The 57,671-nt window shown below is 44.4% G+C and carries 57 protein-coding genes (2 of these 57 only partly in view); 35 read left to right on the top strand and 22 right to left on the bottom strand.

The features are described from left to right. A protein-coding gene (gene pyk / locus EDD70_RS11750; RefSeq protein ID WP_092755554.1) for a pyruvate kinase crosses the window boundary here: on the bottom strand, positions 1-574 show its 5' portion. It extends 1,181 nt beyond the left edge of the window; 574 of the gene's 1,755 nt are visible here — the first part of the coding sequence; the start codon lies at positions 572-574; the stop codon falls past the left edge of the window. 413 nt (positions 575-987) lie between these two features. On the opposite strand from pyk, the gene EDD70_RS11755 reads away from it, so the two are divergent. From EDD70_RS11755 to EDD70_RS14975, 4 genes are read left to right on the top strand one after another with little or no spacing between them, the layout of a single operon-like run. Next, positions 988-1,365, top strand: a complete 378-nt coding sequence (locus tag EDD70_RS11755; protein WP_092755556.1) for a GntR family transcriptional regulator — start codon at positions 988-990, stop codon at positions 1,363-1,365. After that, positions 1,358-2,257 carry an ABC transporter ATP-binding protein gene (locus EDD70_RS11760; protein WP_092755558.1) on the top strand — a complete coding sequence of 300 codons (900 nt, stop codon included), beginning with the start codon at positions 1,358-1,360 and terminating at the stop codon, positions 2,255-2,257. The genes EDD70_RS11755 and EDD70_RS11760 overlap by 8 nt, the downstream gene beginning before the upstream one ends. After that, positions 2,232-4,511, top strand: coding sequence for a hypothetical protein (locus EDD70_RS11765; RefSeq protein WP_092755560.1), 2,280 nt, complete (start codon positions 2,232-2,234; stop codon positions 4,509-4,511). The genes EDD70_RS11760 and EDD70_RS11765 overlap by 26 nt, the downstream gene beginning before the upstream one ends. A 27-nt stretch (positions 4,512-4,538) precedes the next feature. Then, complete coding sequence (locus EDD70_RS14975) at positions 4,539-4,709, top strand: hypothetical protein (RefSeq protein ID WP_162840912.1); 171 nt, start codon at positions 4,539-4,541, stop codon at positions 4,707-4,709. 63 nt (positions 4,710-4,772) lie between these two features. Here EDD70_RS14975 and EDD70_RS11770 read toward each other — a convergent pair whose 3' ends face one another. The 6 genes from EDD70_RS11770 to rsmA form a co-directional block, all read right to left on the bottom strand. Then, a complete protein-coding gene (locus tag EDD70_RS11770) occupies positions 4,773-6,314 on the bottom strand; it encodes a Na+/H+ antiporter NhaC family protein (protein WP_092755562.1) in 1,542 nt (513 codons plus the stop codon). Positions 6,315-6,536: 222 nt separating this feature from the next. After that, positions 6,537-8,060, bottom strand: coding sequence for a cardiolipin synthase (gene cls / locus EDD70_RS11775; RefSeq protein WP_092755564.1), 1,524 nt, complete (start codon positions 8,058-8,060; stop codon positions 6,537-6,539). Between the two features lie 136 nt (positions 8,061-8,196). After that, on the bottom strand, positions 8,197-9,126 hold the full coding sequence (locus EDD70_RS11780; protein ID WP_092755566.1) for an alpha/beta fold hydrolase: 930 nt from the start codon (positions 9,124-9,126) through the stop codon (positions 8,197-8,199). Positions 9,127-9,153: 27 nt separating this feature from the next. Further along, positions 9,154-9,594 carry an adenine nucleotide alpha hydrolase family protein gene (locus EDD70_RS11785; RefSeq protein ID WP_092755568.1) on the bottom strand — a complete coding sequence of 147 codons (441 nt, stop codon included), beginning with the start codon at positions 9,592-9,594 and terminating at the stop codon, positions 9,154-9,156. Positions 9,595-9,696: 102 nt separating this feature from the next. Next, a complete protein-coding gene (locus EDD70_RS11790) occupies positions 9,697-10,923 on the bottom strand; it encodes a hypothetical protein (RefSeq protein ID WP_092755570.1) in 1,227 nt (408 codons plus the stop codon). A gap of 90 nt (positions 10,924-11,013) precedes the next feature. Then, positions 11,014-11,862, bottom strand: a complete 849-nt coding sequence (gene rsmA, locus EDD70_RS11795) for a 16S rRNA (adenine(1518)-N(6)/adenine(1519)-N(6))-dimethyltransferase RsmA (RefSeq protein WP_092755572.1) — start codon at positions 11,860-11,862, stop codon at positions 11,014-11,016. A gap of 311 nt (positions 11,863-12,173) precedes the next feature. Between rsmA and EDD70_RS11800 the strand changes: the two genes are divergently transcribed. The 8 genes from EDD70_RS11800 to EDD70_RS11835 all read left to right on the top strand — a co-directional run bounded on the left by EDD70_RS11800 (position 12,174) and on the right by EDD70_RS11835 (position 20,397). Next, complete coding sequence (locus EDD70_RS11800; RefSeq protein ID WP_092755574.1) at positions 12,174-12,665, top strand: deoxycytidylate deaminase; 492 nt, start codon at positions 12,174-12,176, stop codon at positions 12,663-12,665. A 209-nt stretch (positions 12,666-12,874) separates the two neighbouring features. Next, positions 12,875-13,744, top strand: coding sequence for a ClpP family protease (locus EDD70_RS11805; protein ID WP_092755576.1), 870 nt, complete (start codon positions 12,875-12,877; stop codon positions 13,742-13,744). Beyond that, the gene (locus EDD70_RS11810) at positions 13,741-13,944 is read left to right on the top strand and encodes a YlzJ-like family protein (RefSeq protein WP_092755578.1); all 204 of its coding nucleotides are present in this window, start codon (positions 13,741-13,743) and stop codon (positions 13,942-13,944) included. The genes EDD70_RS11805 and EDD70_RS11810 overlap by 4 nt, the downstream gene beginning before the upstream one ends. A 24-nt stretch (positions 13,945-13,968) precedes the next feature. After that, complete coding sequence (locus tag EDD70_RS11815) at positions 13,969-16,695, top strand: FtsK/SpoIIIE family DNA translocase (RefSeq protein WP_242943158.1); 2,727 nt, start codon at positions 13,969-13,971, stop codon at positions 16,693-16,695. A gap of 52 nt (positions 16,696-16,747) precedes the next feature. Then, positions 16,748-17,068, top strand: coding sequence for a bacteriohemerythrin (locus tag EDD70_RS11820; RefSeq protein ID WP_242943159.1), 321 nt, complete (start codon positions 16,748-16,750; stop codon positions 17,066-17,068). 142 nt (positions 17,069-17,210) lie between these two features. Continuing rightward, complete coding sequence (locus EDD70_RS11825; RefSeq protein WP_092755580.1) at positions 17,211-19,130, top strand: YgiQ family radical SAM protein; 1,920 nt, start codon at positions 17,211-17,213, stop codon at positions 19,128-19,130. 91 nt (positions 19,131-19,221) lie between these two features. Continuing rightward, on the top strand, positions 19,222-20,163 hold the full coding sequence (locus EDD70_RS11830) for a ComEC/Rec2 family competence protein (RefSeq protein ID WP_092755582.1): 942 nt from the start codon (positions 19,222-19,224) through the stop codon (positions 20,161-20,163). 12 nt (positions 20,164-20,175) lie between these two features. Beyond that, positions 20,176-20,397: a DUF3006 domain-containing protein gene (locus EDD70_RS11835; RefSeq protein WP_092755584.1), complete on the top strand. Its 222-nt coding sequence runs from the start codon at positions 20,176-20,178 to the stop codon at positions 20,395-20,397. A 35-nt stretch (positions 20,398-20,432) separates the two neighbouring features. Here the strand turns inward: EDD70_RS11835 and EDD70_RS11840 are convergent, their stop codons facing one another. Continuing rightward, entirely contained in the window at positions 20,433-21,098 is a 666-nt protein-coding gene (locus EDD70_RS11840) for an HD domain-containing protein (protein WP_092755586.1), read from the bottom strand. 428 nt (positions 21,099-21,526) lie between these two features. Between EDD70_RS11840 and galE the strand changes: the two genes are divergently transcribed. Next, positions 21,527-22,534 (top strand): UDP-glucose 4-epimerase GalE, encoded by a 1,008-nt coding sequence (gene galE / locus EDD70_RS11845; protein ID WP_092755588.1) that lies wholly within the window; start codon positions 21,527-21,529, stop codon positions 22,532-22,534. 96 nt (positions 22,535-22,630) lie between these two features. Here the strand turns inward: galE and trmB are convergent, their stop codons facing one another. Both trmB and EDD70_RS11855 read right to left on the bottom strand, forming a co-directional pair. Further along, positions 22,631-23,296 carry a tRNA (guanosine(46)-N7)-methyltransferase TrmB gene (gene trmB / locus EDD70_RS11850; RefSeq protein WP_092755590.1) on the bottom strand — a complete coding sequence of 222 codons (666 nt, stop codon included), beginning with the start codon at positions 23,294-23,296 and terminating at the stop codon, positions 22,631-22,633. Between the two features lie 104 nt (positions 23,297-23,400). After that, positions 23,401-24,057 carry a metallophosphoesterase gene (locus EDD70_RS11855; RefSeq protein WP_092755592.1) on the bottom strand — a complete coding sequence of 219 codons (657 nt, stop codon included), beginning with the start codon at positions 24,055-24,057 and terminating at the stop codon, positions 23,401-23,403. Between the two features lie 434 nt (positions 24,058-24,491). Between EDD70_RS11855 and EDD70_RS11860 the strand changes: the two genes are divergently transcribed. After that, positions 24,492-25,820 (top strand): D-alanyl-D-alanine carboxypeptidase family protein, encoded by a 1,329-nt coding sequence (locus EDD70_RS11860; RefSeq protein ID WP_092755594.1) that lies wholly within the window; start codon positions 24,492-24,494, stop codon positions 25,818-25,820. A 56-nt stretch (positions 25,821-25,876) separates the two neighbouring features. On the opposite strand, the gene EDD70_RS11865 is transcribed toward EDD70_RS11860, so the two are convergent. Further along, on the bottom strand, positions 25,877-28,183 hold the full coding sequence (locus EDD70_RS11865) for an autotransporter outer membrane beta-barrel domain-containing protein (RefSeq protein ID WP_092755596.1): 2,307 nt from the start codon (positions 28,181-28,183) through the stop codon (positions 25,877-25,879). A 208-nt stretch (positions 28,184-28,391) separates the two neighbouring features. Next, the gene (gene rny, locus EDD70_RS11870) at positions 28,392-29,954 is read right to left on the bottom strand and encodes a ribonuclease Y (protein WP_092755598.1); all 1,563 of its coding nucleotides are present in this window, start codon (positions 29,952-29,954) and stop codon (positions 28,392-28,394) included. 679 nt (positions 29,955-30,633) lie between these two features. On the opposite strand from rny, the gene thrS reads away from it, so the two are divergent. Then, positions 30,634-32,571 carry a threonine--tRNA ligase gene (thrS, locus tag EDD70_RS11875; protein ID WP_092755600.1) on the top strand — a complete coding sequence of 646 codons (1,938 nt, stop codon included), beginning with the start codon at positions 30,634-30,636 and terminating at the stop codon, positions 32,569-32,571. Between the two features lie 59 nt (positions 32,572-32,630). On the opposite strand, the gene EDD70_RS11880 is transcribed toward thrS, so the two are convergent. The 4 genes from EDD70_RS11880 to EDD70_RS11895 all read right to left on the bottom strand — a co-directional run bounded on the left by EDD70_RS11880 (position 32,631) and on the right by EDD70_RS11895 (position 36,257). Then, on the bottom strand, positions 32,631-33,125 hold the full coding sequence (locus tag EDD70_RS11880) for a hypothetical protein (RefSeq protein WP_092755602.1): 495 nt from the start codon (positions 33,123-33,125) through the stop codon (positions 32,631-32,633). A gap of 77 nt (positions 33,126-33,202) precedes the next feature. Further along, positions 33,203-34,297 (bottom strand): hypothetical protein, encoded by a 1,095-nt coding sequence (locus EDD70_RS11885; RefSeq protein WP_092755604.1) that lies wholly within the window; start codon positions 34,295-34,297, stop codon positions 33,203-33,205. Between the two features lie 66 nt (positions 34,298-34,363). Then, on the bottom strand, positions 34,364-35,134 hold the full coding sequence (locus tag EDD70_RS11890; RefSeq protein WP_092755606.1) for a M23 family metallopeptidase: 771 nt from the start codon (positions 35,132-35,134) through the stop codon (positions 34,364-34,366). 238 nt (positions 35,135-35,372) lie between these two features. Then, on the bottom strand, positions 35,373-36,257 hold the full coding sequence (locus EDD70_RS11895; protein ID WP_092755608.1) for a hypothetical protein: 885 nt from the start codon (positions 36,255-36,257) through the stop codon (positions 35,373-35,375). A gap of 393 nt (positions 36,258-36,650) precedes the next feature. Between EDD70_RS11895 and EDD70_RS11900 the strand changes: the two genes are divergently transcribed. From EDD70_RS11900 to EDD70_RS11935, 8 genes are all read left to right on the top strand, one after another. Next, positions 36,651-37,544 carry a diaminopimelate dehydrogenase gene (locus EDD70_RS11900; RefSeq protein WP_092755610.1) on the top strand — a complete coding sequence of 298 codons (894 nt, stop codon included), beginning with the start codon at positions 36,651-36,653 and terminating at the stop codon, positions 37,542-37,544. A gap of 185 nt (positions 37,545-37,729) precedes the next feature. After that, on the top strand, positions 37,730-38,227 hold the full coding sequence (locus EDD70_RS11905) for a YceD family protein (RefSeq protein WP_092755612.1): 498 nt from the start codon (positions 37,730-37,732) through the stop codon (positions 38,225-38,227). Between the two features lie 29 nt (positions 38,228-38,256). Beyond that, positions 38,257-38,439, top strand: coding sequence for a 50S ribosomal protein L32 (gene rpmF / locus EDD70_RS11910; RefSeq protein ID WP_092755614.1), 183 nt, complete (start codon positions 38,257-38,259; stop codon positions 38,437-38,439). 159 nt (positions 38,440-38,598) lie between these two features. Next, the gene (locus EDD70_RS11915) at positions 38,599-39,921 is read left to right on the top strand and encodes a DUF512 domain-containing protein (protein WP_092755616.1); all 1,323 of its coding nucleotides are present in this window, start codon (positions 38,599-38,601) and stop codon (positions 39,919-39,921) included. A 118-nt stretch (positions 39,922-40,039) separates the two neighbouring features. After that, entirely contained in the window at positions 40,040-41,359 is a 1,320-nt protein-coding gene (gene der, locus EDD70_RS11920; protein WP_092755618.1) for a ribosome biogenesis GTPase Der, read from the top strand. A gap of 120 nt (positions 41,360-41,479) precedes the next feature. Further along, positions 41,480-42,136 carry a glycerol-3-phosphate 1-O-acyltransferase PlsY gene (gene plsY / locus EDD70_RS11925; protein ID WP_092755620.1) on the top strand — a complete coding sequence of 219 codons (657 nt, stop codon included), beginning with the start codon at positions 41,480-41,482 and terminating at the stop codon, positions 42,134-42,136. Between the two features lie 13 nt (positions 42,137-42,149). Then, on the top strand, positions 42,150-43,163 hold the full coding sequence (locus EDD70_RS11930) for an NAD(P)H-dependent glycerol-3-phosphate dehydrogenase (RefSeq protein WP_092755622.1): 1,014 nt from the start codon (positions 42,150-42,152) through the stop codon (positions 43,161-43,163). 17 nt (positions 43,164-43,180) lie between these two features. Beyond that, entirely contained in the window at positions 43,181-43,525 is a 345-nt protein-coding gene (locus EDD70_RS11935) for a hypothetical protein (protein WP_092755624.1), read from the top strand. 41 nt (positions 43,526-43,566) lie between these two features. On the opposite strand, the gene EDD70_RS11940 is transcribed toward EDD70_RS11935, so the two are convergent. The 4 genes from EDD70_RS11940 to rpmB form a co-directional block, all read right to left on the bottom strand. Further along, positions 43,567-44,622 carry a DUF4097 family beta strand repeat-containing protein gene (locus tag EDD70_RS11940; RefSeq protein ID WP_092755626.1) on the bottom strand — a complete coding sequence of 352 codons (1,056 nt, stop codon included), beginning with the start codon at positions 44,620-44,622 and terminating at the stop codon, positions 43,567-43,569. After that, complete coding sequence (locus tag EDD70_RS11945) at positions 44,619-45,209, bottom strand: DUF1700 domain-containing protein (RefSeq protein ID WP_092755628.1); 591 nt, start codon at positions 45,207-45,209, stop codon at positions 44,619-44,621. Before EDD70_RS11945 ends, EDD70_RS11940 begins: the two co-directional genes overlap by 4 nt. Then, on the bottom strand, positions 45,196-45,522 hold the full coding sequence (locus EDD70_RS11950; protein WP_092755630.1) for a PadR family transcriptional regulator: 327 nt from the start codon (positions 45,520-45,522) through the stop codon (positions 45,196-45,198). The genes EDD70_RS11945 and EDD70_RS11950 overlap by 14 nt, the downstream gene beginning before the upstream one ends. Positions 45,523-45,660: 138 nt before the next feature. Beyond that, the gene (gene rpmB, locus EDD70_RS11955) at positions 45,661-45,849 is read right to left on the bottom strand and encodes a 50S ribosomal protein L28 (protein ID WP_092755632.1); all 189 of its coding nucleotides are present in this window, start codon (positions 45,847-45,849) and stop codon (positions 45,661-45,663) included. A gap of 367 nt (positions 45,850-46,216) precedes the next feature. On the opposite strand from rpmB, the gene EDD70_RS11960 reads away from it, so the two are divergent. The 12 genes from EDD70_RS11960 to EDD70_RS12015 all read left to right on the top strand — a co-directional run bounded on the left by EDD70_RS11960 (position 46,217) and on the right by EDD70_RS12015 (position 56,880). Then, on the top strand, positions 46,217-46,879 hold the full coding sequence (locus EDD70_RS11960) for a site-2 protease family protein (RefSeq protein WP_092755636.1): 663 nt from the start codon (positions 46,217-46,219) through the stop codon (positions 46,877-46,879). 9 nt (positions 46,880-46,888) lie between these two features. Further along, positions 46,889-47,593 (top strand): segregation and condensation protein A, encoded by a 705-nt coding sequence (locus tag EDD70_RS11965; protein WP_092755638.1) that lies wholly within the window; start codon positions 46,889-46,891, stop codon positions 47,591-47,593. 77 nt (positions 47,594-47,670) lie between these two features. Beyond that, the gene (gene scpB, locus EDD70_RS11970; protein WP_092755640.1) at positions 47,671-48,282 is read left to right on the top strand and encodes an SMC-Scp complex subunit ScpB; all 612 of its coding nucleotides are present in this window, start codon (positions 47,671-47,673) and stop codon (positions 48,280-48,282) included. Positions 48,283-48,292: 10 nt separating this feature from the next. Beyond that, a complete protein-coding gene (locus EDD70_RS11975) occupies positions 48,293-48,958 on the top strand; it encodes a DUF2953 domain-containing protein (RefSeq protein ID WP_092755642.1) in 666 nt (221 codons plus the stop codon). A 71-nt stretch (positions 48,959-49,029) separates the two neighbouring features. Beyond that, the gene (gene ytfJ / locus EDD70_RS11980; RefSeq protein WP_092755644.1) at positions 49,030-49,443 is read left to right on the top strand and encodes a GerW family sporulation protein; all 414 of its coding nucleotides are present in this window, start codon (positions 49,030-49,032) and stop codon (positions 49,441-49,443) included. 68 nt (positions 49,444-49,511) lie between these two features. Next, positions 49,512-50,642, top strand: coding sequence for a D-alanyl-D-alanine carboxypeptidase family protein (locus EDD70_RS11985; protein ID WP_092755646.1), 1,131 nt, complete (start codon positions 49,512-49,514; stop codon positions 50,640-50,642). Between the two features lie 176 nt (positions 50,643-50,818). Next, positions 50,819-51,697 carry a pseudouridine synthase gene (locus EDD70_RS11990; protein WP_092755648.1) on the top strand — a complete coding sequence of 293 codons (879 nt, stop codon included), beginning with the start codon at positions 50,819-50,821 and terminating at the stop codon, positions 51,695-51,697. A 13-nt stretch (positions 51,698-51,710) separates the two neighbouring features. Then, a complete protein-coding gene (locus EDD70_RS11995) occupies positions 51,711-52,088 on the top strand; it encodes a hypothetical protein (RefSeq protein WP_092755650.1) in 378 nt (125 codons plus the stop codon). Positions 52,089-52,311: 223 nt separating this feature from the next. After that, positions 52,312-53,745: an acyl-CoA carboxylase subunit beta gene (locus tag EDD70_RS12000; protein ID WP_242943160.1), complete on the top strand. Its 1,434-nt coding sequence runs from the start codon at positions 52,312-52,314 to the stop codon at positions 53,743-53,745. A 73-nt stretch (positions 53,746-53,818) separates the two neighbouring features. Continuing rightward, on the top strand, positions 53,819-54,223 hold the full coding sequence (locus EDD70_RS12005; RefSeq protein WP_092755654.1) for a biotin/lipoyl-containing protein: 405 nt from the start codon (positions 53,819-53,821) through the stop codon (positions 54,221-54,223). A gap of 83 nt (positions 54,224-54,306) precedes the next feature. Then, positions 54,307-55,707 carry an oxaloacetate decarboxylase subunit alpha gene (locus EDD70_RS12010; RefSeq protein WP_092755656.1) on the top strand — a complete coding sequence of 467 codons (1,401 nt, stop codon included), beginning with the start codon at positions 54,307-54,309 and terminating at the stop codon, positions 55,705-55,707. 162 nt (positions 55,708-55,869) lie between these two features. Beyond that, positions 55,870-56,880: a DUF4349 domain-containing protein gene (locus tag EDD70_RS12015; protein WP_162840913.1), complete on the top strand. Its 1,011-nt coding sequence runs from the start codon at positions 55,870-55,872 to the stop codon at positions 56,878-56,880. A 23-nt stretch (positions 56,881-56,903) separates the two neighbouring features. Here the strand turns inward: EDD70_RS12015 and EDD70_RS12020 are convergent, their stop codons facing one another. Then, positions 56,904-57,176: a putative Se/S carrier protein gene (locus EDD70_RS12020; RefSeq protein ID WP_092755660.1), complete on the bottom strand. Its 273-nt coding sequence runs from the start codon at positions 57,174-57,176 to the stop codon at positions 56,904-56,906. Continuing rightward, positions 57,176-57,671, bottom strand: partial view of a sulfurtransferase-like selenium metabolism protein YedF gene (yedF, locus tag EDD70_RS12025; protein ID WP_092755769.1) — the 3' portion only. It continues 119 nt past the right edge of the window; the window shows 496 of its 615 coding nt (coding positions 120-615); the start codon falls outside the window, past its right edge; the stop codon is at positions 57,176-57,178. Before yedF ends, EDD70_RS12020 begins: the two co-directional genes overlap by 1 nt.

A 57,671-nucleotide genomic window follows, 5' to 3' on the forward strand; every position in this document is an offset into this window, starting at 1 on the left:
ACGATGCCGCCATAAAATCGAACTCCTGCTCGATACCCCAAAGGATATCGGCACGGTCTTTTTCGCTGATATAGGGGAGTGACAAACAAACACCCGGTACATTTACACCTTTGGTGTTGCTGATGGTACCGCCGTTGACGATTTTACAAATGATTTCTGTCCCGCCTTCTACGCTGACAACTTTAAGCTCAATCAAACCGTCATCCAGTAAAATTTTGGTACCGGCATCTACGTCGCTGGGCAAACCTTTAAAAGTGATGGTTGCCCTGGAGCTATCCCCCTCAATTTCGTTGGTGGTAAGGGTGAACAGTTCTCCTTTTTTAAGTTCGGCAATGCCGCCTTTAAATTTGCCAAGGCGAATTTCAGGGCCTTTTGTATCGAGCAATGCAGCAATGGGCATGTGCAGTTCTTCACGAAGCGCACGCAGAATATTCAGCTTTTTCAGGTGTTCTTCATAGCTTCCGTGCGAAAAGTTAAACCTTGCAACATCCATGCCTGCAAGGATGAGATCGCGGATGCGCTCTTCTGTTTCGGTAGCGGGGCCCAATGTGCAAATGATTTTAGTCTTCCTCATAAATACCACTCTCTCTTCAGCTAAACCTTGACAGATTCTACACACAAGGTTGACCGCACTTGTGCTCAGCTATCCGGTTTAGATACGATTTATTTGCAGTACGAGATCAATCCCGTACAAAGTCGATAAAAATAACAATCTGCTTTAGTATAATATAAACAGCGAAAAAATTCAATTAAGAGTCCGTTAAGAAACATAAAACAGATGTGCATTTTATTGTAAGACTCTGTAAATACAGCAAATCATCACCATATTTAAATTTAATACCAATGCCCATTGCAAAAACAGCAAGAATGTGCTATTGTATTACTGTACTAGATGAACTAATACGGTTAATACAGCCGGATAAACCGGCAAACGAATGTTAAACTATTTCTATCGAACAGCAAGTATTTGCAGAAAGGGGTATAGATGTGTTTGTTTTGGAGCTCCAAAGCCGCATACCAATTTACGAACAGATGAAAAATAAGATTACCGAATTGGTAATGCTGGGCGTACTTCAAACCGATGAACAGCTGCCTAGTGTACGCAGTTTGGCGAGAGACCTTGGCGTAAACCCCAATACTGTGCAAAAGGCATATCAAGAGCTGGAGCGTGACGGGATTGTCTACTCAATTACCGGAAAAGGCAGCTTTATTGCAGATTTTGCACAACAGAGTAATTCGATTATTCGGCAGGCTAAAGACGTGCTGAAAGATGCCCTGCGGGGGGCAAAATTGGCAGGGATAGCAAAAGAGGATGTGCTTTGCTGTGTAAACGAAGCTTACAGGGAGGAGAAAAAGCATGATTAAAGCAACCAACCTGACCAAACGGTTCGATGACAACGTCGCACTTGCCAGCCTCACCACAGAAATTACAGCAGGCTCTATTTATGGGCTGGTGGGCAGCAACGGCGCGGGTAAATCTACATTTTTGCGCCTGATTGCAGGCGTATACCACGCAGACGAAGGCAGCATACAAGTAGACGGGCAGCCGGTTTTTGAAAACAGCCAAGTAAAAGATAAAATTTTCTTTCTTGCCGATGAGCTGTTTTTTTTCTCTAATTATACTATGAACCAAATGGCAAAATTTTATAGTGGGCTATACACAAATTGGTCGCAAAAAATTTATAATCAGCTTTGCGTCACCTTCCCGGTAAATGCAAACAAGCGCATCAATACATTTTCAAAGGGAATGCAGCGGCAGGTAGCGGTGATTTTGGCGCTCTCTACCAGACCGGAAATTTTACTGTTGGACGAAGCATTCGATGGTTTAGACCCTGTTATCCGCGGTTTGGTTCGCAAAATACTTGCCGATGAGGTTGCAAACCGTGGCATTACCGTCATCATTTCGTCACATAATCTGCGTGAGCTAGAGGATTTGTGCGACCAGGTGGGTGTATTGCATCACGGCAAAATATTATTCCAGAGAGATATTGATGACCTGAAGCTGGGCTTTTTTAAGGTGCAATGTGCATTTAAGCCTTTGCCCGAAAAAACAGCGTTTTCGGGGCTTGACCTTTTACAGTTTGACACACGCGGCAGTTTGGTAAACTTGATAGCGCGCGGCAAACGGGATGAAATCCTTGAATATATAGAAAAAATGTCCCCTCTGTTTGTGGAAACCATTCCGCTTACATTGGAGGAAGTGTTTATACATGAAATGGAGGCGGTTGGCTATGACTACAGCAACATCTTGTTCTAATCAGAATAAGTTTCGCAGCATGTATCTGGGTGCCCTCCGCAGAGGGGCACCGCTTGGCATATTTTATGCTTTGCTTTTATTCGCATTGTTCCCTTTAATGTACATTATTACACTGGCAACTATGCGCCCTATGGAAGATGTTTTTTATCCCATTCATCATCTTCAGGGGTATGCGGGTGTTTACAATAGCGTATCGATGTTATCGGTACCGATTATCTGCGCTATTATTCCAATTGTGTTCGGTATAACGATCTTTTCATATCTGCACAACAAAAATTCTACCGACGTTTTTCATGCATTGCCAATGAAGCGCCAAACGCTGTTTACCGCAAATTATCTTGCGGGCATCACGCTGATTTGGATACCGCTGATTGTGAGTTTTTTTGTAGTTGCGATTGCCGGGGCGGGATCTGCTACAATACTTGAATGGCTCTACTCACCCGCACGCATTTTTACAGAGCTTTTGGGTTGGCTTGTAGTGGTTACGGCAGTGTTTACCATTACCGCGGTGATTGCGGTGCAGGCAGGCAACAGTTTTGATACCGTGATGTTTTCACTTGCGTTTTGCGGGATGTATCCTGTAATCTTGTTTTTTGCAAAAACGGCAGCAGAAAATTTACTGCTGGGTTTTACGGGGCGTTGGAGCACAGGATTGATGAACGATACAAACTTGTTGGCACTTTCGCCGTTTACGGTGATGATGTACCGGGTGACAGCGGGGGCTTACAGCTATGAAGATATGGTAAGCATCACCGCTTCTTCAAGACTTGCATTTTATTCTTGGGCAATTGTTATTTGGGCAGTAATTACCGTTGCATTATACTTTGTGGCAAATTTGCTTTATGTGCGCCGCAAAAGCGAGCTTGCGGGCCGCACCACTTCGTCATCTGCCCTAAACTGTATTGTTCAATATATAGTCACCTTTGTTTTTGGTATAATTTTTGGGTTGCTGCTGCATTCCAGCTTTAACAGCAGGACGATGTTTTGGGTAGGTGCTTTTATAGGAGGATGCATTGCATTTGCTGTATTTGAAGCAATTGCGGCAAGAGGCTTTAAAACCTTTCCGAAGGCATTTGTACACATGGCTATTTCGGTAGGGCTTACAGTTGGATATGTTGCAGTGTTTTTAACCGGTGGGTTGGGGTACGAAACACGCATACCTGCTGCCGACAAGATAGAAAGTGTTAGTATAAACTACAACGGGCGTTACGGATATCGCTACCTTTACGATAAAAATGGTATGATAAAATATACGACAGACGAGTACTATTCTTCTAATACGAAAGACAGCGTAAAGCTGACATCACCCGAGGCGATTGAGCTTGTACGCAAGATGCACGCCGAATTGGTGAATGAACTCAAAGCACGCGATGGTATTGATAATGATTGGTACAGCCAAACCAACATTCGCCCTCAGATTGCCTATCACCTAAAAGACGGAAAAACAGTAACTCGTTTGTATACCGAGTGCCCTACCGACACTGCAATTATGTTGAGCGGGTTAGAAGATTTAGAGGAGTTTAAGCGCCAAACAAATCCTTCGTTTTTGCTTAAGGCTGGGCAGCTCAAAGGCATTGACATTATGAATCGTTTGGGGTTGGGCAATGCGTTTGAAAATCTCACCGATGAGCAGCAAAAACAGCTGTTGGATGCTTTGCAAAATGATACACTCAACGAGCAAATAAAGGATATCTTAAACCAGACCTATGATGCTGTTGGCTACATCCATTTGATTGCAGATGAAAGTAAAATTAAAGAAATGACTGAGATACCCAGTAACAGCACCATCCTTATTACCGAGCAGCATACCAATACGATTGCATGGCTGAAGAGCAACAGCTTTTATAAGGCGATGGAAATAGATAAAAGCAAGCTTTCTAAAGTGGGTATCAGCACGCAAAACTCTAAATATATGGGTATGAACAGTGAAACCATCTATTTTTATGCAAACCCCGTTAATCAAATGATGGATGGGGATGAAGTGTTTAGCAACGAATATAGCGACGATACGTGGTTTGTCGTAGACGATGACCGAGCTGTTGTTGAGCAGCTTTATGAATTGGCAAGAAACAATGGGTCTATTTCAAATAACGATTATCAGTTGTATTTTCAATACGGTGACAGTAAGAACGCGCTTTTGTTGTATTTGCCGGAGAATAAGATGCCTCAAGAGCTTGCAAACCGTTATAAAAATGGTATGGGTGATGATTTGAATACGGCAGGAACTATAGTACCCTATGCATCTAAGGGATAAAGCATTATTTACACGGGAGTAGATAGTATGTATAAAATAGTTATTATAACCACCGCACTTGTTCTTGCACTTTTGGCAGGCTGCAAAAGTAAGCATACAGTACCGTCTTATATAATGCAGAATGCTCGTTGCGGAGATTATTATGTGGCAGTGAGCACCATCATGCAGCAAGTGGCACACAATATTTATGATATCTAAAGAACAATGGCATAAAACAAAACCCCGATACCAGCGGTATCGGGGTTTTGTTTTTAAAAAGTACTATGCTTGGGCTGTAATTTTCTTCAACGAAAGTTTATGAAGAACAACCAGAGCAACCATTAACAGGATTACGGAAAATCCCACAGTAAGCCATACATTGGCTTGGGTAAAGCCTGCAACCAAATAGCCGAAGAAGCAGCATACCGCTACCGTTAGCGCATAGGGCATTTGGGTTGATACATGCTCGATATGGTCTACGCTTGCACCGGTAGAGGATAGAATGGTTGTATCGGATATGGGCGAGCAATGGTCGCCGAATACCGAACCTGCCAGCGTTGCAGAAAGCGAGACTACCATGAGTTCCGGCGCAATTGCTGTGCATACAGGTACAACAATGGGGATGAGGATACCGAATGTGCCCCATGCGGTGCCCATTGCAAACGAAAGAAATGCTGCAATAGCGAAGATGAGTGCGGGGATAAGTGCCGCAGGCATACTGCTGTTTTCTACAATGCCTTTAACATAATCGCCGGTAGAGAGCAAATCACGGCAAACACCGCTGATGGTCCAAGCCAAAATTAAGATGATATCTGCCGGAATCATGGATTTTGCACCTTCGGTAATGCCGTCCATAAACTCACGGAAAGAAACTACTTTACGCGGTACAAACAAAACAAATGCTACCAACAGCGCGGCAAAACCGCCGAGCACCAGTGCTTCTGCCGCTACACAATTGCCGAACGCGGCAGCGATATTCCCGGCAATGGCAGGGTCGTTGCCCCAAAAACCGCCGTTGTAAAGCATAGCCAAAATAGAAAATACAATCAGCGCACAAATGGGGATGAGCATATCATAAACTCTTCCCTTATCAGAAATTTTTGTGTTTTGCTGTATGTCAGCATCAATGGCACCAAGGTCGCCTTTTTGGGCTTTCAATTCTGCCTTTTCCATTGGTCCAAAGTCCAGATTGGATACAGATAGTGCAACAACCATAACGATTGATAAAATAGCGTATAAATTGTAAGGAATGGTGGATACGAATGCGGCAAGGTCGCTGTCGAATGCATTGGTAACCCGCAGATTGGAGCCAATTGCAGCAGCCCAGCTTGATATAGGAGCGATGATGCAAATGGGGGCAGCCGTCGCGTCAATGATATAAGCCAGTTTTGCCCGCGAAATATTGTATTTATCGGTAACAGGCTTCATAACAGTGCCAACAGTGAGGCAGTTGAAGTAGTCATCAATAAAAATAAGTGCACCCAGTGCTGAGGTTGCAAGCAACGCCGAGCGTTTGCTTTTTAGTTTGCTGCTTGCCCACTGGCCATACGCGCGTGAGCCGCCTGCCATGGTAACCACCGCAACCAGGGCACCAAGCAAAGCAAGGAACAAAAGGATGTTCATATCGATTTTGCTTGCCATAAGTTTAAAAGTGGTGTCTACCGTGCCTACAATCGGGTTAAGCCCTGTGTTCAGTGAATAAATCAATGTACCCGATAGAATACCGATCATCAGCGATGAGATGACCTCTTTGGTGATAAGTGCAAGGCTGATGGCAATGATGGGAGGCAAAAGGGATAAAAATCCAACCTGTATTGCTTCCATAAAAATTCCCCTTTCCAATTTTTCCTTTCTCAGGCTTGTCCGAAAAGCGGAGGTTTTAGCCCAAAAAAGCGCAGCAATACCAATAGGTACAGCAGCGTAGAAATTACAAATTTTATCATAGCACAACTTGCATAGGTGTACAAGGATAAAAGGCAAACAGAACAAAAAAACAGGACGTTTCAATTGCAGAAACGTCCTGTCCAATATAATCTGAATAACATGCTACATCAAGGGGGCAAATCCACGCAGTATAGAACGCGTGAGACGAAATCGCCGCTTAATGCCTCGAGACGCTTCAAGCGTGATTTCTTGCGAAATAGCAATGGTGTTGAGAATATCTCGTTTTACCTCTCCCACTATGGATGAGCGATAAAACGAAACACCGCATTCAAAGTGCAGGTAAAAGCTTCGGTAATCCATGTTGGTAGTGCCTACAATGGCAATCTCATCATCACATACAAACATTTTTGCATGGATAAATCCGGGGGTATATTCATAAATCTTTACGCCGGACTGTATGAGCTGGGCATAGTAGGATTGTGTTACCATATGAACATACCACTTGTCCGCTATGTGAGGGGTAATAATACGCACGTCTATGCCGCTTTGTGCAGCAAGGCAAAGTGCTGTAATCATCTCATTATCCAGTATTAGATAAGGTGAAGTGATGTAGACGTATTTTTTTGCACAGTTAATCATTTGCATATAAGCATTTTCAGCTACATTATAGTCATCAATGGGGCTGTCGCCAAACGGCTGAATATATCCGTCACTTTCATATCTTTCGGTTGGCATATAACGGTCTAAATCGATGCTGATATCGTTGCTGAACTCCCAAAGGTGGATAAACATCAGGGTTAAGTTGCGTACTGCTTCCCCCCGCAAAACCACGGCAGTATCTTTCCAGTGGCCGTGTTTTTCGTAAGCATTAATATATTCATCGGCAAGGTTAATCCCCCCGCAAAAGCCTACATTGCCGTCAATCACAGTAATTTTTCGATGGTCGCGGTAGTTCATTGCGCTGGTAAGGCGCGGGCGAAACGGATTAAATACCGTTACCTCAATGCCTGCTTTGCGCATAATTTTATCGTAACCAGTGGGGAGGGTTTGTATTGAACCCAGGTCATCGTACATAAATTTTACTTCAACGCCCTCAGCGGATTTTTGTTTTAAAATTTCATATACAGGGTCCCACATCTTACCCTGCCGAACGATAAAATACTCCATAAAAATGAACTTTTTTGCTTTTTTAAGTTCTTGCAGCAAAACAACCCACTTATCTTCTCCGAGCGGAAAATACGAAGCCTCGGTATTTTTGCATGCAGGAAAGCCCGAAATGCGCGTAATATATTCCGACTGGCGGTAAAGCAGAGGATTGTACTCCTGCAGTTCGCTGTGAATTTTTTCATTTTCATCAAAGTGATGGTACTGATCGTATGCGTAATCGGCAATTTTAGTTTTTAGTTTTTTGTTCAGGCTTTTGTTACCGAACATCAAGTAGAACAATCCCCCGAACAATGGCAGCAGAAGAATAGAGATACACCAAGCTAATTTGTAAGAGGGGTTGTCTGTTTTTGAAATAATCCATAGAACGACAAAGAGGCTGGCAACTTGAAGCCCCCAAAAAACATAAACCCATTTTTCGCTGAGGGATAAAATCAGAACAACGATAAATGCAAGCTGAACCGCAATCAGCAGCCCTACAATAACCATTCTGCTAAAGAGAAATTTGATTATCTTCTTCATGTCATCACTCCTAATGCTGCACTTTCTAAAGCTTATCATAAAATGGTAAAAATTACAATAAAAATGCCACTCACTGAAAAGCGAATGGCATTCGTAAAAACATTTGTATGTTCATTGTCCGGCACAGGAACTGGCACTATATTTTGCGTTTAATCCATTCATATACATCTTCATAAACTTCGCTGCGGTTGAGTTCATTCAGCATTTCATGCCTTCCGCCTTTGTAAAGCTTAAGGGCAACATCAAACAGCCCCTCTTGCTTAATCATTTCATACACTTTTTGCACCCCTGCACCGTAATCTCCAACCGGATCATCTTCACCCGAAAAAATGAAAATCGGCAAATCTTTGGGGAGATTTTTCGCCCATGCCGCTCGATTGACAAGATGGTTTAACATGAACAGGTCACGAAATGCGGCATTTGTAAACATAAAATTACAATAAGAGTCGGCGAGGTAAGCGTCCACAACGGCATGATCGCGCGACAGCCAGTCTTTGCTTGTTCGTTTTTCAAAACGGTCGTTGTAATTGCCAAACGTAATATTATCGAGTAGTTTGCCGGGCTTTTTTGCGCCTTGCATTTTACACAGCAGGGTTGCCAGTTTTATAGCAGTGCCGCAAAAAGGGTTTGGGCCTGCTGTTCCGCTGATAATTGCCCCATTGTATTCCTCACCAAAATCGGCAAGGCAGCAGCGTGCAATAAACGAACCCATCGAGTGCCCAAGTAAAAAATAAGGCACCCCGGGGTAGCGCTCTTTCATTTGCCTTGTAAGGGTACTTACATCCGTAATTAAATGACTGTACCCTTCTTTCTCAGAAAAAAAGCCCAAAGAGGCAGTGTCTGCGGCAGAGTGGCGGTGACCGATATGGTCATTTCCGCAAACCATGTAGCCCTTTCCGCACAAATATTCTGCAAAATTTCGGTAACGGTCAATATACTCGCACATGCCGTGCGAAATTTGTACAATCGCCTTAAGATCGGTATCTGTCGGAATAAACAGCTTGGCAAAGACGGTATCAGTTCCGTTTGCGCTTGGGTAGCTGATTGATTCTGTGTTATAACCCATTCTGTTACTCCTCCTCAGAGAATATAGTTACAGTCTGTTTTCTGTCATTGCCGGCAACACTTCGCCGTCAAGTGTGACGGAGAAAAAACTGGCATTTTCAAAACGTGTCCACAGTTTAGGCAATATCGAATTTTCACCTTCGCGCATACCGGTTACAACGTTGATTGCCTTGTTTTCACGGATAAAATCGGCAATGGATTTGAGTGCATCTGTAGAATATTGGATGGACATCACTGCGTTGTTTTGCTTAGATACTTCAAAGAGATATTCCAGTGCGTCCGATTCTTTTTTCATGTTTTGAGGATTTATAACGCTTATTACAGTAAGATCGGTTTTAGAGATATCGGCGATGACTCGCCCTGCTTTAATGAGCCGTTCGCATTGCCGCTGATTGGTAACACAAACAACAGTGGAATTTAAAATGATATCTTGTGTTGGATTGCTATAGCTTGTTTCAGCCAAATTCATCAGGATTTACTCCTTCATTTTTTTGCTGCAGAAGACATTCTGCCACCTATATACAGTATACTATGAATTTGTAAACAAATCATTAGCAGACCTGAAACAAACCTATTTTCTCTTTGCAAGAAATGCTAAAGCAAATACAGCAAGCACAATGTAAATTCCGCCCCAAAAAATTTTTTTATCGTTGTTACCGGGGGCAGAGCCTTCCGGCAACATTGCGGGAGTGGGTGCATTGGGTGTTTCGGACGGAGTAAGTACAGCAGTTGATTTTGCGGATGAGGAAGAAGAGACCGAGTTGGAGGATATAGAGGACGACTTGTATTTTTTTGATGAACTTGATGAGGACGAAGCCGAAGACTTGCTCTTGCTTTCTGTCCGCGTTGTATATGTGGCGTGAGTTTTCTTTTTAATTTTCGGCTTCGAAGACGATTTACCCGAATCTTTACTGCTGTTGTCGTTGGGGTTTGAGCTTTGCAAATCGGGATCGGAGGAAGAAGACGACGGCAGCGGTGAAGAAGAGGATGAGGAAGACGGCTGGGGTTCGGGCACACTGGGTGCGGTAAAACTGCCTTTTGCTACGTCGCCGATAAAACTTACCTGTGCAAAACGCAGGCTGCCGGAGGCGGTATTGTTGATAATCGCTCCGTCTTCATCGGGAAAGGAACGCATTTCACGAAGTTCCAAACGAATGTAGTTTGTACCCGCGGGTACTGGGCATGAGTAGGTTTCGTAGTAACAGCAGTTATCACCGTTTTCGCTTAGGGCACTGCGAACGGATAGGAGGGAGGACGAAACCGCACGAAAAGATTTATTATCCGTTGAGCAGAAAACCGAAACGCCATAATCTGTGGTTTCGCCTACAGACGCATTAAGCGGTGCAAAAACAAAGAAACCATTCATCGCACGGTACATTTTCTGCCAGCCTTTGTTTGGGGTGTTTATGTAGATGTTTCTGCCGTCTTTCGACAATTTTGTGCGGTAGAATTGCGATAAATCGCAGCCGTTAACGTAGCCAAGCTGATAAATTTCACCATTCTTTGTTGCAATTGTAGAATTGGTGCTGTAGATAGAAACGGTTAATTTTTGAGCACCGGATACCGCATAAAGAGCGATGCCTGTATTTGCAGGACTGGTAATAGATAAAGCCGTAGCATCGGGGGCGGATGACCACCCGAAGTCTACGGCGGCATTAGTAACGGATAATTTTAAATTATGGTAACTGTACCATTCCTCATTTTGCGGTGAATCAAAATGATCGGTAATCGATGCGGCAAAAGCATTAATCGGCAGCAAACAAGCAATGCAGATACAAACAAAAACAAATCTTTTCATGATGTTATTCTCCTATTGAAAGAATTAATTCCATATTAACATAATTCTAGGAGACAAACAACAAAATTTGACATTTTTCGACAAAAGCAACTAAATCTGCTCTGCGATGGTTTTAAATTGATGGAGCGTAAGCTGTTCAGGGCGTGCATTCAGCGGAATATCGGCTTGTTCCAACGCTTTATTCACTGCTGATTTTTCCAAGCCCAGTGCAGAGGAAAGTGAATTTGCAACAGTTTTTCTGCGCTGTAAAAATGCACCGCGGATTACCTTGAAAAAGTGCTCCTCACTATCTACTTGTACTGCGGGAGTTTCACGAATATCCAAGCGTATAACACAAGAATCCACATCGGGCGAAGGCATAAAACTGCCGCGTGATACCGAAAAGAGAACCTTAGGCTCGCTGTAATAGCGCACAGCAAGGCTGATTGCGCCTACGTCCCGTGTGCCTTCTTCGGCACAAATACGCTGCGCCGCCTCTTTTTGCACCATGACAGTTATGGATTTGATAGGCAGCTTTGCTTCCAACAGCCCCATCAAAATAGGTGAAGTAATGTAGTAGGGCAGGTTTGCGCACACAGCAACATCCATGCCCGCAAACTCCTCAGCAATCAGTTTTGCCAAATCTACTTTTAAAACATCTTGGTTTATAATTTTGATATTATTAAATTCACTGAGTGTTTCGTCCAGTATGGGCAGCAGGCGGCTGTCCAGTTCAATAACAACCACTTTTTCCGCACGGCTTGCCAATTCATAGGTGAGCACACCGATACCTGCACCAATTTCGATGATGCCCACACCTTTTTGTGCACCGCCCATTTCGGCTATGCGCGGGCAAACAGATGGGTTAACAATAAAATTTTGCCCCAGTGCTTTTGAAAAAGTAAAGCCGTGGCGGTTGAGTATATCTTTAACGGTGCCGATATTGGTAAGGTTGGACATTGAAAATTCCTCCAATGATTTGTCTTTTAACCGATATTACATAAAATATTGGGTCTATCTTATATCACAAATTTTTTTCGGTTATTCTATTATAAGCACAAAGTATTTTGATATAATTGGCCATGTGCGCCTTTGCCGATAGGCAAATTTCGCACCGCATGTGAGAATAATTTAATAACCGCAACGTGGTTATTATATCATACTTTACCCGTTTAAAAATACGATTATGGGCGGGAACGCAAAAATTATTGCGAACTTTGCAGAATTATACTATAATAAAGGGATAGTATTAAGGGGAAGGGTGAAACTTCATGATGCGACGCGACAAAATCAATTATTATTTGGATATTGCTGAAACCGTACTCTCTCGCGGAACTTGTATGCGAAGAAATTTTGGCGCAATTATTGTCAAAAACGATCAAATTATTTCAACAGGTTATGTCGGTGCGCCAAGGGGACGCAAAAACTGCACCGATTTAGGTTATTGTACCCGCGAACGTTTAAAAGTACCGCGCGGAACGCGTTATGAATTGTGCCGCTCGGTGCATGCAGAGGCAAATGCCATTATCCACGCACAGCGCAGCGATACCATCGATTCCACCTTGTATTTGGTTGGGCGCGAATATGAAAGCGGCGACTATGTTAAAAATGCAAACCCTTGTGCTATGTGCAAGCGCCTTATCATTAATGCGGGCATTACCACCGTGATTGTGCGTGATGACAAAGAAAACTACCGTACCATTAGTGTTGTGGACGAATGGGTGATGAACGACGAATCGCTTGACGATATTGTGGGATATTAATGATTAGATTATGATATGACGTAAAACCATCTGTTAAAGCGGATGGTTTTATTTTTTCAGCAAACGTCGGTACTGTAAAACAATTGTTCTTTTTCGTTGCGAAAACGATTAATTCAAGGTATAATATAGTATGTATGTTAACATGACATATTATAGTGGCTTTTGCGAACAATACATAGTATCAAATCTAATTTTTAGAGGAGGATACGATGCGTAAAGACGAACAGCTGCTACAGCAAACAGATGAAAATGAAGAAGAAACAAGTACAAATGACGAAGAGACAACTGCGGGTGAAAAACAGACAAATCAAATTTTAGAAACAGGTTCTATCACAGGCACGAAGGGGAAGCACATTATACACTGCCTTACCATAATCGGGCAGGTGGAAGGGCATTTTATTTTGCCTGCGCAGAACAAAACAACCAAGTATGAGCATGTTATTCCGCAGCTTGTCGCTATAGAGCAAGACCCCGATATAGAAGGCTTAGTTATTATTCTAAACACCGTTGGCGGTGATGTGGAGGCGGGGCTGGCAATTGCAGAATTGATAGCGGGCATGAAAAAACCAACTGTATCGCTGGTTTTGGGCGGCGGGCATTCCATTGGTGTACCGCTTGCTTGCAGTGCAAAATATTCGCTGATAGCACCTTCGGCGACGATGACCATTCACCCTGTGCGTATGAACGGGCTGGTGCTTGGCGTACCGCAAACACTTTCTTACTTTGATAAAATGCAGGAGCGCATTGTTCGTTTTGTCACCGACAATTCATCTATTTCGCCCGAACGGTTTCGCGAGCTGATGATGAATACCGGTGAAATGGTAATGGATGTGGGCACGGTATTGGATGGCGAAAGCGCCGTTAATGAGGGCCTGATTGATGAACTGGGCGGGCTTGCGCGTGTGATAGAAAAACTGTACGAGATGATTGAAAGCAAGCAGCATGATGACAACCAGCCGCAAAACGAGGCTGCGCGTTCGAAGGACGGTAAAAAAGCCAAAACGCCCGCAAAAAAAAGCGAGCCCAAGGGGAAAGCCGCAAAAACGCGCCAGCATAAGCCTAAGGAGGCAAAACGATGACTCATTTATATACAATTGTTCCATTAGACGAGGTGTTCCCCAGTGAACCCACCCAAACAGAAGTTATAAACGTAAACGGTTCTTATATAGAAGGGGTGCGCGGGAAAGAGGGTATTCAGATATCACGCCTCATTTCGACCGACCCCAAGATGTATCTTGATAAGAGGTTCTCGCCCGGACAGAACTACAAGGATAGATAGGCAACAACAGAGAGGATACGAGACATGGCAGGAAAAAAAGGCGGTGGCAGCACCGCTACCAAACGTAAAAATTCAGCAAAGAGTGCCGCAGAAACCAAGGCGCGGCAAGAGGCGCAGGCTCGTTACCAAAAACAGCTATGTGCGCTTGGTTTGTTTGCTGCGGGCATATTTTTGTTTGCGGTGTGCATTATTGAAGGCAAAAACTTTTGGACAACATTGCACAACAGCTTATTTGGATTGTTCGGTTGGTGTGCGTTTTTGCTTCCGGTATCGCTCATCTACATTGCAATACTTGCAACATTGGATAAAGGGAATATCAAGCACAAGCTGTGGCAAACCGGTGCGCTTATTCTGCTGCTGTGCGGCGTAACGCATGCCTTTGCAATTGGCGAGCTGGAAAGCGAAGGACTGTGGAAGGGCATTGTATACTTGTTTGAGAACGGCACGCGGCTGCGCGGCGGCGGGCTTTTGGCAGGTGTTATCGGTGTGCCGTTTACGGCTATGTTTGGTGCAACCGGTGCAAAAGTCACCATGATTATCCTTATCTTTACCTTTTTAATGATTATTACGGGCACTACGTTGCATGAGTTTATGAAGAGCGCCTATAAGCCGGTGAAAAAGATTGAAGAAGCTTATATGGAAAAAGCAGAAGAACGCCGCACTGTAGCGGGTGCCCGCTTTAACATCGATGTACCATTGGCAGAAGAATTGCCGCAGCATCCTGTGCAAGTAGCGAAACCCACCCTTGAGTATACCGACAGTATGAAAATGGCGAAAGAAAAACTGGTGGGCGAAGATACAGAACATTTTGCAGAGGAACCGCCGAAAGCAAAGTCCTTTTTCGGATTCGGTAAAAAACAACCACCTGCCGAGCAGGAAGAAAAACAGGACAAGCTGGGAATTGACGACATTATCAACAAAGCAATGGGGCTGGAGGCAAACGCTTTCAAGCCTGTCTACATATCAGATGCCGATGCAGAAAACGGAATGATTTCAGAGCCTGTCGTAGAGCAGCAAACCGAGGACGGGCGTTTTCACTTCCAGATCGGTGTAGAAGAAAAAATTGAAAATGAATTTACTGAGACATCAGCAGAAACTGAAAAAGATGAGGGCTTAATCAAAGAGATTCCTGTAGAGCAGGTGAACAGCCTGCCGCTTGAACCGATGGATGCGCACACTATGTTGCAGCGTGCCCTTGCCGAAGAAATTGAACCTGCACAAGATAACCAAATTGACGGTAGGTTTAAAGCCAAGTTTACCGAAAACGACGGCAAAGAGGATTTTAATGCCTATATCTTTCCGCCCATCAGCCTGCTGAAAGAAACAAAAAATGATTTGGCAAGCGATGTGCCCGATGAACTGAAAGCCAACGCGCAGCTGTTGGTAGATACCTTGAACAGCTTTGGTGTGCAGACGCGCATCATCGACATCAGCCGCGGCCCCGCGGTTACCCGTTACGAGCTCCAGCCCTCGGCGGGTGTTAAAATCAGTAAAATTACAGGGCTTGCCGATGACATTGCACTGAATCTTGCAGCAGCAGGGGTTCGAATCGAAGCGCCAATCCCCAACAAAGCGGCTGTGGGTATTGAAGTGCCCAATAAATCCATCAGCATAGTGGGTATTCGCGAGCTGATCGATTCGGATGCGTTTATGGATGCAAAAAGCAAGCTGACCGTAGCGCTCGGCAAGGATATCAGCGGTAATATTACCACGGCAGATATCGGCAAAATGCCGCACGTGCTGATAGCAGGTGCAACCGGTTCGGGTAAATCGGTGTGTATCAACTCCATTATCATTAGCCTGCTGTACAAATCCACTCCCGATGAAATTCGTCTTTTGATGATTGACCCCAAAGTGGTGGAACTGGGTGTTTACAACGGAATTCCGCACCTGTTGGTGCCTGTTGTTACCGATCCGCGCAAAGCCGCAGGCGCGCTGAACTGGGCGGTATCCGAAATGCTCAACCGTTACAAAATTTTTGCCGATAACAGTGTGAGAGACCTGAAAGGTTATAACAAACTGGCAAAGCAGGAGGACAATGAGCTGCAGCCCATGCCCGAAATCGTTATCATCATTGATGAGCTTGCCGACTTGATGATGGCCGCCCCTAACGAGGTAGAGGATGCGATTTGCCGCCTTGCACAAATGGCGCGTGCTGCCGGTATGCATCTTGTAATTGCAACCCAGCGGCCTTCGGTGGATGTAATTACAGGTGTAATCAAGGCGAACATTCCAAGCCGTATTGCATTTGCGGTTTCATCGCAGATAGACAGCCGTACCATATTGGATGGCGGCGGCGCTGAAAAATTGCTTGGGCGCGGCGATATGCTGTTTTTACCGGTGGGTGTTTCGAAACCTACGCGTGTTCAGGGCTGTTATGTCAGCGATAAAGAGGTTGAAAAAGTTGTAAAATTCGTGAAAGAAAGCCAGAACAGCGTATACGATGAGAATATTATGAACGAAATAGAGCGGCAGGCGGTTGCTGAAAAAGGCAAAAGCAGCAGCGATGGCGGCGGCTTTGATGCGGACGATGAAATGCTTGCCAAAGCCGTTGAGGTGGTTGTTGAGCTTGGGCAGGCGTCTACTTCGATGCTGCAGCGCAAACTCAAGCTGGGGTATGCACGTGCTGCTCGCATCATCGATGAAATGGAAGAACGCGGTATTGTAGGCCCGTTTGAAGGCAGCAAGCCGCGTGCCGTGCTCATTACACGCCAGCAGTTGGTTGAAATGAAAATGAATAGTGAAGAATGACCGTTTAACAGCCGAGCTGATTGATACGACGAATAGAAAGGGGATTTTTACTATGGCATACACATTTACAGACGATTTAAAAACAGGAAACGCGACGATAGACCACCAGCATGAACAGCTTTTTGCTGCAATTAATAATTTACTGGAGGCTTGCTCGCAAGGCAAAGGACGTGCAGAAACCGATAAAACCGTGAAGTTTTTGTACGATTATACCGTAAAGCACTTCGGCGATGAGGAAAAACTGCAGCAGCAGTATCATTACCCCGATTATGTTAATCATAAAAAATATCACACAACATTCACAGGTGTTGTAAAAGAACTGATGGAAGATTTGCAAAAAAACGGCACATCGCTGACATTGGTGTTTAAGTGAAATCAATCGATAGGCGATTGGCTGGTGAACCATATTAAAAAAGAGGATGTTAAAGTCGCTGCACATATCAGACAACAAAAAGGCTGATTGTACACGCTTGTCCCGTTGAAAGGCGGCGGAATTTCCGCCAAAAGGAGTTTATATGCCATTTTTACCACTGAATAAGCAAGAGATGCAGGAACGCGGATGGGATGACGTCGATTTTGTTTGTGTAACAGGCGATGCGTACGTCGACCACCCCAGTTTCGGCATTGCCATTATCTCGCGCGTGCTGGAGGCTGAGGGGTTTCGCGTGGGCATGATTGCCCAGCCCGACTACCGCAATGCCAAGTCGTTCGATGTTTACGGCAGACCAAAGTACGGGTATTTTGTCACAGGCGGCAATATCGACAGTATGGTGGCGCACTATACTGCTGCAAAACGCAAGCGCAGTGATGATGCCTACACCCCGGGCGGAAAGGCGGGCAAACGCCCCGACCGAGCCACCATAGTCTATTGCAATAAAATCCGTGAGCTTTACCACGATGTGCCAATTATGATTGGCGGTATCGAGGCAAGTTTGCGCCGTTTTGCGCATTACGATTATTGGGACGATGCGGTGCGTCCATCTATTTTAATTGATTCCCAAGCGGATATTTTAAGCTTTGGCATGGGCGAAAAGCAAACAGCAGAAATTGCACACCGCCTTGCCTCAGGTGAGGACGTGCACAGCCTTACAGACATACGCGGTACATGCTATGTTGCAGCCCATGGCACACCGGTAGAAAGTGCGGTGTCGATTGCATCGTATGCAAGGGTGAGCACCGATAAAACAGCGTATGCAAAGGCAACAAAGCAGCAAATAGATGAGCAAGATTACGTTTACGGCAAACCCATTGTGCAAAAGCACGGAGAAGTGGCTGTGGTACAAAACCCGCCTATGGTTGCGCTGAACCAGCAGGAACTGGACAAGGTGTTTTCTTTGCCATTTATGCGGTATTATCACCCAAGCTACGAGGCACAGGGCGGGGTTGCGGCAATCGAAGAGGTAGAGTTTTCGATTATGCATAACCGCGGGTGCTTTGGGCACTGCAATTTCTGTTCGATTGCGTATCATCAGGGCAGGCATGTAACCTGCCGCAGTACACAATCGGTGCTTAACGAAGCAAAAGCGTTTACAAAAAATCCTCGCTTTAAAGGATATATCCACGACGTGGGCGGACCGACTGCAAACTTCCGCCTGCCAAGCTGCAAAAAGCAGGAAAAACTGGGCTTGTGTAAAGACAAAAAGTGCCTTGCGCCCACCGCCTGCCCCGCTTTACAGGTTGACCACAAAGAATACCTTGAGATGTTGCGCGAGTTGCGTGATATCCCCAAGGTAAAACAGGTGTTTATTCGCTCGGGTATCCGCTTCGATTACCTAATGCAGGATAAAAACGATGCTTTTCTCAAAGAGTTGATTACCCATCATGTGAGCGGACAACTGAAAGTTGCCCCTGAGCATTGCTCTGCACAGGTACTCGATCGTATGGGCAAACCACATATCGAGGCATATAATCAGTTTCAAGAGAAATTTTATCAAATCACCAAACGCATCGGCAAAGAGCAATATTTGGTGCCATACCTGATGTCGTCGCACCCGGGTTCTACACTCAAAGATGCGGTTCAGTTGGCGCTGTTCCTAAAAAGAAACAACATCCGTCCTGAACAGGTACAGGATTTCTATCCGACACCCGCGACGGTTTCTACCTGCATGTTCTATACAGGGATAGACCCGTACACCATGAAACCGGTGTACGTGCCCAAAACATCTGAAGAAAAAGCCATGCAGCGCGCGCTGCTTCAATATTTCCGCCCGGAAAACCGCCGTTTGGTCAAGATTGCGTTACTAAAGGCGGGACGAGCCGATTTGATTGGCAACGGCAAAGAGTGCCTGATTCCACCCGATAAAGATTTTGTAGAAAAGCAGAAATATATTACTCAGCGTAAAGAATTGGAAAGCAGAGGTAAACCGAAAAGCAAGAGCCGCTACGCCAAAGGCAAACCCAAGCAACGCCCCAAAGCGAAGCCCGGCAAAGGTTAACAGCAAGCTTTAATGAGCAGGGGTAAAGTGTTTGATACATAAAACGCTTTGCCCTGTTTGTTTTCACCATAAAAACAGAAAGGATTTTTAAATGGCAAGATACAGAAGACCGCAGGGAATCAATTGGGGGTTTACGGTGGTGGTATCGCTGCTGCTGGCAGCGGGTATTCTTATTTCGTTTGCAGACACCCTGAATTTTGATTTTATCCCAACCTGGGATGAAATATTTGAAGAAACGGAACTCGCTGACCCTGTTTTTACCTCGGCAGATGCATCGGTACATATCATTGATGTAGGGCAAGGGGACAGTATACTTATTAAAACACCCGAGCATAATATACTTATTGATGCAGGCGAACGCGAAAGCGGCGCACAAATAGCAAGCTACCTGCAAAGCCAAAATGCTGCAGAGCTTGATTATATTATTGCAACTCACCCGCATGCCGACCATATTGGCGGAATGGGTTATATAATAGAGCAGATGGATGTAAAGAACGTGATTGCGCCCAAAGTACCCAACAGCATCACACCTACAAGCAAGGCGTATAAAAATATGCTCACTGCAATCCAAGAAAAAGGGCTGAAAATCAAGCAGCCAAAAGCAGGCGATGTATATGATTTGGAAGATGGTGCTCAGTTTACCATTTTAGGCCCAACCGAGCCGAGCACCGAGATGAACAACAACTCTGTAGTGATAAAATTTGAATACGGCGATACCTCTTTTGTGCTCACAGGTGACTGCGAAAAAGATATGGAGGACGAAATACTTGCTTCCGGCGCCGACGTAGCAGCGGACGTGCTCAAGGCTGGACACCATGGCAGCAATACAAGCACGAGCGAGGCGTGGCTGAACGCGGTAAGCCCTTCTTATGCAGCAATCTCTTGCGGCAAAGACAATACCTATGGGCACCCGCACAAAGAAATTTTGGAGCGATTGAAACAAGCAGGTGTTGCTGTTTACCGCACCGACCTTGCAGGCACCGTTATTTTTGAAACAGACGGTACTGCAATTCAGGTAAAAACCAAAAAATAAGGGGTGGATTGTATGATACATCTTTCGATAGACCGCTTTGAAGGTGATTACGCGGTATGCGAAAACAGCGGCGGCGAAATGTCGGATATTCTCATCTGTCTGCTGCCCAAAGGCATAAAAGAGGGTGATATCGTCGCTTTGCATGATGACGGGCATTATGAATTTGATATTGCAGAAACCGAGCGCCGCCGCAAAGAAATTATAGATTTACAGAACAAGCTGTTTGAAGAATAAAAAACGAGCTGCACAGTTTGTGCGGCTCGTTTTTATCACAAAACATCTAACCCGTTGATGATTAATTTAAATTTCAGTTTCAAATAATCGGCAGCGCGGCGGCAAAGCAGCATACGGTTGAGAAAAATCTCGAAATAGTTCATCACAGGGCAAATTTCCGGGTCAATCGTAAGGTCAAGAATTACAGCGGTGTTGTCGTCGGATAAGTTCAAATCTGAACGTTCTACAGCGTAATTCACCCGGTCGTGAATATCAAAGGTTGCAATATCGCGGTTGCGCACGCGGCTGCGGCGCACATCGCATTTGTCTGCCAGTATCAGCGCGGCGGCAACGGCATTTACAGGCACCGCGGTGCTTTCGTCATGGTTGCCGATCGCAGTGATAACCGTCGAGATTTCGTCGGCAGGCATACCCATTTGGTCGAGGATACGAAACGCCATAATGGCTCCGCTTTGTGCATGGTCTTCACGATTGATGACATTGCCGATGTCGTGCATGTAAGCGGATATCTGCGCAAGTTCGCAGATGCGCTGCCCATAACCGAGTGCATCCAATAGCTCGTATGCCTGCTGCGCACATTTGCTTACGTGGGCAAAAGAGTGTTCGGTATAGCCCATAGTAATCAGGGTTTCGTCGGCACGTTTAATATAAATGCGTATGGCTTCATTTGCCTTCACATCTTCGAATGTTACTCGTGACATAAGGTTGCCTCCGTTTCGAATATCGGTTATTTTCTATTATACTTGGTTTTAGGTAAAAATATCAAATCAATCTTGTAAAACTTTTGTAATACAAAACTGCAATCAAATCATTGATTTCATTGCAGTACGCCCAGCTTTGCAGTATTGCATTTTGGCAAGCACAAAATCCGTCTTATGCAAACTCCTACACACTTTGTGCTATAAAAATAGTTTCAATATTTTTATAGGAGTTAAGTATAAGATGTGTACTTTGATGCTTGCCTGTTGCACATTTATGGATTTTAGTTGCAAAATTGAAATATCGGTTGACAACGAATATGAGAAAAGAATATACTGAAATCAGAGAGAACAGATAATAAACAACTTGATGAATAATATGGATAATTTGGAACACAATTGTGCAAATGAGATTAAAGGGGGATGTCTTTATGGCAATTTTAGTAACAGGCGGTGCAGGCTTTATTGGAAGCCATACTGTAGTAGAACTGTTGGAGCAGGGCAAAGAGGTAGTTATTGCCGATAACTTCATCAACTCAAAACCCGAAGCGCTCAACAGAATCCGCAAAATTACAGGTAAAGACTTTAAATTCTACGAAGTGGATATGCTGGACAAACAGGGCCTGAATAAAATATTCGATGAAAACAACATTGAGGCAGTCATCCATTTTGCAGCACTCAAAGCAGTGGGCGAAAGTGTATCGCAGCCACTGCGCTATTACTATAATAATCTTACGGGTACTTTGGTGCTGTGTGGGGTAATGGCAGAGTATGGCTGCAAAAAAATTGTGTTTTCTTCTTCGGCAACTGTGTATGGAATGCACAACCAAGTGCCATTTGTTGAAACAATGCCCACTTCGGCAACCAATCCTTACGGTTACACTAAGGTAATGAACGAGCAAATTCTTACCGACCTATACACCGCCGATAACGAGTGGAGTGTGGTGCTGCTGCGCTACTTTAACCCCATCGGTGCGCACGAAAGCGGGCTGATTGGCGAAGATCCGAACGGGATTCCGAACAATTTGCTGCCATACATCGCACAGGTTGCCGCGGGCAAACTGAAAGCGCTAAGTGTTTATGGTAATGATTACGATACGCCCGATGGTACCGGTGTACGCGACTATATCCACGTGGTAGACCTTGCAAGAGGGCACCTGAAAGCACTGAACAAATTAGACAGCGACAAAGGTGTAAACATTTATAACCTCGGTACAGGCAAAGGCTACAGTGTGCTGGATGTTGTAAATGCGTTTAAAAAAGCAAGCGGAAAAGATGTACCCTACAACATTGTGCCACGTCGCCCCGGTGATATTGCAAACTGCTATGCAGACAGCAGCAAAGCAAAACGTGAACTGGGCTGGCAAGCAGAGTATGACATTGACCGTATGTGCCTTGATTCTTGGAATTTTACCAAAAATAACCCCAACGGGTTGTAAATATTAATTTGCTTTCTTCATTTTTTCATTTTCATAAAGCAGGGGTCGTGTGACGGACAACACACGACCCCTGCTTTACTTTTTCGTAATCTAGCTTTACTGTTTATTATGAATAGCAATTAAAAATTTAATGGGAATACCTTGTTCAGAGAACATTTTCTCATGTTCGGTTGGTAAACTGCCCTCAAAACCGCTGTTGAGCAGGTCACGCGTCATATACCGAACGCTAAAACCGCATTCATCCAAATACCCAAGTGTATCATTAAAAAGCCCGTCATCATCGGTTTTAAACCAAAGCTCGGCACCGTCTACCAAAAAGCGCTTGTAAGTATTTAACTGGCGGGGATGGGTAAGGCGCTTTTTTTGCTGTGTAATTTTGGGCCATGGGTTACAGAAGTTGATGTAAATACGGTGAATTTGATCCACGTCATCTTCCAGCATCAAAAAAAGGCGTTCAATGTCTTGTGTCATAAGCCTGATATTATCCACTTCACGGCATGCCGCGGCATATTCACGTTCAATGTTGCGCTTGGCAAGCCCAAGCATTGCATCAATCAAATCCACTGCAAGGTAGTTGTGTTCATAATCGCTTACTGCAAGTTTTGAGATAAAACCGCCCTTACCGCAGCCAAGTTCCATAAAAATGGGTTTGTCGTTGCCAAACCATTCGCGCCATTTGCCGCGGTGTTCGCTGGGGTGTTCAGTATAAAACGGACAAGCGTCCAGTTCGGGTTTTACCCATGGTTTTCTACGTATACGCATAAATCTTGCTCCTGTTAAAAGAATTGCCCTTAAGTGCAGTACACCCAAGCTGATGAATAAGTAATGCTTTTTGCAAAGCGGTTGGTTGGTTGGTTTACAGTGCACTAATCGAGCGGGAGAACCTCTTTAAAGACGCCCACATATTTTGGGGGAATCACCTTATCGATGTGCTGGCAGCCGAAAAACCACTTTTTAAACTGAATAATTTTAGCTGCCTCATTCAAAAACGCATAAAGGTGGTTGTAAATGTTGTTATCCATATTTAAAAAGTCTTTTACCACACCGGTGCAGTCGTGGGTGATGACGTAGTCCACTGCGTAATCCACCTTTTGCAGGTTGTGGTTTGCCTCATATAGGTCTTCTATGCTGGGCAGACAGTCTGCTATATTGGTATTTTCAGAGTCAAGTTCGGTATTTTCGCCGCCGCCCAGTGCAAATATGGTTTTTCCGTCGATGTTGTAAACCTGTCCGCGCATTAGGTGGAACAGCCTGCCCGAGATATTGTGCACTTTACCGCCGTTCCACTGCGAAACCTCATAATTTTGCAACAAAGTGTGGTTTTCATGAACACCGTCGATAAACGCCACGTTATATTTGCGCTTTCCAAGCTTTTTAAGTACGCGCTGTTCAGCCTTGCTGCCGTTCCAAACAAACCCAAAGTCCCCGCATACAATCAAGGTATCGCCCTTGCGGAGCTTTTTTAAGGCAGGCGATTTAAACCGCTGCAGCTCCCCATGCATATCTCCTGTAACGTATACCATTTTATGTCCTCCTTGAAAACGTCCCTACTGCTTACGGTGCAGTATCTGCGGGCGGAAAAACACCCGCCAAATTGTAAACAAACTTTGTTAACCTTTTTATTTAAACAAATATCTGTTATAATAAATAATTGACAACCATTTAATCATAAAAATTGCAGCTTATGATTCATCTGCTGATTTAACCCGTGCTCATAAGGGCAGGCTAAAGGCAAAGTGGTAAAATCATAATAACCGCTCTGTAGCTATTATAGCACAAATACGAAGTGTTTTGATATCATTGGCGACGTGCAGCTTTGCCGGTAGGCAAATTTTGCACCGCATTTAAAATAAATAGAATAACCGCACATCAATTTAGCAAATCATATGTATCCAATGAAAAAATATAATTCTCCATACTCTGCGGTTATTATATCATAAACTAGGAGCAACTGTATATGCGCAAACTAACTTTTTTCCTCTCTATGCTGTTGGCTATCGTCTTTTGCACCAATGCGTTTTCGGTATCGGCAGCATACACTCCGCCGTTCGACGTTAAAGCAGAGGCAGCTTATTTGGTCAACCTCAACACAGGCGATGTTATTTACGAAAAAAATGCAGACAAAAAAATGTACCCGGCATCGCTTACAAAACTGATGACAAGTATTTTGGCTTTTGAGATGGTAAAAGACCTGGACAACACCACCGTTACCGCAAAAGCCTATATCTATGATGAGTTTTACGGCAAAAATGTTTCAACCGGTGATATCCGCAGGGGTGAAACGATGACGATGCGGCAGCTTCTTTATGCTATGCTGATGCAGAGCGCAAATGAGGCGGCAAGCATTGTTGCAGATTACCTCGGTGACGGAAGCATTGCCTATTTTGCCGAAATGATGACCAAACGTGCAAAGGAACTGGGCTGTATCGGCACCAATTTTACCAACCCCCATGGTTTGTTTGATGAAAACAACTATACCACGGCAAAAGATATGTACCTGATTGCCAAGCATGCAATCAGCATACCGGGCTTTCTCGAAATTGCATCTACCACGCATTACGAGGTCGGCTCTACCAATATCCACGATTCGCTGGCATGGAACACCACAAATAAAATGATGGTGAAAGGTACAGAATATTACTATTCACCAGTAAAAGGGTTAAAAACGGGTACGTTGGATGAATCGGGTAAGTGCTTTGTGTCCACTGCATCGCTGGATGGTTTTGATTACCTTTGTGTAGTGATGGGCGCCCCTATCTTGGATGATGAAAACGGGAAAGAAATCGGCAACAATGCATTTGCCGATACCAAAGCATTGTATCAATGGGCATTTGATACATTCAGTATAAAAACATTGATGGAAAAAGGCAGTGACATTACCGAAGTGCCCCTGCGGCTTGCAAAAGATACAGACCATATGAAGCTTGCAAGCAGTGGGCGATTTTCTGCACTGGTGCCTGACGAAATTGAGCCCACCAGCGTAGTGATGGAGTACGACCTTCCTGAGTATATCACGGCACCGGTTAAAAAAGGTGACGAAATTGGTAAGGTAAGGCTGATTCTTGCAGGCGAGCAAATTGGAGAAGTCCCTTTGGTTGCTACCTCGAATGCCGAGCGAAGCCAGGTGTTGTATCTGTTGGACCAGGCGGAAAATATCCTAATGTCGTTCTGGTTTAAGTTTGGTTTAATTTTTGTTATTACATTTGCAGTGTTGTACATTATTTTAATGGTTGTGCGTAACCGCAATTTGCGGCGCAACCGATTAACCCGTACCAGAAAATTCTAAGCATTCTATCGCAAAAAAAGGCTCCCTTCCTAGGAAGGGAGCCTTTTGACATAGTATCAATTGAATTTTTTCTTTTGCAGAACGATGCAAGCCACAATACCTGATACCGCTGCCACAATTACAGTTATTAAAACAACCACCACAAGGGGCGACATTTTTTTCTTTTCGGGTTCCGTCGATTCCTCCTGCTCTGGTTCTGCATCCACAAGTTCGGTATCTTCTTCAAGTTCTTCTTCAGATGAAGATGAATCAACTTGCTCAGAGGTTTCGGAAGAAGATTCGCTGGAACTTTGTGATGAAACCACAGGCGGCGGAGACGGAATAACCGGTGAAATCACTGTGGGTTTTGATGTTGCTGAAGAGGATGAGGAAGATGACGACGATGCCGCGGATGAGGATGAATCGGGATTTTTGCCGCCGTCTTTATATAACTTTTCGAGATCGGATAAGGTATAATAAATTCGTCCGCTCTCTATTTTTTTGATGTTTTTGCCGTAAATAGTGATATCTTTGCCTTTATCACGCTCAATAATAAGAGTAATGCTTCTGCCTTTGAGCTTTTCTAAAATAACGGCTGGCAAGTTGTCGTACGATTTTGCATAGACACGGACAGTATCGCCGCTGTCGGCATTGATTACTCTGTCTTTGATGCCCAGCCAAAAATCGTATTCATAGTTCGGCTGATTATCGTTGCCTCCTCCGCCGCCCGAAGAGCGGTATAACGTAACCGGAACGGTTACGTTGGCGGTATTGGGGCTTAAGGTAATATGCCCAGGGATATTTTGCAAGGTTCCCGTAATTGTTTGCAGAGATGTGGTGTTGGAGTTGTAGCTGTTTTGATTCCACTGAACAGGCAATTCCGCAACCGTGTTCACATCTCCGTCTAACACCACTTTGATGGTTTTTGGCAGCGGCAATGAGCTGAACGAAGTACCCACCTTGCTGCCTGTAATTTGAGCAGGCTGCTGCACTGTGCCGATGTTGTTTAAAACAAGGAGCTGCAGCGGTGCAGCAACAACATAAGCGTCGGTTACCGCATTGATATTTAGAGTTTTGCCAGCCGAAATTTCGCTGTAAGTTCCTTTTATGGTAATTGTAGTATCACTGACTTGGTAATAGCTTTTAGCTATTTCAACACCGTTGTTAATAAGTTTTCCGGCATTTAAGGCATCGCGAAAACCCGCACCGCCATTATGCTGAATTACTATATCACGCCCATGCCGAATACTGTCTTGTGCCAGGGTAAAAGCCACTGTATTATTTTTAACAACAGGGAATACAAGTGTGAGAGTAGTATTTTTACCGTTTAAGTGCGCAGTAATTACCACCTGTACCGAGGTATCGCTTAATTGTGCTGTAATTAAGCCCTGGCTGTTTACTCTACCTGCGGGTATGCTTTCATAAGTGAAAGTTGGGGTTTTACCTTTGTGCCCTGAAATTTCGCAAACAGTGTATGCACACTGCGGGGTAAGCTGTAGGGTAGCCGATGAAGAACCGGCTGGAATAATAATTTTGTCGGCAGTGGTTACCTTTTGTATTTCTTTTACTATACAAGAGCAAACATATACCGTTACTTGATTCATGTGGTTTGGCTCAATCGAAACGGTGTTTTCGTACGTTTTTCCATCAGCAGTTATGCTGAGTGATGTGTCTGCTTGCTGGGGGAGGTAATCGGTAATAGTTCCATCTTGCCCTACCGTAAACGAATTGCCTTTGAAAACGGCTGCTTTACCAGCAGGCAGCCCGCCGATAATGGTTTTATAAAGTGTTGTAGAACCTTTTAAATAAGTGCCGCCGTCAACCTTAAAATTTGCTGGTTGGGCAGCCCCTGAGCCAATTATCAGCGTTCCGCTTTGCAATGTTGCGGTGCCCGTAACGGTACCGTTTTGCAAAGTAATAGAACCTCCTGTTATGGTAAGGTTACCGCTGATGTTACCGGATACCGCTAAAGTACCGCCCGCCATATTTATACTGCCGTTGATACCCCCGATGAGGTTGCTTGCGGCATCGGTTGATAGATTGGCAGTTGAGCCAGTACCTGCTGAAATTACAGCTTTACCGGAGGGGGCGGTGATGTTTGCACCATTCAGCTTGATGTTAGGAGATATGTTATTGCCAACCGTAATGGTGTTTGCGGTGGACGAGCCCGAAATGATAATGATATCATTTTTTAGTATCTCGCTTTGATTGCTGCCCTGTGTAATGGTTAGGCCGTTCGAGTTTGATGAGTCAGTGATGTCAATGTTACCCGCGTCGATATCGAAAGGTAAATCGGCTGCCAGTGCGGTAGAAATCCCTAAAACAGCAAACAATACAGTTGCTGCAATTGTAAGTGATAAGGTTTTAGGGATTGTAATTTTCATAATAGAAACACCTCTTTCAGTATAGAAAATAATTCAACACTTTCATGATAGCATAGGTTTGCTTTAAATTACAGTATTTGTAAAAACATTTACATTTTATTAGTATGTTATTTACCAAATATTATTGCATACACTGTAAAATAATTAAAAAAGCCATCTGCTTGTAGCAGATGGCTTGGTTTTGCATATAATATTATATTCGAGACATCTATTTTGCGTATTCAATCGCGCGGCTCTCACGGACAACATGAACCTTAATTTGTCCGGGATAATCAAGCTCTGCCTCAATTTTCTTCACAATATCGCGGGCAACCAGTGTCATTTGATCATCCGAAATAACGTCAGGTTTCACAATAATTCTAATTTCACGGCCTGCCTGAATTGCAAAACATTTATCAACGCCTTCAAACGAGGTTGCGATTTCTTCCAGTCTCTCAAGACGTTTGATGTAGTTTTCGAGATTCTCGCGTCGTGCGCCCGGACGTGCCGCAGAAATTGCATCTGCTGCCTGAACCAGACAAGCAACGATGGTTTTGGGCTCCACATCGCCATGGTGTGCATGGATCGCATTGATAATAATATCGTTTTCTTTATATTTCTTCGCTACATCTACACCGATATCTACATGCGAACCTTCAATTTCGTGGGTAAGCGCTTTACCGATATCGTGTATCAATCCTGCGCGTTTTGCCTGATTTACATCTGCACCAAGTTCTGCTGCCATCATACCCGCTAGGTGCGAAACTTCAATGGAATGGTCGAGCACATTTTGCCCGTAACTGGTGCGGTAACGCATACGGCCAAGCAGTTTAATCAACTCGGGATGCATAGCATGTACACCGGTATCCATCACAGCGCGTTCGCCGTCTTGCTTGATTTTAACGTCAACCTCACGCTGTGCTTTTTCCACCATTTCTTCAATTCTTGCGGGATGTATGCGACCATCTTGAATGAGTCTTTCCAAAGCGATGCGGGCAACCTCACGTCTGACCGGGTCGTACGACGAAAGGGTAATTGCCTCGGGTGTATCATCAATGATAAGGTCGACGCCTGTAAGCGTTTCAAGGGTGCGAATGTTTCTGCCTTCGCGCCCGATAATACGGCCTTTCATCTCATCGTTTGGCAGAGGAACCACCGACACGGTCGCCTCGGCGACATGGTCTGCGGCGCAGCGCTGGATAGCCATAGTAATAAGCTCACGCGCTTTTGTATCGGCTTCGTCTTTTAACTGTGCCTCGTACTGAGATATTTTCAGTGCTTTTTCGTGAACCAAATCGTTTTCGAGGTTCGAAAGTAAATATTCTTTTGCTTGCTCGGTGGTTAACCCCGAAATACGCTCAAGCATTTCAAACTGGCGTTTTTTAACTTCTTCTGCCTCTAAAAGTTTTTCATCTGCATCTTTGATTTTTGCCTGCAGAACCTCTTCTTTTTTCTCTTGATTTTCAATCTTGCGGTCTAAGGACTCTTCTTTTTGTACCAAACGGCGTTCTTGTCTTTGCACTTCGGAACGGCGTTCTTTTACATCTTTTTCGGCTTCTTGACGCATTTTGTAAATCTCGTCTTTTGCCTCAACCAGTGCTTCTTTTTTCTTGCTTTCAGCCGCTTTAATTGCATCGCTGAGTATGCGCTTTGCTTCTTCTTCTGCTGACCCCAGCTCTGCCTCGGCAACTTTGCGCCGATAAGCAATACCTAAGAAGAACGCAACAACTGCACCAACCAGCAAGGCAACAACGGCTGTGATTACATAAATTAATACTGAAACTGTTCCCATAGTTCGCTACTGAAACCTCCTTTTCCCATTTTGTTTTAAGCCTTGAATTATACTAATGTAGTGTTTGGAGCAAAACACATATTTTTCCGTAAAAAAATATGTGCCGTCCGTATTAAAACAGGCGGCATTTTTATAGAACAATATTCTTTGAATGGTACACCGAATAGGCTAACCTCCCCAGGCAGCCTAATCTGGTACGAAGCTTTAGAATCTTATCCAAAAGCGGTAAAATCCGCTGAAAAATGCAACATGTCTGCACACTAGTACTATTTTATATCCTGTCAAACATTCTGTCAAGGAATTTGTAACAATTGTACGTGTTTTACCAGTTGACAATTTGTTTTTTCGGTGGTAACATAGATTTACTTTCATATTTTAACACTATGATAAGGACGGCGGCAGTCGCCAAAACTTTGTTCAGAGAGACGGTGCGCAGGCTGAAAGCACGGTTACAAAGCAAGATTTGCCGTTACCAGCCTTTGAGTGCGGTGAATGCCCGCCGGTTAAAACCCGTTATCGTTTTACGTTGAGAGGTGCAAACGGTTTGTTTGCGCAATCTGGGTGGAACCATGGAGTGTATGCTTCATCCCTATTAGTATGTAGGGATGGAGCATTTTTTGTTTTGTTTCTTAAAATTTTAATTTTATATAGATAGTATTTGCAGAGAGGAAGAAAAAGAATGATAAAAGTAACATTAAAAGGCGGCGTTGTAAAAGAGTACGAAGCCGGCATAAGCGTATTGGAAATTGCAAAAGACTTGGGTGCGGGGCTTTATAAAGCTGCTTGTGCCGCTAAAATAGGCGATAAGGTTGTGGATTTACGCACACCGGTTACCGAAGATTGTGAGCTTGCTATCTTGACTTTTGACGATGAACAGGGCAAGAAAGCATTTTGGCATACTGCATCGCATGTACTGGCACAGGCTGTAAAGCGTTTGTTCCCCTCGGCTAAATTTGCCATCGGCCCTGCAATCGACGGTGGCTTTTACTATGATTTTGATGTAGAAAAGCCTTTTACAGCAGAAGATTTGTTGAAAATTGAGGCTGAGATGAAGAAAATCGTAAAAGAGGGCATTCCTCTTGAGCGCTTTGAGCTGGAGCCTGCCGACGCTTTGGAATTGATGAAAGACGAACCATTCAAACTGGAGTTAATTCAAGAACATGCGGGTAAAGGCGAAAAAATCAGCTTCTTTAAACAGGGCGATTTTACAGACCTGTGCGCAGGTCCTCATCTACCCGATACCTCTCGAATCAAAGCATTTAAGCTCACCTCCTCCACTGGTGCATACTGGAGAGGCGACTCGAAAAAAGCAATGCTCTGCCGCGTTTACGGTACTGCATTCCCCAAAGCAAGCGAGTTAGAGGCACATTTGACGGCGATTGAAGAAGCAAAAAAGCGCGACCACAATAAAATCGGCCGCGAATTGGAATATTTTACTACAAGCGACATGATCGGCCAGGGCTTGCCCATCATGCTGCCCAAAGGTGCCCGTGTCATTCAGCAACTGCAGCGATTTGTTGAGGATGAAGAAGAGAGACGCGGCTACCTGCTGACAAAAACACCGCTGATGGCGAAGAGCGACCTGTATAAGGTATCCGGTCACTGGGACCACTATAAAGATGGTATGTTTGTGCTGGGCGATGAAGAGAAGGACGACGAAGTATTTGCGCTTCGCCCCATGACCTGCCCGTTCCAGTATCAGGTATTTTTAAACAGAATGCGCAGCTACCGCGACCTGCCAATGAGATTGGGCGAGACATCTACCTTGTTCCGCAACGAATCATCGGGTGAGATGCACGGACTGATTCGTGTACGCCAGTTCACCATTTCAGAAGGACACTTGATTGTAAGACCGGAACAGTTGGAAGAGGAATTCCGCGGATGTGTAGAGCTTGCAAACTTTATGCTCGAAACAGTCGGGCTCAAAGAGGACGCAAGTTACCGCTTCTCAAAATGGGACCCGAACAATAAGGATAAATACGAGGGTACAACCGAGCAGTGGGAGACAGCACAGGCACAGATGCGCAAAATTCTCGACCACCTCGGCATGGAATACACCGAAGAAGAGGGCGAAGCAGCATTCTACGGCCCCAAATTGGATATTCAGCTGAAAAACGTGCACGGCAAAGAGGATACCGCCATTACGGTTCAAATTGATATGATGTTGGCGAAAAAATTTGGCATGGAGTATGTGGATACCGACGGTTCCAAAACAACTCCTTATATCATCCACAGAACTTCGCTTGGCTGTTACGAGCGTACACTGGCACTGCTGATTGAAAAATATGCAGGTGCACTGCCCATGTGGATGATGCCCACACAGGTTGAGGTTTTGCCTATCGGTGAGCGGCAGCACGAGGCAGCAAAAGAAATTGTTGCCAAGCTCAAAGCAGCGGGTATCCGCACCGAGCTGGACGACCGCAACGAGAAAATTGGGTACAAAATCCGCGAGGCGCAGATGGAGAAAACCCCGTATATGATTGTACTGGGCGACAAAGAGATTGAAAATAATGTTGTTGCAGTAAGAAACCGCAAAGAGGGAGATATGGGCACCATGAGCCTGGACGCATTCATTGCACTGGCAAAAGAAGAAATCGAAACGAAAGCAATCAAATAAACCCACAAAAATCAACCGGAGCACTCCTTATTGGGGTGCTCCGGTTGTTAGTTAGTCAATTATTGTGTTTGTTGTACAGTAAGTTGGTATAGCTGTTCGTATAAGGCAAGCTCTTTCATTTCTGAAAAATACTCAATAAAATATTGATTATCCTCGTATGCAATATTAATCCGATCGTTGCCATCTTGTTTTTTCGCCTTAGTAAGTTGCAGCATGGTCGATTTACCATTTTTCAAGTAAATTGACAAAAGGATATCTTCGCCCAATCCCATGTTCATATCTTTGCCATAATACCAAAAGTGTTGTTTTTTTAATACACCTAAATAATCCTTGATAATGTTTGCATCTTTTGTTTGGAAATTTGCAATGCAATTTGTTGGTTCGCCGTACTTTACTTTTAAAATCAATACATCTATATAATCTATGTCATTGCTTTGGGTGTACTTGTAAAACAAATTGGGCGAAGCCGATTGTATGCAATAATGCAAAGCAAAAAGTATAAGCAAAACAAGAGCGACACAGCCCCAAAATAGTTTCCAGTTTTTAATTTGCATACAAGTTCACCCCTCTATGTTATTGCAATTAACCCTGTTTAAAAGATTTATTTTACTCATATCGATAATACTGAACCTTAGCCAAAAGTAATTTGCAACAATTTTCTGCTTTCTTCATCATCTAGCAAAATATATGCGGTTTTACCGCTGTTGCAAATTGCGTAATATGTATCAGTACCCATTAAATTTACAACTCCGCTTGTTACATTGTTAGATATTGTTATTGAGTGTATAATCTCAGAGTTTTGATTGTATACCCTTAGTGTTACGTTTTCGCCGTTTTCATCAGTGCAAGCGGTTAAGAGAAACTTGCCGTTGCTGCTGATAGTAGTAGATACTGTTTCTGCTTTATCATTCGTAATCACTATTTTAGGTGAATTTTGGGGGCTGTTTAAGTCATATATATAAAGCTTGTTATCATTTATATATTCCATGCTCTGATATAAAAGCAATTGATTCCCCGCCAGTTTTGGCATGGTATTGTTAAGTTGCTTATTCCAAATGCTCTCTCCTTTTGTATTGCAAATGCCTGCACCAAAGGGGAGCTGCTCTGTTTGATAGCTGAAATAAATCAAATCGTTTCCTAAAAAAGATATGTCAAAAAAGCTACCCGCACCTTTGGTGCTTTCGGCACTCATAACCAGTGTAGGTTGTGTTAGCGGGTGGGTATCTCTATATATGTTTTGTTGCGCCTTATCTATATAGATGATTTGTTTTTCATCTGCTGACAAGTCAACATCATGCACTGACTTGACTGTTTCGGGCAGTTTAATGCGGTATTCTTCTTTTAAAGTTTTATCCAACTTGGTAATGCCTTTGTCGTAAAACAGCAAAATGCCGCTGTGTGTAGGTTTAATTTTTTCAATATAGGCATCATAAGCGTCATGGTATAAAGTCTTGTTTTGAGCGAGGTTGAATACAGATACTGCACTTGTTTTATTGCCCTTTCTCTGTAGCAAATTTAAGTTTTCATCTGTTTCATCAAGGTATATACCATCTAGCAGCTCAAAATCTTTCAACATTACAGAGTCGGTTATGTTTAAAACAGTTTGTTTTATTTCTGGCTCAGGGTTACCTGCTTGAGGTTGATTTCTTTTAATCTGTTGATGAATACTGCATGATGAAAGCAGTACGGCAAACACCGTAAAAACAATACCTAATTTGCTATTCATAGAACTCCTCCTATAATAACCAAATAAAGGCGGATATTTCCGCCTTTATTTAATATAATTATGCGTTTATTTATAAATATTAGATATTCCATAAAAAGAAATTAAATTATTAAATTCATTGTCAGTAATGTTAAATTGCTTTTTAAAGCTTTGAACATTTACATCTTTTGTAGATGTAGTCCATTCATCAAATTGTTTTACGCCAACATGCTTAATTAGATATGTGTCAATATAATCATTAGGATTAAAAGGTTCTTCAATAAGCTCACTACGGAATGTAAGCATTTTTGCTGAAAATGATTTAATTTTGTTAAAATCTACATCTGGGAAAAACAGCATAGGATCTATTGTATTTCTTGTAGTAAAATTACGTCCCCCAGTAGCCTTAATTGTATTTACATCCATGTGAAGATGAGGAACGGGTTTACTACCAATATATGCTCCATCACTTCCAACATATCCAATAGTTTCCCCGGCAGAAACGCTATCATTAGTGCTAACTTCTGGTGCATTATCCATATGTAAATAGCGAACATATAAAGGGTTACTAACACCAGATGCCTTTGTATCATTAGCAATAACAACGTAATACCCTGTGCTACTATGATAACCTGAAAACTTAACAGCTCCTGAGTCTACGGAATAAATATTAGAATCTTTTGGAGCATCTAAATCTAACCCTAAGTGATTGGAGCTATATCCTCGAAAATAGTCAGTATATTCACTGTCGAGAGGATATTCCCATCCTAAATTTCCATATTCCGCTGCATATACAATAACTGACATTGTACCAATAAATATGCCTGCCAACAATATTGAAAAAAGTTTCTTAAACATTTTTTCCTCCTAAAAATTTTTTGTTTTTGTTAATTTTTACTTCCACATTGGAATCCCCTTTTTATTTGCTTTCAATTAGGAAACCTCAAAACAGCACAAATCATTACACTGTTTTTAAAAATTCGTATAGTTGCACATATGCAACAGTAAAATATGGACAAAGCAACCAAATAAAACGACAAGAAACAACCGTAGCCCCCTTGAAAGCAAGGGGGCTACGGTTGTTTCTGTAAAATCCTTACCGTTTTTGTAAAGCTATCTTTTTCTTTTTATAAATCAAAACCACTATGAAAACAATGATTGTGAGCGTTACGCCAAAAATCAAAATAGGTGCGGATGTGCTGGCATCCATGTCTGTGGTTTGGTCGCCGGTGCGCGGTTTTTTGTTAGGCTCCAGTTTTATAAATTCTTCTTCGTTTTTTTCTATTTTCGCAAGTGCTTCTGTTGCTTTTTGTAACAAGGCGCTGTCAGCCAAAATCAGCCCGTTTTTATTAAAATTTAAATTATATTTGGTGTTCGCAGAAGATTCAGAGTAGGGAGTCTGAAAATCTGTTATAATAACTCCTTCCTTTTCAGCGTCCGATAAATGATAAACGTAACCCAGACCATCGATCAATGCAAGTTTTGCTTTTATTGTATTTTTATCAAAGTTTTCTTGCTCTAACAGTGCGGAGATTTGTTTGGCGTTTAAACGGTAGTCGCAAGATTCTTCCACGTTTTTGGTTTGTTTGTAAATATAAATATCCGGGCGGTTGCCATCTACGGTAAACTGCACCATTCCTGCAAATGCGCCCTCATTATCTTTAACATTGGCAATATATGCCTGTCCTTCTTCTATACAATACGGCGATAACTGAAAGGTTCCTGTTTTGGCATAGTCGTAAAAGCTGCCACAGTACAGTGGCATGATAGTATCATTATCAATAAAAATTTGGTGTTCTTTCAAATAAGCACTTAAGCTGCCTGTATTCTGTTTAATTGCTTTTTCAATTTCTGCACTGTTACTTGCATAGATAGCTTGTACATCCGAGAAATTATATTTTGCATCCGTTGCAAAAACCAATGTTGAAAGTATTGTAATGCACAGTAAAATCACGCATAAAATCGATGTGAGCTTTTTCATAGCGTCCCTCCTACCCTCAGTATATTATTAAAATAGTTACATTAAGCCATAAATTAAACTTTTCCATAATATGCCCTCAATGAGTTAACCATAATAAAGCATAAAATATTGCACTATTTTTTTGATATTTTAAAAATTTGTCGATTCATACACTTTTTTATAAATGTTATAGCAAAAATCACAAATAATAGATAAGGCGTCCAATGGCGCTATTTATTTAAAATATGAATTGAAATCATTCAAAATAGTAACAAATATTGAGTTTTAGTGGTAATTTATAGATATATGTTCGATTTTATGCAAGTATTAACAATTGGACTTGCAAGATGTGTTGACAGGAGATGCCTGCAAGCTGTATCATGACAATAGAATTTTATAGGGAGAAGTGATGTCATGATAAAAGCAGCGATTGTAGGTTACGGAAATATCGGAAAATCGGTTTTAGAGGCGATTTCTGCAGCAGCAGATTTTGAACTGGTCGGTGTTGTGCGCCGTAATCCTGCCAATGTTCCGGCAGAGCTTGCGGGCATGCAGCTGGCAAGCGATATTGCAGACCTTTCCGTTCGCCCGGATGTAGCGATTTTGTGCACCCCCACACGCTCTGTACCGGATTTTGCAAAGCACTGCCTTGAGTTGGGCATCAACACGGTTGACAGCTACGATATACATAGCAGCATATGGGATTTGAAATGTACGATTGACCCAATTGCAAAGGCGCATAAGGCTGTTTCTGTTCATTCGGCGGGATGGGACCCCGGCTCAGACTCGATTGTGCGTGCGCTGATGCTTGCTGCCGCGCCTAAGGGCATTACCTACACCAATTTTGGCCCAGGTATGAGCATGGGGCACACGGTTGCTGTAAAGGCGGTTGAAGGGGTGCGCAAGGCGCTGTCGGTGACCATCCCTCTGGGTACTTCGATTCACCGCAGAATGGTTTATGTTGAGGTGGAAAAGGGATATTCCTTTGATGAGATCGCGAAGAAAGTAAAGCAGGACCCCTATTTTGTGCATGACGAAACCCATGTAATCGAGGTTGCCGACGTAGATGCATTGCTGGATATGGGGCATGGTGTAAACATGGTGCGCAAGGGTGTATCGGGCAGTACGCAAAATCAACTGTTTGAATTCAACATGAAAATCAACAACCCGGCACTTACTGCACAGATTTTGGTAGGTGCGGCAAGAGCAAGTCTAAAGCAGGCACCCGGTGCTTATACAATGATAGAAATCCCCTTGATTGACTTGCTTTATGGTGACCGCGAGGCACTCATTCGACAACTCGTATAATTTGTGATATTATGAAACACAGAATAGCTTTACAAGACGAAACACCCGGCTGCTTGTACAAAATCTTAAACGATTGGGCCGCAGGGGGCGCTCTGCCTGTATTATCTCACAAAAAGGCGGCAAAGCTATTGACAAAGCCACTTTAGAAATATATAATATTCTGCGTGGCGTTATGAGGTGTCATTATGATGATTGATTTAAAGCAGCTCTTCGAAATTGTTGGGGAAAGCATTGATATTGATTGCTGCCTAAGCCTTTCGGAGGTCAAGCTGGGAATGACAAACCCCTTCACCGAGCCCGTACATCTAAGCGGTAAGATTACAAACCGTGCAGGTATAGTCACCCTAAACTATACTGCGTCCGCGGCTGCGCATCATGTATGCGACAGATGTCTCGCTCCCATCAATACCCCTGTAGTGTTCGGTTTTGAGCACATTTTGGTAAAACAAGTCAATGATGACAGCAATGATGATTTCATTGTGGTGCCCAACCTGGTGTTGGACTTGGATGAGCTGGCGTCGTCCGATATTATACTTGAATTGCCCAGTAAGGTATTGTGTAAAGAGGATTGCAAAGGCTTATGCCCCACTTGCGGTGTAAACTTAAACGAGCAATCATGCAATTGCACCCAAAAGCGGATTGACCCGCGCCTTGAAATATTAAGTAAATTGCTGGAAAATTAAAAATACACAGTTTTAAGGAGGTGCTGAACATGGCAGTACCAAAGAGAAAAATATCCAAAGCAAGAAGAGATAAAAGACGTTCCAGCGTCTGGAAGCTGGATGCTCCCGCATTCTCGAAATGCACACAGTGCGGTGAGTTGAAAATGCCTCACAGAGTTTGTCCGAACTGCGGTTTCTATAAAGGCAAAGAGGTTATCAAGAAAGAGGCTTAATTGCCTCTCAAAGGATGAGGGAGGATTTATCCTCCCTCATTTTTTTAACCATAAGCTTGTATGATAGTACCAACTGCGGTTTTCTATAACCTGCTTGCGTTTTGTATCATCGGCGTATCTGCGTAGAACGCTACTTTCGAAAGGGGCTTACTCATTGCAATGCCAGTAAAAATTAAAAGTGTCGAGCGTCGCTCCCCCGCACAAAAGGCAGGCATTGCGGCGGGCGAAACCCTGCACAAAATCAACGGCAACAAGATTGTGGACGTATTGGACTACCGCTTTTATATGACCGACGAACATCTCGATGTAGAAGTGGAGGATATTAGCGGCAAACTTCGTCATATCCACATTACCAAGCAAGAATACGACGACCTTGGTTTGGATTTTGAAACTTACCTAATGGACAGACAGCATACGTGTAAAAACAAATGCGTTTTTTGCTTTGTTGACCAAATGCCGCCCAATATGCGCGATACCTTGTATGTAAAGGATGACGATTCGCGGATGTCCTTTTTGTTTGGTAACTATATCACGCTTACCAACCTTACAGACGAGGATATTGACCGTATTATCAAAATGCGTATCAGCCCAATTAATGTTTCGGTGCACAGCACCAACCCCGAATTGCGCGTTACGCTGATGAAAAACCCCAATGCAGCTGCATCGCTGCGGTATTTAAAGCGGTTGGCGGAGCATGATATTAAAATCAACACCCAGTTGGTTTTATGCCCTCAACTGAACGACGGTAAAGAGCTGGAGCGGAGCATTACCGATTTGGCAGAACTGTTCCCTGCAGTGGAGAGCATTGCCTGCGTACCGGTGGGTATCACAAAATATCGCGACGGGTTATTCCACCTGCGCCCTTATACCAAAGCCGAGGCACAGCAGGTGATTGACACCATTCATGAATATTCCGACCGGTTTTTAAAAGAGCACGGCGACCGTATTGTTTACCCTGCGGATGAATTCTTTTTGCTTGCTCAAATGCCAATCCCCAATGAGGAATATTACGGAGAGTTCGACCAGTTGGAAAATGGCGTGGGCTTGCTTGCGATGCTAAAGCAGGAGTTTGCCGAAGCCCTTGCCGATGCGCATGATAGCGGTAAAAAACGCAGCGTAACCATTGCTACGGGTGTTGCGGCGGGCGAGTTTATAAAAGACCTGGCCGCACAAGCGCAGAGTAAATACAAGCAGCTAAAATGCCAGGTTGAAGTAATACAAAACGACTATTTTGGAGAGAATATAACGGTTGCAGGGCTCATCACCGGTACAGACTTAATTGCACAGCTCAAGGGCAAAAACCTGGGGGAAGAAGTTCTTATCACCTCGGCGATGCTGCGGCATGAGCAGGACAAATTTTTAGATGATTTTACCATCGAACAGGTAGAACAAGCACTTGGGGTAAAGCTTACGGTGGTGGACAATGACGGTTACGAATTGCTGGGCAGTATACTGAACGAAGACTTATGGGCAGATGCTTAAAATAAGCAGATAGACATAGGTTGCTATAAAAACTTACAAAGCAAGCATGATAGATAATAAAATACCTATGCTTGCTCATAATACAGGCGGGCATTGCCCGCAGAGGAGGCGGAAAATTATGTCAAAACCGATTATCGCAGTGGTAGGACGGCCTAATGTGGGCAAATCCACACTGTTTAATAAGCTGATAGGTCATCGCCTTTCGATTGTGGAGGACACTCCCGGTGTTACGCGCGACCGAATCTACGCAGAATGTGAATGGCTCAACAAAGAGGTGATGCTGGTAGATACGGGAGGCATTGAGCCGAAAACCGATGATATCATCTTGTCGCAGATGCGCCGTCAGGCACAGATTGCGATTGACAGCGCGGATGTCATCATCTTAGTGACAGACATCAAAACCGGAGTTACCGCAACCGACCAAGATATTGCGATGATGCTGCAAAAAAGCGGAAAACCCATCGTGCTGTGCGTGAATAAATGCGATGCACCCGGCCAGGTACCTGCCGATTTTTACGAATTCTATAACCTTGGATTGGGCGACCCGATTGCAGTATCCTCGGTACATGGGCACGGTACGGGCGATTTGCTGGACGAGTGTTTTAAACACATCGACTTTGACCGCCCCGAAGAATACACTGAAGAATATATTAAGGTGGCAATCATTGGTAAACCCAATGTGGGTAAAAGCTCGCTTGTCAACAAAATCGCAGGCGAGGAGCGCATGATTGTGTCGGATATTGCGGGTACGACCCGCGACTCCACCGATACAATTGTGGATGACGAACGCGGAAAATTCGTGTTTATCGATACGGCGGGGATTCGCAGAAAGAGCCGTGTAGATGAGAATATCGAGCGCTATTCGGTGCTGCGCTCGTATATGGCAGTTGACCGCAGCGATGTATGCGTGATACTGATTGACGCTGTGGAAGGCTTTACCGAGCAGGACAGCAAGATAGCAGGCTATGCGCACGAGCAGGGCAAGGCTTGCATTATAGCTGTAAACAAATGGGATGCTGTGGAAAAACACGGTAAAACCATGCAGGAATATGAGAAGAAGCTCCAGAATGATTTCAGCTTTATGTCTTACGCGCCGTTCTTGTTTATATCGGCAAAAACAGGGCAGAGGTTGGATAAGCTGTTTGAGCTGATTAAATACGTCAACGAGCAAAACTGTATGCGCATTTCTACAGGTAAATTGAATGATATACTCGCTTACGCTACAGCACGCGTACAACCCCCAACCGATAAAGGTAAGCGCTTAAAGATTTACTACATTACACAGGCATCCACCCGTCCACCCACATTTGTATCATTCGTCAACAAAGCAGAGCTGTATCATTTCTCCTATCAGCGCTACATCGAAAACCAAATTCGTGAGACGTTTGGGTTGCAGGGAACGCCGATTCGCATGATAACAAGGCAGCGGGGCGAATAACCCTTAAATTTATCAATCAAAATGCGGGCGGGGTGCGTCCCCGCACTTGAAATACGGCGGCGTTAGCGTTATGATAGTAATAGTAACAGCCACCAAAACTTCATCTTCGGAGGGATTGCGATGTCGACACAGACTTCTATCATTCTCGGTTCTCTGATTGTTGCAGTATGCTCTTATTTATTGGGCAGTATCAGCTGGTCGGTGATTGTGTCCAAGCTGATTTTTCACAAGGATGTGCGCGATTTTGGCAGCGGAAATGCAGGTATGACCAATGTATTGCGTACCTTTGGCAAAGGCGCTGCAGCGCTGGTAACTGTGGGCGATTTCAGCAAAAGCATACTAACGGTGGCGGTAAGCAGAGGGGTGTTTGCACATCTGTTTGGTACATTGCCGTTTGATATTGGATACATTGCCGGGATATTTACTATTTTAGGGCATTTGTTCCCGCTGTATTTTCATTTTAAAGGCGGCAAAGGCGTTCTTACAGCACTGGGCATGATTTTGGTCATCAACCCCATTGTGTTTTTGGTGCTGGTGGCGCTTTGCATACCTCTTTTGTTTATCTGCAAAATTGTATCCGTGGCATCCATTACAGGGGCAATTGTCTACCCGATTGTAACGTTTATCGTTCTGTCGCTGATGAACCGGCCTGCAATGATAGACACTGTATTTTCGGTTTTTATCGGGTTGCTTGTGGTGTATATGCACCGAGTCAACATCAAACGTTTGATAAACGGGACAGAATATAAGTTCGGAAAACCCAAGGAAGAAAAATAGGAGGGAATGGTACGTGGCAAAGATTGGTGTGTTAGGAGCGGGCGGTTTTGGCATCGCCCTTTCGGTTATGTGCAACAAAATGGGGCATGAAGTAACCCTTTGGAGTGCATTTCCTGCCGAAATTACGGAAATTATACGTGACGGACAGAACCTGCGTCTGCTGCCTAAGGTGAAAATTCCGCAGGAGATTAAGCTTACAAGCAATATTGAGGATCTGCAGGGAAATGATCTTATCATTTTGGCAGTACCGTCTTTTGCAGTACGCGAAACCGCACACAAGCTGCAGCCTTATATGGGTGAGGGCAGCGTTTTAGCCACGGTAGCAAAAGGCTTGGAGGATCAATCTCACAAGCGCCTTTCTGAAGTGATAGCAGAAGAATTGCCGCAGTGCAAAATTGTGGTTATCTCGGGCCCCTCGCATGCCGAAGAAGTAGCAACCGGTGTACCTACCACAGTGGTTGCCGCATCGTCTAGCCGCCAGGCGGCAGAACATGTACAAGACTTGTTGATGAACCCCACCCTGCGCATTTATGTAAATGATGATATTAAGGGCGTAGAGTATGGCGGTGCACTGAAGAACGTAATAGCACTTGCAGCCGGCATTTGTGACGGGCAGAAACTGGGCGATAACTCGAAAGCCGCGCTGATGACCAGAGGCATTACCGAGATCGCGCGGCTTGGCGTTGCACTTGGCGCAAATCACGAAACTTTTGGCGGGCTTTCGGGCATTGGCGACCTAATTGTTACTTGTACCAGTATGCACTCGCGTAACCGCCGTGCAGGTATTTTTATTGGTCAAGGCAACACTGCGCGCCAAGCATTGGAAAAAGTGGGTATGACGGTGGAGGGTTACCTCGCCACCAAAGCAGCGTATGAGCTGAGCAAAAGCGTGGATGTAGAGATGCCCATTGTAGAACAGTGCTATTTGGTGCTGTATAAAAACAAGTCACCTAAAAAAGCCATAGCCGACTTAATGGGGCGCCCCAAGCGTCATGAGTCAGAAACCATTTGGCTGCAAACCAAATAAGTCTCGGAGGAATAGGAATGGCAGACAATAAAACCAAAAACAAAGGGTTAAGCCCTATGTTTCGTATCATAGCCGCTGTATATATACTGTATTTGTCTTATGATTTAATTAAAAATTTTGTAAATATACCTGCAAACCAACGTTGGTTTTTTATTATCACGATTGTGATATTTATTGCGGCATCGATATGGTTTTTGCTTTCTGCCTATCAAGATATAAAACAGCAGAAGGCGCTTGAAGATGCCGAGAAAGCTGCAGAAGCGGCACAGCCTAACGCACAAGAAGAGTTGGCTGAACTTAATGATGCTGAAGAACTTGGGCAGGATATTTACCCCAATGAGGATAAAAATACGGATGAATAGAAAAAAGGTTCCGAACAAACTGTTCGGAACCTTTTTTGCTTTTATTGGAATTTTACTGTGATGCTGCCGCTGCTATTGTCAATGGAGATGCTGTTTGGTGCACCGCTGTTTTGTAATACCGAACCTTTAAAATTGTCGTTGTCCACTTGGATTTTACCAAAATCGGTGCTGAGGTCTAGGCTGTAATGTTCGCGCGGAGATGCTGTGGTTAAGGTGACCTTTCCAAAATCGGAAGAGATATTGATGACGCCGGTGAAAGCACCGCTCAAATTGACGTCACCGCTGCTGCTGTCTATTTTTAGCCCTTCTGCGGTGGAACGTTCAGCGGTAATCCTGCCAAAATCACTCTCGAATACAGCATTGCCCAATCTACAAGCCTGCACTGTTGTATCGCCGCTGCTGCTTTTTGATTCAAAATGCTCTGTATTTACGTTTCTGTAAGTAACCTTGCCAAAGTCACTTTCTAACATTAGTTTTTCTGCTGTTATGTCGCTAAAATTACTCTCTCCGCTCGAAATTTCTGCGTCAATAATTTTTGCTGAGAGATTGCCGACCGTTAGTTTACCAAAATCGCATTCTATATTCAAATCCCCTTTTAAGGCGATTTTGGTACTATCTTTGATTTCAACATTACCCATATCTACATTTACAGTGATGAATTCAAGTTCATCCACAGGGAAATAAACGTTAACAAAGTTGTTTTGCTTACGGCTGAAAGGGATATTAAAAATGTTGAAATTGATAATATTCTCGCTTTGGCTGTGCCGAAATTGCAGCGTGCCGTTTTGCATAACGGTGCACGCAGGTTTGGGCTGGTTTGAGGGGAAAGCATACTCAACCTGATAGCGGTTTGAGGGGATAAGCCGTACATCGGCAAAGTCAACGTCAATATCAATTGCGGTAAAAGCACCGGTGTCTATCGTTTCTGTCATAGCGCTGCCTCCTTTTTGAGAATCAAATCCTTGATGCCAACCTGAGTTATTAAAATAAACACCAAGGTTACCTCCGCTTATGGCGTAAGCGGCAACAGCCATCAATGCGCCCAGTAAAATCATACTTGCCGATACAATTAAAACAATCATCGTACTCTTTTTCATAACGGTTTCCTCCTAACTACACGTTTGCTTATAAAGCGGGCAATTCCGCTAAAAGTTTCTTTGGTAAGCCACATCACCGGTAAAAACAGCAGCAAGCCGATACCTGCTGAAACCAATCCCACTCCCATGGCGCAAATTCCGGTGGGTACGTGCACCCCAAGCATAAACAGGCCTGCAACAAAGCCGGCAATTCCTGCCAAAATCAGTGCAAATACGAAACAGAAAAAAGCAAACGTCACTGCTACGGCTGCTACAACCATTGCCAGTGCAACGGCCGCAATGGCAACTGCAATCGGCAAGGCAATAGGTGAAGCAAACACCGCAAGAATGGCAATCCATACTGCAGAAAGCCCTTTTTTTGCTGTTTTGGGCGGATTGTACACTGCCAAATCCCTCACCATATATTCGGCTGTAATCTGCTGCGCTATTTTCATGGGGTCGCCTAACTCTTGCAGTACCTTTTGCTCGTTTTCCACGCCCGCATCGTCGAAGTATTCTGTGTAGTAACGTACGGCGTTTTCAATTTCTTCAGGCGGCAATTTTTTTAAACCTTCGCGAAGCCTCAGAAAAAAGTCAAGCCTTGTCATTCTCTATGCCTCCCAATATAATCTTATCCAATTTATTCTTATAGCAGATCCAATCTGTGATATACTGCCGATATTGTGTCTGTCCTTGCTCTGTGATGGAGTAATAGCGGCGATTTCTGCCTTGAAACGGTTGGTCGTAAGTTGTTAGGTGACCGTCTTTTTGCAAACGCCGCAGCACGGGGTACAGTGTAGAATCGGATATATCCATGACTTCGCGCACATTCTGAGTCAAAATATATCCATAGGTATCCCCGCGCGATAGTACAGCCAACACGCAGGCATCCAGCAGTGCTGCGCTCAGCCCGAAGGTCATATGGTATCACCTCTTAGTATTTATACGTTGTGTTATATTATATGACGTATAATATGGTTTGTCAATTAGTATATGCAAAATTTAAAAAATAAAAAAGGGCTATCCGTATGGATAGCCCTTTTTAAACACAGATTAACATTAGATAGCGCGTGTTACTTTACCGGAACGCAGGCAGCGGGTGCAAGCGTAAATGTGGCTGGGAGTACCGTTGACAATCGCCTTAATACGTTTCACATTAGGCTTCCAAGTTCTGTTGGAACGTCTGTGAGAATGAGAAACCTTAATGCCAAAAGTAACGCCTTTTCCGCAGATGTCGCATTTTGCCATAATATCTGCACCTCCTTACCGACCTAATTTTCTGGCTGTATATCATGCAGACAAGTGGTCTGCAAGGTTTTTCGCCTTTGATAGATTTAAATGCTGCAAATTCTAAACAGAATAGGCAGATTTATAAAGTCAACATTAGTATACTATCAGATTTACAGCATGAAATCAAGGGCTTTCGTAAAAATAGTGTGTCAAAATATGAATTTTTGGTAAAAATAAACCTCAAACAGCCAATTACCTTGTAATTATATCCTTTAAAAGGTATAATATAAAATTAGTATAGTAGCACAATTTTGCCAATTTACAAGTAAAATTGCGGGAGCGGCTCCCGTTTAAATGGCTAAAAAAAGTATGGAGTGAGTATTTTATGAGACTTAGCTTGCAAAGCATGTTTATCAGGCTTGTTATGCTGTTGGCGATTATGCCGATACACGAGTATGCGCATGCCCTTGTGGCATATAAATTGGGCGATAACACAGCCCGTTTTAACGGCAGAATGACGCTGAACCCCATGGCGCATCTGGATTTGTTCGGGAGTATCGCATTTATTTTAGCCGGTTTTGGCTGGGGCAAACCCGTGCCAATATACGGCAGCAACCTGCGCAAGCCCAAACGTGATATGGCGTTGGTGGCGCTTGCAGGGCCGGTGTCTAATGTATTGCTGGGCACGATTTTGGTGATTGTATATAAGGTGTTGGGTGTTGTATTTATGCAGGTTGGGTTTACAACGGGGCTTGCACGGGCAATTTTAGTTATTATTTTTACCCTTGCGCAAACCAGTGTGTATTGGGCGGTATTTAACCTCATTCCGGTTCCACCGTTGGACGGTTCGCGCTTGCTCGAATATATTTTGCCTCATTCTATTTATTACAAAATCGAGTATTATCAGCGTTATATCTACATTGCGCTGCTGGTACTGCTGTTTTCAGGCATTTTGATGGGCCCCATTGTGTTTGTATCAAACTTTATTATGAAGTTTATTCTTTTTATTACGAGTCCGCTGGATTTGCTCTTGAATTTATTTCTTTAAGGAGCAACTATGGAAAAACTGACATTTAAACTGGATCATTTTGAAGGTCCGCTTGATTTGCTGTTGTTTTTGATTTCTAAGCACAAGCTAAATATCTACGATATTGAAATTGCACAGCTGTTGGAACAGTACCTTTCTTACATTGATGAAGCGCAGTTTCAAAATATGGAGGTTGCGAGCGAGTTTTTGGAGATGGCGTCGCGCCTTGTATATATGAAGACAATTTCGCTGCTGCCAAAACATGAAGATGAGGAAGAATTGCTGAAACAAGAGCTTACAGGGCAGTTATTGGAATACCAGACCTGCAAGCAGGTAGCAGCTTTACTGGCACAGCAAAACCGCTCGGCCGATTTGTTTGTACGCGAACCTATGGAGCTGGAAGCAGACCTTACCTATACGTTAGTACACTCATCCAACGAGTTGATTCAAGCCTATTTAACTGCCATGGGCAAGGCTCAAAAGCGTATGCCACCCCCTGTAACAGCTTTTTCGGACATTGTAAAGCACCGTGTGGTAAGTGTTGCCTCTAAAATTATTTTTGTGCTCAAACGGCTTTACAAGTACCGACAGGTGCGTTTTGACAGCCTGTTTGCAGAAAGCGGGGACCGCAGCGAGCTGGTTGCCACTTTTTTAGCAGTGCTTGAACTGGTAAAGAACAAACGCATTGTTGTTTCAGATGATAATGAAAAAATTGCTTTTCGCAAAACGATTTAACAAAGGATGTATAACTTGTAAAAATGCCTGAAAGTTGGACAGGCTATCATTGTGTGATTGGAATTGGGTGAAATAATTTGCGATTAAACAAGATTGAAAAAATTGCTGAGGCAGTGCTGTTTGCCAGCGGAGAGCCGGTTTCGGCGGCTCGTTTGGCACAGGTGCTGGATTGTGATACCCCTGTGGCTTACAGCATTCTAGACCGTGTGCGCGACCACTACGACGAAAAAGAGGGCGCCGTGGAGATTTTAGTGCTGAACGACTGCTACCAGATGGTTACCCGTGAGGCGTACGCGCCCTACATCCGCTCGGCGCTTGAAATTAAGCGGAATCAGCCGCTGTCGCAGGCAGCCTTGGAAGTGCTGGCTATTATTGCATACAATCAACCGGTAACAAAAAGTTTTGTTGAACAAGTTCGCGGTGTAGACAGCGCAAGTGTTGTCAATACTCTAGTTGAAAAAGGCCTTGTGGAGGAGAAAGGCAGGCTGGAGCTGCCGGGCAAACCGGTCGCTTATGTTACCACCTCCAACTTTTTGCGTTGCTTCGGGCTGCAAAGCCTCGAGCAGCTGCCATCTCTGCCCTCTGAAGACAACGAGGAGGATACGGAAGAAAATGAGGTTGACGGCCAAGTCAGCTTTGATGAGCAAGAAGAGCATGATTGCTTGGCACTGGCCGGGGAGTTGAAATGACGGTGAAGGTATGACGGTTTTTTTGTGGATTGTGAGCGTACTGCTTTTTTTGCTTTGTATGCGTGTTTCGGTGTGGGTTTGCTGGGAAGAAAACGTGCAAATAACCATTGGGTATCTATTTTTTAAAATAGGGCTAAACAAACCCGAAAATGTCGAAAAAAGAACGAAAAAAGCAAAAAAGGAAGCAGAAAACCAACCGGATAAAGATGAAAAGCAGGCGGATAACAAGCCGCAGGCGCTAACCGATACGGTCGGTATTGTTCTTGACCTCGTGCGGTCTGCCACGGGCGGGGTGCGGATGATATTCCGTAATTTGCTGCTGAGTGACCTGACACTGCATATGACCGTTGCAGATGAAGACACCGCACAAACCGCTGTAAATTTCGGTAAAATCAGTGCCTATCTTTACGGAGCCTACGCCGCGCTTCAAAATTACATCCGCATGAAACGCATTACCTTGGATATTCAACCTGATTTTCTTTCGGACAAAGGCAGTTTTACCCTTTGTTTTCGCGTGCAGCTAACCCCTCTTGTTGTATTGGGTGCGGCATTGCGTATTGGAGTATCTTTTTTATGGAAAATGATAAAACGCGGGCTTGCAGCACAAGAGGGCAACCAGAAAGAACCGCAGCAGAGCAGTACGCAACCCAAAGAACAGCCCGCAGGCAAAGCTTAAATCGGCCGCAAATGCCGATTCACCACTAAAATATAAAGTAGTGCGGCCTATTGCCGCAAGGGGGTATTGTAATGAGCCAGAGTCAAGGGCACATCGAGGGAATACTCAATTCCTCTTTGGAAAATTTAAAAACACTGGTGGATGTAAATACGATTATTGGTGACCAGATTATTACGCCCGACGGTACCGTTGTTATTCCTGTATCAAAGGTAACTTTCGGGTTTGCATCGGGTGGGTCTGATCTGCCTACATCCAAACCAAAGGATATGTTCGGCGGGGGCAGCGGTGCGGGCGTAACTATCCAACCACTTGCGTTTTTGGTCATTTCGCCAAACGGTAATGTAAAAATGCTGCAGATGGAGAAGTTTGACGGCTCGGTTGACCGCGCGGTAAACATGGTGCCTGAGGTAATCGATAAAGTAGCATCGATGTTCAACAAACCAAAAAAATCAGCAGAATCGCCTGCTGCAAAACCTGCGGAATAAATTAAGCGCTGCCGCAGTATAGGACAACCGCTCCCTTGCATAGACATAAAATCGGGTGGGTGGTTATTATGGTTCAAAAAATGAGTCGATTTTGTGCTGTGCTGTTGGCTGTTTGTATGTTGATGACTATTCAAGCCTACGGTTTGGAAGTAAATGCAAAGGGAGCAGTGTTGGTAGAAGCACAAAGCGGCAGGGTTTTGTTTGGGCAAAACGAAAGAGAACGTTTGCCAATGGCAAGCACGACAAAAATTATGTCAGCGTTGCTTACACTCGAACAAAAAAATTTAGACGAATATTTTACAGTCGACCCAGACGCAATTCAGGTGGAAGGCTCCTCAATGGGGCTTTCAAAGGGCGATTCGGTAACATTGCGCATTCTAGCTGCGGGTATGCTGCTTTCTTCAGGCAACGATGCCGCCAACGCAGCGGCGGTGCACATTGCGGGCAGCCAGCAAGCGTTTGCCGAAATGATGAACAAGAGAGCCGAAGAACTTGGCATGAAAGATACTTCGTTTGTCACGCCCTCGGGGCTTGACCATGAAGGGCATTATTCTACGGCATACGATATGGCGATACTGGCGCAGGCAGCGCTAAAGAACGAGGCTTTTTCAGAGATTTGCTCGCAGTACCGTATGACATTGGAATATGGAGACCCGCCGTACAGACGCTGGTTAAAAAACCATAACCGATTGCTGAACGATTATAAGGGCGCTATAGGTGTTAAAACAGGCTTTACCAAAAAAGCAGGGCGATGCCTTGTTTCGTCTGCTCAAAGAGACGGTGTAACCCTGATTACCGTAACGCTTGCCTGCCCCGACGATTGGCGCGTGCATACAAAGCTTTTAGATTATGGATTTGAACAGCTGAAAAGTACAGATCTATCTGCCTTGCTGCCCCCGCTGGGGATTGCGGTTGGCGGAGGGGTGAAAAGCCATGTAAATCTAGAACCGCAAAGCAGCTTGACTGCTGCGTTGATTGATGGAGAACAAGACCGCGTAAAAGCAAAAATACTGCTGAACCCATTTGTACTCGCCCCTGTGAAAAAAGGCACATCAGCAGGTGAAGTGATTTTTACATTGGATGGTAAACCGCTGCGGAGCATACCGTTGTGTATTACCGAGGATATAGAGGCGCGCCCCATTACAGAAAAACAAAAAGGATTCTTTGACAAAATCAAAGACTTTTTTCATTATAAATAATCTTAGTACGAATTTATTATTGCAGAACAGGTAAATTAAAAGGCAATTCGTAACGGAAGGTGTTTGGTTGCGAATAACCTATCCGTCAGCAGTATAGGCGTAATGCCGCTGCTGTGCGGAAGTTAGCGGGCAGACCCCGCTTGAACTGCGGGAGCAGTGCAGAAAGGAAGTATATTATGGCAGAGAAAAAAGCAAATGACGGTATTCGCATCCAAAAGGTAATGGCAGAGAATGGTGTTGCCAGCCGAAGAAAATCTGAAGAAATGATTGAAGCGGGGCTTGTCACTGTAAACGGCAGAAAAGCAACCCTTGGGCAAAGGGTTAACCCCTACCGCGATGTGATTGCGGTTGATGGGCAAAAACTGCTTACCAACGTGAAAAAGCACCGCTATTATATTGCGTTAAACAAACCCCGCGGTTACGTTACCACCCTCAGCGATGAGATGGACCGTAAATGTGTAGCCGAGCTGGTTGAAAATGTACCCGAACGTGTCTATCCTATCGGCAGGTTGGATAGAAACTCCGAAGGGCTTTTGCTTTTTACCAATGACGGCGAATTCGCCAATCAAGTGATGCACCCGAAATTTCATATCAATAAAACCTATCGTGTCACCGTTCGCCCCGATATAAACGATAAACAAGCAATGCAGCTTGCCGAGGGCGTTGTGATTGATGGTGTAAAAACTGCGCCCGCTCAGGTGACGGTACTCACCAAAGAGCCCGGGCGCGTTGTCATGCAAATTGTTATTACCGAGGGCAGAAACCGTCAAATTCGTAAAATGTGCGAGGCGGTGGGGCTTGAAGTTGCCCGCCTAAAGCGGACAAGCATCGGGCCGGTACGGCTTGGAATGCTCAAGCCCGGTGACTGGCGCGAACTGACTGAACCGGAACTGAACGCGCTTGGGTCATCCATTCGCAGTGCGCAGCAGCAGGCTGAGGCAAAACCCAATTCACCTAAACACGATAAAAGTAAAGCACGCGGCAGTTGGGGCAGCGGTGGTCAACGCGCAGAAAAAAAGCCGAAAGAGAAGAGAACTTATAAAAAAGTAAAATAAAGGGGGATGCACGTTGATTGAGATTATAAAAACCGAAAATGAAGATGCTGTCCGCGGTTTTTGTGAATGCTCCAATCTCTTGTATGCCGATGATTTTGAGGCTTATACAGCAATTGACCGCAATGAAATGATAGGTTACTGCATCTTTCAGTTAAGAGATTTGCTCACCGTAGTTGACGCGAGAGCAAAAGAAGAATACGGGGCAGAACTTTGCGACGGGCTGGTGCGCGCAGTGCTGAACCATGCATGCAACAATGGAGTAAATACGGCGGTTTTTTCAGACCGATTTAATATTGAAACTTGGAAAAAGCTGCAAGCCTTTGGGCATAATGTCAAAACCGTCAAAGATATTGATAATTTTTTGACAAATTGTAAGAAATGCGCCCACTAAGCGGAAAAACGGTGTAAAATGTATTGTGCTAACAAAAATAACAGTGTATAATATAAACTGGTTACATTTTCGGATTTCTGTAAAAAATTGGGCTTTTTTTGTCTGATTATGCAGATGGAAATCGGAAAGTGAGGCGTTTTTTTGCGTTAACGGATTTGGTACCGTTTGTAAAAAAGCGATACACAGGTTCTAATTAATTTATGGTTTATAGAATGGAGGAAAAATGATGAGTGCTGATAGCAAATTGAACATCTTGGCAGGCGCTCGTGAAAAGGCGGTTAAGGCTTCTCCCGCCCGCGAGAGATTGGCTCTCCTTATGGACGAGGGCAGTTTTACCGAGCTTGATGCCTTTGCAAAAGCAGAGGGCGGCAGTGCAGGTGTTGTAACTGGTTACGGCGCTGTAGAGGGCACTACCGTATTTGCGTTTGCGCAGGATAAAACCGACGCAAACGGTGCAGTAGGCAAAGTGCAGGCTGCAAAAATTAGAAAAATCTATGAGCTGGCAGTTAAGACGGGTGCACCGGTTGTAGGTATCTACGATTCGTTCGGTGCATCTTTGAGAGAGGGCAATGACGCTCTGGCCGCATACGGCGAGATGTTGTTATGGAGCAACAATCTTTCCGGCGTGGTACCGCAAATTTCTGTTATTGCGGGTACTTGTGCAGGTACCGCTGCAATGATGGCAGCAAGCGCAGATTTGGTAGTAATGAGTGAAGATGCCGAGTTTTTCTTAACTCCGCCTTCTGTTGAAAAAGCAAACGGCACGATGGTAGAAGGTGCCGGCTCTGCTGCAAATGCGGCAAAAGCCGGTGTGGCACATGTCGTTGTAAAAACCGCCGAACAAGCAATTGCACAGGCAAAACACCTTGTTTCTATGCTTCCGCAAAACAACCTTTCTGCATTGCCTATCTTTGATTTTGCTGCAAAAGCGGATACAGAGGCTGTATTGAGAGCTGCCTGCGAAAGTGGCGAGCTTGATGCAGCGGCAATTGTTGAAAACGTATTTGATGACGGCAGCGTGGTAGAGCTGATGCCCGATTACGGCAGCAAAGGTGCTTACATTGCACTTGCTACCATGGGTGGGTTCACCTGCGGCGTTGCAGCTACAAAAGGCGGGCCTCTTTGCAGAAAGAACTGCAAAAAGCTTGCTTTGCTGATGCAGCTTTGCGATGCATACCAAATCCCGGTAGTAACTTTTGTAAACGTAAGCGGGTTCTTACCCGATGCCGAGGCTGAACTTGCAGGACTTGCAAAATATGCTGCAACACTGGCGCATGTTTACGCAGAAGCCACTACACCGAAAATTGCTGTGATTACCGGTAAGGCTTACGGCCCTGCATACATTGCACTGGCGGGCAAAAACGCCAACGCCGATATTGCTTTGGCATGGCCTTCTGCAATTATTTCTGCATTGGAGCCGGCTACGGCAGCTGCAATTTTGCATGCCGATGACGTGAGTGCCGATAAAGATATGGCTGCTATTACGGTAGAGTACATTGCAAAACAGGCAAGCCCCTATAAGGCATGTGAGGACGGTTATGTAGACGATGTAATTGACCCTGCCAATACCCGCAATGCCCTTATTTCTGCTTTGGATATGCTTTCGGGCAAGAGAGTAAGCAAGCTGCCTAAAAAGCACAGCAACATGCCTTTGTAATAACCTGAATTATTAAAAAACGGGCGTTTTGAGCCGCCTTTTGTATAAATAATTATAACGAGGAGGATTTATCGTGAAAAGAATGAAAGTAACCGTTAACGGTAGAGCATATGACGTACAGGTTGAAGAATTAGGTGCAGATGCACCGGCTGTAGTTACCGCACCGGCGCCCGCCGCAGCACCCGCTCCCGTGGCAGCACCGGCTCCGGCTCCGGCTCCTGCACCCGCAGCACCTGTGGCTGCACCGTCTGCAGCAGCAGGCTCTATTAAAATCAATGCGCCTATGCCCGGTACAATCGTAGGCGTTAAAGTTTCTGCCGGACAAAAAGTTTCTAAGGGCGATGTTTTGGTTGTTCTTGAGGCAATGAAGATGGAAAACGACATCATGGCTCCGCAGGACGGCACCGTTACCGCTGTTCATGTTGCTCAGGGCGCAAGCGTGAACTCGAACGATTTAGTCGTTTCGATGGAAGGCTAAGCAAGATACCCTGTAAAATAACTACGAACGGCTCTGTCCGAATGACAAGCGGCGGTGTAGACGCCGCAGAAAGGGGTGCCAATATGGCGAAATTAAAAATTACCGAAACCGTGCTTCGTGACGCTCATCAGTCGCTGATAGCAACCCGTATGAGCATGGACGAGATGTATGATATTCTGCCCGCAATGGATGAAGTTGGCTTTTATTCCGCAGAGGTTTGGGGTGGTGCAACTTTTGATGCGTGCATTCGTTTTTTGGATGAAGACCCATGGGAGAGACTCAGAATTATCCGCAAGAGAATGCCCAACACAAAGCTGCAAATGCTTTACAGAGGCCAGAATATGCTTGGCTACCGCCATTATGCAGACGATTTGGTGGAGTATTTTGTGCAGAAATCGGTTGCAAACGGCATTGATATTTTGAGAATTTTTGATGCACTCAACGACATTAGAAATCTCGAGGCTTCGATTAAAGCCACCAAAAAAGAAGGCGCACATTTACAGGCTGCCATCTCTTATACCACCAGCCCTGTTCACAATCTGGAGTATTTCGTGAAATACGCAAAAGATTTGGAGAATGCAGGTGCCGACTCGATTTGCATTAAGGATATGGCGGGTCTTATCAACCCCACCACAGCACCCGAGCTGGTAAAGGCACTGAAAGAAACAGTTAAAATCCCTGTGCAGCTGCACACTCATTACACTTCCGGTTTGGCGTCCATGGCTTGCTACAAAGCAGTTGAGGCAGGCTGTGATGTAATTGATACCGCGATGTCTCCTCTGGCACTGGGTACCAGCCACCCCGCTACCGAGTCGATGGTTGCCGCATTTAAAGGCACACCGTACGATACGGGGCTTGACCTGAAAAAACTCGACGTAGTTCGTGCTCACTTTGCAAAGCTGCGTGAAAAATACTTAGCAAACGGTTTGCTCAGCCCCAAAGTAATGGGTGTTGACGCAAACACCTTGCTTTATCAGGTGCCGGGCGGTATGCTTTCCAACCTTGTTTCTCAGCTGAAACAGGCGGGGAAAGAAGACCAGTTTGAAGACGTGCTGAAAGAGATTCCAAACGTTCGTAAAGATTCCGGTTATCCACCGTTGGTAACCCCCACCTCGCAAATCGTTGGTACACAGGCTGTGTTCAACGTCATCATGGGTGAGCGCTACAAAATGGTAACCAAAGAGTTTAAGGGCTTGGTTCGCGGTGAGTACGGCAGAACCCCTGCGCCGATCGACCCTGAGTTCCGTAAAAAGATTATCGGCGACGATAAGCCAATTGATTGCCGCCCTGCAGATTTACTGGAGCCTGAGGTTGAAAAGATGAAAGCAGAACTTCCCGCAAAATACAACGAGCAGGAAGAAGACGTTCTCACATGGGCAATGTTCCCGCAGGTTGCTCCCAAATTTTTTGAGAGCCGCCGCCAAAAGAAGTACGGCATTGACGGAGAGCATTTGGATGCTGAAAACGGTGTACATCCCGTTTAAGCAAAGAATACATTATAAATTATCCAGTAACCGTAAAAGCCATCTGCTGTGTGCAGGTGGCTTTTTGAAATATTGTAACCAACTTGTAATGCAATAAAACTCTGTTTCTGCTGCACTGATAGGATAGATGGAAAACTTGTTAAAATGAAAGGAGCAGAGTCAATGAAAAAGATAAAACGGATAATGGCATTGCTTTTGGTATTTGTTTTGGTCTTGTCCGCCACAGCATGCGGTGCGCCCAAAAGCAGCAGCAATTTTGCAGCCAGTAGTGCAGCAGATTCCCCCAGGGAAAGCGGGGAAATTAGTTACGATGCAGCCACGGCAGAACAGGCTGTTGCAATGGATGGAGCACCTGAAGCAAATAAAAGTGCAGCAGCTCCAAACAATATTTTGCCCGACAGCTCCCGCAAACTGATACGCCGGGTTTATCTCGATGTGGAAACGCTCGACTTTGACAACCTAAGTGCAAAAATCGAACAGCAGATAGCGGCACTGGGCGGATATATTGAGCAAAGCGAAATTTCAGGTAACAGCTATCGCAGCGAGAGCAAGCGCTACTCTCACATTGTCGCCCGTATCCCCAAGGCGAAAGTGGACGGATTTATCGGTACGGTGGGCGAAATCGGTAATATCACCAATAAGCAGGATTCTGTTGAAGATGTGACACTGCAGTATGTGGATGTGGAGAGCCGCAAAAAATCGCTGAAGATTGAGCAGGAGCGGCTGCTTGTGCTATTGGCAAAGGCAGAAAAGCTCGAGGACATTATCCAACTGGAGCAGCGCCTTTCGCAGGTGCGCTATGAGTTGGAAAATTATGAATCGCAGCTGCGTACATACGATAATCAGGTGGATTACAGTACTGTTACCCTTGATATTCGCGAGGTGCAGCGTGTAACCCCCGCAGAACAAAAAACAATGTGGAGCCGCATGAAAACAGGCTTTAGCGAAACCATTTTGGATATCAAAGAAGGCTGCAAAAACTTTGCGGTGTGGTTTGTGGTAAACCTGCCTTACATCGTTATCTGGGCAGTTTTAATTACGGTTGTGGTAATTGTACTGCGTAAGGTGAACCGCTTGGCAATGGGGGATAAACCAAAAGCCAAGAGACTAACATGGCGAAAAGATGCCGAAACGGATGAAATAGCCAAGAATGACAAGAACGAAGATAAATAAGGACAGCGCAAAGGCACCGGCTTTTAAGTCGGTGCCTTTTGAATGGGCTCATAAACGTTTTTTTCGTTCTCCGTTATAATACGGTAGATTTGAACTCTGTCGGAATTCAACTTCAAGCTGGCAAGCAAAGCAATAATGGAGTCGATATCTTCACCGTGTATTCGAATAGAAATGCCGCAGCTTGCATGAATCTCGCGGGGTGTGGGCAAAATTGTAAAATCGAACTTATTGCGCAGGTGCATTTTGGTGGCGATCCCATCGTGTGTAGAAGAAAAAGATAATAAATAATACATCATTAAAAAGAGATTACTTTGGCAGCGGTAAGCATACGCGATGATATATCGTACATATTGCTTACAGTACCGATTTTAAGTTGTTCGCTTAACCCATAATAATTTAGGCATGTACCGCACACCAAAATTTCACATCCGCGTGCCTGCAAAGCATGAAGGTGCTCTACAACCTGCTCGTTTTGCGTCGGCAGTTTTACTCCGCCGTTCATAAACAAAATCGATTGGGGCAGATTGTCCCCTTGCGAAAGTGTGTAAAACAGCATCGTCATCAAGTTATGCCCAAGTTCAGGGCTGCCGCTGCCAATGCCGTCGCTGCCCACAAACAATACCCAAGGGGATTTCCCAGAAAGGGGCAGAACAGGTATTTCAGGTTTTTCGATATTTTCTTGAAGCGTTTTCTCGGCAGATTCGTTATTGAATACTACCAAAAAGTTTTCGCTCTCGTTTTTTACAGCAACAGAACAGTTTTTGCTTGCACCTAAGCGCTTCAAATTTTCG

This window comes from Hydrogenoanaerobacterium saccharovorans, from assembly GCF_003814745.1.
Lineage (GTDB): Bacteria > Bacillota > Clostridia > Oscillospirales > Ruminococcaceae > Hydrogenoanaerobacterium > Hydrogenoanaerobacterium saccharovorans.

What these genes read in the sequence shown, in the direction of transcription:
- EDD70_RS11905 (WP_092755612.1), top strand. Translation starts at nt 37,730, where the DNA reads ATGATGATTGATTTAAAGCAGCTCTTCGAAATTGTTGGGGAAAGCATT.
- EDD70_RS11855 (WP_092755592.1), bottom strand. Translation starts at nt 24,057, where the DNA reads ATGGTATACGTTACAGGAGATATGCATGGGGAGCTGCAGCGGTTTAAA.
- EDD70_RS11770 (WP_092755562.1), bottom strand. Translation starts at nt 6,314, where the DNA reads ATGGAAGCAATACAGGTTGGATTTTTATCCCTTTTGCCTCCCATCATT.
- EDD70_RS11865 (WP_092755596.1), bottom strand. Translation starts at nt 28,183, where the DNA reads ATGAAAATTACAATCCCTAAAACCTTATCACTTACAATTGCAGCAACT.
- EDD70_RS11915 (WP_092755616.1), top strand. Translation starts at nt 38,599, where the DNA reads ATGCCAGTAAAAATTAAAAGTGTCGAGCGTCGCTCCCCCGCACAAAAG.
- EDD70_RS11860 (WP_092755594.1), top strand. Translation starts at nt 24,492, where the DNA reads ATGCGCAAACTAACTTTTTTCCTCTCTATGCTGTTGGCTATCGTCTTT.
- EDD70_RS11785 (WP_092755568.1), bottom strand. Translation starts at nt 9,594, where the DNA reads ATGAATTTGGCTGAAACAAGCTATAGCAATCCAACACAAGATATCATT.
- EDD70_RS11780 (WP_092755566.1), bottom strand. Translation starts at nt 9,126, where the DNA reads ATGGGTTATAACACAGAATCAATCAGCTACCCAAGCGCAAACGGAACT.
- EDD70_RS11885 (WP_092755604.1), bottom strand. Translation starts at nt 34,297, where the DNA reads ATGAATAGCAAATTAGGTATTGTTTTTACGGTGTTTGCCGTACTGCTT.
- EDD70_RS11900 (WP_092755610.1), top strand. Translation starts at nt 36,651, where the DNA reads ATGATAAAAGCAGCGATTGTAGGTTACGGAAATATCGGAAAATCGGTT.
- EDD70_RS11835 (WP_092755584.1), top strand. Translation starts at nt 20,176, where the DNA reads ATGATACATCTTTCGATAGACCGCTTTGAAGGTGATTACGCGGTATGC.
- EDD70_RS11945 (WP_092755628.1), bottom strand. Translation starts at nt 45,209, where the DNA reads ATGACAAGGCTTGACTTTTTTCTGAGGCTTCGCGAAGGTTTAAAAAAA.
- plsY (WP_092755620.1), top strand. Translation starts at nt 41,480, where the DNA reads ATGTCGACACAGACTTCTATCATTCTCGGTTCTCTGATTGTTGCAGTA.
- EDD70_RS11840 (WP_092755586.1), bottom strand. Translation starts at nt 21,098, where the DNA reads ATGTCACGAGTAACATTCGAAGATGTGAAGGCAAATGAAGCCATACGC.
- EDD70_RS11880 (WP_092755602.1), bottom strand. Translation starts at nt 33,125, where the DNA reads ATGCAAATTAAAAACTGGAAACTATTTTGGGGCTGTGTCGCTCTTGTT.
- EDD70_RS11760 (WP_092755558.1), top strand. Translation starts at nt 1,358, where the DNA reads ATGATTAAAGCAACCAACCTGACCAAACGGTTCGATGACAACGTCGCA.
- EDD70_RS11895 (WP_092755608.1), bottom strand. Translation starts at nt 36,257, where the DNA reads ATGAAAAAGCTCACATCGATTTTATGCGTGATTTTACTGTGCATTACA.
- EDD70_RS11825 (WP_092755580.1), top strand. Translation starts at nt 17,211, where the DNA reads ATGCCATTTTTACCACTGAATAAGCAAGAGATGCAGGAACGCGGATGG.
- galE (WP_092755588.1), top strand. Translation starts at nt 21,527, where the DNA reads ATGGCAATTTTAGTAACAGGCGGTGCAGGCTTTATTGGAAGCCATACT.
- EDD70_RS11985 (WP_092755646.1), top strand. Translation starts at nt 49,512, where the DNA reads ATGGTTCAAAAAATGAGTCGATTTTGTGCTGTGCTGTTGGCTGTTTGT.
- EDD70_RS14975 (WP_162840912.1), top strand. Translation starts at nt 4,539, where the DNA reads ATGTATAAAATAGTTATTATAACCACCGCACTTGTTCTTGCACTTTTG.
- EDD70_RS11820 (WP_242943159.1), top strand. Translation starts at nt 16,748, where the DNA reads ATGGCATACACATTTACAGACGATTTAAAAACAGGAAACGCGACGATA.
- rsmA (WP_092755572.1), bottom strand. Translation starts at nt 11,862, where the DNA reads ATGTCCAACCTTACCAATATCGGCACCGTTAAAGATATACTCAACCGC.
- EDD70_RS11965 (WP_092755638.1), top strand. Translation starts at nt 46,889, where the DNA reads ATGGAAAAACTGACATTTAAACTGGATCATTTTGAAGGTCCGCTTGAT.
- trmB (WP_092755590.1), bottom strand. Translation starts at nt 23,296, where the DNA reads ATGCGTATACGTAGAAAACCATGGGTAAAACCCGAACTGGACGCTTGT.
- EDD70_RS11950 (WP_092755630.1), bottom strand. Translation starts at nt 45,522, where the DNA reads ATGACCTTCGGGCTGAGCGCAGCACTGCTGGATGCCTGCGTGTTGGCT.
- EDD70_RS11890 (WP_092755606.1), bottom strand. Translation starts at nt 35,134, where the DNA reads ATGTTTAAGAAACTTTTTTCAATATTGTTGGCAGGCATATTTATTGGT.
- EDD70_RS12000 (WP_242943160.1), top strand. Translation starts at nt 52,312, where the DNA reads ATGATGAGTGCTGATAGCAAATTGAACATCTTGGCAGGCGCTCGTGAA.
- EDD70_RS11960 (WP_092755636.1), top strand. Translation starts at nt 46,217, where the DNA reads ATGAGACTTAGCTTGCAAAGCATGTTTATCAGGCTTGTTATGCTGTTG.
- rpmF (WP_092755614.1), top strand. Translation starts at nt 38,257, where the DNA reads ATGGCAGTACCAAAGAGAAAAATATCCAAAGCAAGAAGAGATAAAAGA.
- EDD70_RS11765 (WP_092755560.1), top strand. Translation starts at nt 2,232, where the DNA reads ATGACTACAGCAACATCTTGTTCTAATCAGAATAAGTTTCGCAGCATG.
- cls (WP_092755564.1), bottom strand. Translation starts at nt 8,060, where the DNA reads ATGAAGAAGATAATCAAATTTCTCTTTAGCAGAATGGTTATTGTAGGG.
- EDD70_RS11940 (WP_092755626.1), bottom strand. Translation starts at nt 44,622, where the DNA reads ATGAAAAAGAGTACGATGATTGTTTTAATTGTATCGGCAAGTATGATT.
- EDD70_RS12010 (WP_092755656.1), top strand. Translation starts at nt 54,307, where the DNA reads ATGGCGAAATTAAAAATTACCGAAACCGTGCTTCGTGACGCTCATCAG.
- der (WP_092755618.1), top strand. Translation starts at nt 40,040, where the DNA reads ATGTCAAAACCGATTATCGCAGTGGTAGGACGGCCTAATGTGGGCAAA.
- ytfJ (WP_092755644.1), top strand. Translation starts at nt 49,030, where the DNA reads ATGAGCCAGAGTCAAGGGCACATCGAGGGAATACTCAATTCCTCTTTG.
- EDD70_RS11810 (WP_092755578.1), top strand. Translation starts at nt 13,741, where the DNA reads ATGACTCATTTATATACAATTGTTCCATTAGACGAGGTGTTCCCCAGT.
- EDD70_RS11805 (WP_092755576.1), top strand. Translation starts at nt 12,875, where the DNA reads ATGCGTAAAGACGAACAGCTGCTACAGCAAACAGATGAAAATGAAGAA.
- thrS (WP_092755600.1), top strand. Translation starts at nt 30,634, where the DNA reads ATGATAAAAGTAACATTAAAAGGCGGCGTTGTAAAAGAGTACGAAGCC.
- rny (WP_092755598.1), bottom strand. Translation starts at nt 29,954, where the DNA reads ATGGGAACAGTTTCAGTATTAATTTATGTAATCACAGCCGTTGTTGCC.
- EDD70_RS11990 (WP_092755648.1), top strand. Translation starts at nt 50,819, where the DNA reads ATGGCAGAGAAAAAAGCAAATGACGGTATTCGCATCCAAAAGGTAATG.
- EDD70_RS12020 (WP_092755660.1), bottom strand. Translation starts at nt 57,176, where the DNA reads ATGATGTATTATTTATTATCTTTTTCTTCTACACACGATGGGATCGCC.
- EDD70_RS12015 (WP_162840913.1), top strand. Translation starts at nt 55,870, where the DNA reads ATGAAAAAGATAAAACGGATAATGGCATTGCTTTTGGTATTTGTTTTG.
- EDD70_RS11815 (WP_242943158.1), top strand. Translation starts at nt 13,969, where the DNA reads ATGGCAGGAAAAAAAGGCGGTGGCAGCACCGCTACCAAACGTAAAAAT.
- rpmB (WP_092755632.1), bottom strand. Translation starts at nt 45,849, where the DNA reads ATGGCAAAATGCGACATCTGCGGAAAAGGCGTTACTTTTGGCATTAAG.
- EDD70_RS11830 (WP_092755582.1), top strand. Translation starts at nt 19,222, where the DNA reads ATGGCAAGATACAGAAGACCGCAGGGAATCAATTGGGGGTTTACGGTG.
- EDD70_RS11975 (WP_092755642.1), top strand. Translation starts at nt 48,293, where the DNA reads ATGACGGTTTTTTTGTGGATTGTGAGCGTACTGCTTTTTTTGCTTTGT.
- EDD70_RS11935 (WP_092755624.1), top strand. Translation starts at nt 43,181, where the DNA reads ATGGCAGACAATAAAACCAAAAACAAAGGGTTAAGCCCTATGTTTCGT.
- EDD70_RS11790 (WP_092755570.1), bottom strand. Translation starts at nt 10,923, where the DNA reads ATGAAAAGATTTGTTTTTGTTTGTATCTGCATTGCTTGTTTGCTGCCG.
- EDD70_RS11800 (WP_092755574.1), top strand. Translation starts at nt 12,174, where the DNA reads ATGATGCGACGCGACAAAATCAATTATTATTTGGATATTGCTGAAACC.